48 protein-coding genes are annotated in these 56,757 nt (G+C 73.8%); 24 read left to right on the top strand and 24 right to left on the bottom strand.

Annotated features, from left to right (window positions below; genetic code table 11):
- The first annotated feature begins 219 nt into the window (after positions 1 to 219).
- Positions 220 to 1,074, top strand: coding sequence for a Bax inhibitor-1/YccA family protein (locus ACZ4K2_RS07695; RefSeq protein WP_467470584.1), 855 nt, complete (start codon positions 220 to 222; stop codon positions 1,072 to 1,074).
- Between the two features lie 75 nt (positions 1,075 to 1,149).
- On the opposite strand, the gene ACZ4K2_RS07690 is transcribed toward ACZ4K2_RS07695, so the two are convergent.
- Positions 1,150 to 1,380: a DUF4287 domain-containing protein gene (locus ACZ4K2_RS07690; RefSeq protein ID WP_467470582.1), complete on the bottom strand. Its 231-nt coding sequence runs from the start codon at positions 1,378 to 1,380 to the stop codon at positions 1,150 to 1,152.
- A 99-nt stretch (positions 1,381 to 1,479) separates the two neighbouring features.
- On the opposite strand from ACZ4K2_RS07690, the gene ACZ4K2_RS07685 reads away from it, so the two are divergent.
- Positions 1,480 to 1,791, top strand: a complete 312-nt coding sequence (locus tag ACZ4K2_RS07685) for a hypothetical protein (RefSeq protein WP_467470580.1) — start codon at positions 1,480 to 1,482, stop codon at positions 1,789 to 1,791.
- Between the two features lie 46 nt (positions 1,792 to 1,837).
- Here the strand turns inward: ACZ4K2_RS07685 and ACZ4K2_RS07680 are convergent, their stop codons facing one another.
- The 3 genes from ACZ4K2_RS07680 to ACZ4K2_RS07670 all read right to left on the bottom strand — a co-directional run bounded on the left by ACZ4K2_RS07680 (position 1,838) and on the right by ACZ4K2_RS07670 (position 5,281).
- A complete protein-coding gene (locus tag ACZ4K2_RS07680) occupies positions 1,838 to 2,620 on the bottom strand; it encodes a hypothetical protein (protein ID WP_467470578.1) in 783 nt (260 codons plus the stop codon).
- Between the two features lie 282 nt (positions 2,621 to 2,902).
- Positions 2,903 to 4,120 (bottom strand): acetyl-CoA C-acetyltransferase, encoded by a 1,218-nt coding sequence (locus tag ACZ4K2_RS07675; RefSeq protein ID WP_467470576.1) that lies wholly within the window; start codon positions 4,118 to 4,120, stop codon positions 2,903 to 2,905.
- Positions 4,121 to 4,261: 141 nt separating this feature from the next.
- Positions 4,262 to 5,281 carry an SGNH/GDSL hydrolase family protein gene (locus ACZ4K2_RS07670; protein WP_467470573.1) on the bottom strand — a complete coding sequence of 340 codons (1,020 nt, stop codon included), beginning with the start codon at positions 5,279 to 5,281 and terminating at the stop codon, positions 4,262 to 4,264.
- A 159-nt stretch (positions 5,282 to 5,440) separates the two neighbouring features.
- On the opposite strand from ACZ4K2_RS07670, the gene ACZ4K2_RS07665 reads away from it, so the two are divergent.
- Positions 5,441 to 6,832 carry a cystathionine beta-synthase gene (locus ACZ4K2_RS07665; protein WP_467470571.1) on the top strand — a complete coding sequence of 464 codons (1,392 nt, stop codon included), beginning with the start codon at positions 5,441 to 5,443 and terminating at the stop codon, positions 6,830 to 6,832.
- Between the two features lie 830 nt (positions 6,833 to 7,662).
- Here the strand turns inward: ACZ4K2_RS07665 and ACZ4K2_RS07660 are convergent.
- Positions 7,663 to 9,090 carry a purine-cytosine permease family protein gene (locus ACZ4K2_RS07660; RefSeq protein ID WP_467470569.1) on the bottom strand — a complete coding sequence of 476 codons (1,428 nt, stop codon included), beginning with the start codon at positions 9,088 to 9,090 and terminating at the stop codon, positions 7,663 to 7,665.
- A 129-nt stretch (positions 9,091 to 9,219) separates the two neighbouring features.
- On the opposite strand from ACZ4K2_RS07660, the gene ACZ4K2_RS07655 reads away from it, so the two are divergent.
- On the top strand, positions 9,220 to 10,062 hold the full coding sequence (locus ACZ4K2_RS07655; protein WP_467470567.1) for a MurR/RpiR family transcriptional regulator: 843 nt from the start codon (positions 9,220 to 9,222) through the stop codon (positions 10,060 to 10,062).
- Positions 10,063 to 10,165: 103 nt separating this feature from the next.
- Here the strand turns inward: ACZ4K2_RS07655 and ACZ4K2_RS07650 are convergent, their stop codons facing one another.
- From ACZ4K2_RS07650 to ACZ4K2_RS07630, 5 genes are all read right to left on the bottom strand, one after another.
- Positions 10,166 to 10,540, bottom strand: a complete 375-nt coding sequence (locus ACZ4K2_RS07650) for a roadblock/LC7 domain-containing protein (RefSeq protein WP_467470565.1) — start codon at positions 10,538 to 10,540, stop codon at positions 10,166 to 10,168.
- Between the two features lie 20 nt (positions 10,541 to 10,560).
- Complete coding sequence (locus ACZ4K2_RS07645; protein ID WP_467470563.1) at positions 10,561 to 11,073, bottom strand: roadblock/LC7 domain-containing protein; 513 nt, start codon at positions 11,071 to 11,073, stop codon at positions 10,561 to 10,563.
- A gap of 31 nt (positions 11,074 to 11,104) precedes the next feature.
- On the bottom strand, positions 11,105 to 11,926 hold the full coding sequence (locus ACZ4K2_RS07640) for a transcriptional regulator (RefSeq protein WP_467470562.1): 822 nt from the start codon (positions 11,924 to 11,926) through the stop codon (positions 11,105 to 11,107).
- Entirely contained in the window at positions 11,923 to 12,306 is a 384-nt protein-coding gene (locus tag ACZ4K2_RS07635; protein WP_467470560.1) for a roadblock/LC7 domain-containing protein, read from the bottom strand. The genes ACZ4K2_RS07640 and ACZ4K2_RS07635 overlap by 4 nt, the downstream gene beginning before the upstream one ends.
- A 179-nt stretch (positions 12,307 to 12,485) precedes the next feature.
- Complete coding sequence (locus ACZ4K2_RS07630; protein WP_467471233.1) at positions 12,486 to 13,859, bottom strand: type III PLP-dependent enzyme domain-containing protein; 1,374 nt, start codon at positions 13,857 to 13,859, stop codon at positions 12,486 to 12,488.
- A gap of 230 nt (positions 13,860 to 14,089) precedes the next feature.
- Here ACZ4K2_RS07630 and hutU point away from each other — a divergent pair, with 230 nt between their 5' ends.
- Genes hutU through hutI form a run of 4 tightly spaced genes read left to right on the top strand, consistent with a single transcriptional unit; the run spans position 14,090 to position 19,521 of the window.
- Entirely contained in the window at positions 14,090 to 15,754 is a 1,665-nt protein-coding gene (hutU, locus tag ACZ4K2_RS07625; RefSeq protein WP_467470558.1) for a urocanate hydratase, read from the top strand.
- The gene (locus ACZ4K2_RS07620) at positions 15,751 to 16,968 is read left to right on the top strand and encodes an allantoate amidohydrolase (RefSeq protein ID WP_467470556.1); all 1,218 of its coding nucleotides are present in this window, start codon (positions 15,751 to 15,753) and stop codon (positions 16,966 to 16,968) included. Before hutU ends, ACZ4K2_RS07620 begins: the two co-directional genes overlap by 4 nt.
- Complete coding sequence (locus tag ACZ4K2_RS07615) at positions 16,965 to 18,302, top strand: formimidoylglutamate deiminase (protein ID WP_467470554.1); 1,338 nt, start codon at positions 16,965 to 16,967, stop codon at positions 18,300 to 18,302. The genes ACZ4K2_RS07620 and ACZ4K2_RS07615 overlap by 4 nt, the downstream gene beginning before the upstream one ends.
- 43 nt (positions 18,303 to 18,345) lie before the next feature.
- On the top strand, positions 18,346 to 19,521 hold the full coding sequence (hutI, locus tag ACZ4K2_RS07610) for an imidazolonepropionase (protein WP_467470553.1): 1,176 nt from the start codon (positions 18,346 to 18,348) through the stop codon (positions 19,519 to 19,521).
- A 143-nt stretch (positions 19,522 to 19,664) separates the two neighbouring features.
- On the opposite strand, the gene ACZ4K2_RS07605 is transcribed toward hutI, so the two are convergent.
- Positions 19,665 to 20,561 (bottom strand): RNA polymerase sigma factor SigF, encoded by an 897-nt coding sequence (locus tag ACZ4K2_RS07605; protein WP_467470551.1) that lies wholly within the window; start codon positions 20,559 to 20,561, stop codon positions 19,665 to 19,667.
- A gap of 240 nt (positions 20,562 to 20,801) precedes the next feature.
- Here ACZ4K2_RS07605 and ACZ4K2_RS07600 point away from each other — a divergent pair, with 240 nt between their 5' ends.
- Both ACZ4K2_RS07600 and ACZ4K2_RS07595 read left to right on the top strand, forming a co-directional pair.
- Positions 20,802 to 21,179 carry an STAS domain-containing protein gene (locus tag ACZ4K2_RS07600; protein ID WP_201820874.1) on the top strand — a complete coding sequence of 126 codons (378 nt, stop codon included), beginning with the start codon at positions 20,802 to 20,804 and terminating at the stop codon, positions 21,177 to 21,179.
- Positions 21,180 to 21,567: 388 nt separating this feature from the next.
- Positions 21,568 to 22,137 carry an ATP-binding protein gene (locus tag ACZ4K2_RS07595; RefSeq protein ID WP_467470549.1) on the top strand — a complete coding sequence of 190 codons (570 nt, stop codon included), beginning with the start codon at positions 21,568 to 21,570 and terminating at the stop codon, positions 22,135 to 22,137.
- A 537-nt stretch (positions 22,138 to 22,674) separates the two neighbouring features.
- Here ACZ4K2_RS07595 and ACZ4K2_RS07590 read toward each other — a convergent pair.
- Positions 22,675 to 24,180, bottom strand: a complete 1,506-nt coding sequence (locus ACZ4K2_RS07590) for a peptide MFS transporter (RefSeq protein WP_467470547.1) — start codon at positions 24,178 to 24,180, stop codon at positions 22,675 to 22,677.
- 501 nt (positions 24,181 to 24,681) lie between these two features.
- Between ACZ4K2_RS07590 and ACZ4K2_RS07585 the strand changes: the two genes are divergently transcribed.
- Positions 24,682 to 25,359, top strand: coding sequence for a response regulator transcription factor (locus ACZ4K2_RS07585; protein WP_030341405.1), 678 nt, complete (start codon positions 24,682 to 24,684; stop codon positions 25,357 to 25,359).
- Between the two features lie 31 nt (positions 25,360 to 25,390).
- Positions 25,391 to 26,662, top strand: coding sequence for an ATP-binding protein (locus tag ACZ4K2_RS07580; RefSeq protein WP_467470543.1), 1,272 nt, complete (start codon positions 25,391 to 25,393; stop codon positions 26,660 to 26,662).
- 25 nt (positions 26,663 to 26,687) lie between these two features.
- On the opposite strand, the gene ACZ4K2_RS07575 is transcribed toward ACZ4K2_RS07580, so the two are convergent.
- Positions 26,688 to 27,191 (bottom strand): GtrA family protein, encoded by a 504-nt coding sequence (locus ACZ4K2_RS07575; protein ID WP_467470541.1) that lies wholly within the window; start codon positions 27,189 to 27,191, stop codon positions 26,688 to 26,690.
- 182 nt (positions 27,192 to 27,373) lie between these two features.
- Between ACZ4K2_RS07575 and ACZ4K2_RS07570 the strand changes: the two genes are divergently transcribed.
- The 3 genes from ACZ4K2_RS07570 to ACZ4K2_RS07560 are packed head-to-tail and all read left to right on the top strand — an operon-like array spanning position 27,374 to position 30,224.
- Positions 27,374 to 28,513 carry a 5-(carboxyamino)imidazole ribonucleotide synthase gene (locus ACZ4K2_RS07570; RefSeq protein ID WP_467470538.1) on the top strand — a complete coding sequence of 380 codons (1,140 nt, stop codon included), beginning with the start codon at positions 27,374 to 27,376 and terminating at the stop codon, positions 28,511 to 28,513.
- On the top strand, positions 28,510 to 29,031 hold the full coding sequence (gene purE / locus ACZ4K2_RS07565; protein ID WP_467470536.1) for a 5-(carboxyamino)imidazole ribonucleotide mutase: 522 nt from the start codon (positions 28,510 to 28,512) through the stop codon (positions 29,029 to 29,031). Before ACZ4K2_RS07570 ends, purE begins: the two co-directional genes overlap by 4 nt.
- A 5-nt stretch (positions 29,032 to 29,036) precedes the next feature.
- Entirely contained in the window at positions 29,037 to 30,224 is a 1,188-nt protein-coding gene (locus tag ACZ4K2_RS07560; RefSeq protein ID WP_467471232.1) for a dipeptidase, read from the top strand.
- A gap of 71 nt (positions 30,225 to 30,295) precedes the next feature.
- On the opposite strand, the gene ACZ4K2_RS07555 is transcribed toward ACZ4K2_RS07560, so the two are convergent.
- On the bottom strand, positions 30,296 to 30,664 hold the full coding sequence (locus ACZ4K2_RS07555; RefSeq protein WP_467470535.1) for a VOC family protein: 369 nt from the start codon (positions 30,662 to 30,664) through the stop codon (positions 30,296 to 30,298).
- A 99-nt stretch (positions 30,665 to 30,763) separates the two neighbouring features.
- Here ACZ4K2_RS07555 and ACZ4K2_RS07550 point away from each other — a divergent pair, with 99 nt between their 5' ends.
- Entirely contained in the window at positions 30,764 to 31,270 is a 507-nt protein-coding gene (locus ACZ4K2_RS07550) for a CGNR zinc finger domain-containing protein (RefSeq protein WP_467470533.1), read from the top strand.
- A 124-nt stretch (positions 31,271 to 31,394) separates the two neighbouring features.
- Here ACZ4K2_RS07550 and ACZ4K2_RS07545 read toward each other — a convergent pair whose 3' ends face one another.
- Positions 31,395 to 32,738, bottom strand: coding sequence for a UDP-glucose dehydrogenase family protein (locus ACZ4K2_RS07545; RefSeq protein ID WP_467471230.1), 1,344 nt, complete (start codon positions 32,736 to 32,738; stop codon positions 31,395 to 31,397).
- A 182-nt stretch (positions 32,739 to 32,920) separates the two neighbouring features.
- Between ACZ4K2_RS07545 and ACZ4K2_RS07540 the strand changes: the two genes are divergently transcribed.
- Complete coding sequence (locus ACZ4K2_RS07540) at positions 32,921 to 34,078, top strand: acyl-CoA dehydrogenase (RefSeq protein WP_467470532.1); 1,158 nt, start codon at positions 32,921 to 32,923, stop codon at positions 34,076 to 34,078.
- Positions 34,079 to 34,250: 172 nt separating this feature from the next.
- On the top strand, positions 34,251 to 34,613 hold the full coding sequence (locus tag ACZ4K2_RS07535) for a four-helix bundle copper-binding protein (RefSeq protein WP_467470530.1): 363 nt from the start codon (positions 34,251 to 34,253) through the stop codon (positions 34,611 to 34,613).
- Between the two features lie 74 nt (positions 34,614 to 34,687).
- Here the strand turns inward: ACZ4K2_RS07535 and ACZ4K2_RS07530 are convergent, their stop codons facing one another.
- A complete protein-coding gene (locus ACZ4K2_RS07530; RefSeq protein ID WP_467470528.1) occupies positions 34,688 to 35,941 on the bottom strand; it encodes an LCP family protein in 1,254 nt (417 codons plus the stop codon).
- A gap of 118 nt (positions 35,942 to 36,059) precedes the next feature.
- Here ACZ4K2_RS07530 and ACZ4K2_RS07525 point away from each other — a divergent pair, with 118 nt between their 5' ends.
- A complete protein-coding gene (locus ACZ4K2_RS07525; RefSeq protein WP_467470526.1) occupies positions 36,060 to 36,608 on the top strand; it encodes an acyl-CoA thioesterase in 549 nt (182 codons plus the stop codon).
- A 60-nt stretch (positions 36,609 to 36,668) separates the two neighbouring features.
- On the opposite strand, the gene ACZ4K2_RS07520 is transcribed toward ACZ4K2_RS07525, so the two are convergent.
- The gene (locus tag ACZ4K2_RS07520) at positions 36,669 to 38,168 is read right to left on the bottom strand and encodes an LCP family protein (RefSeq protein WP_467470524.1); all 1,500 of its coding nucleotides are present in this window, start codon (positions 38,166 to 38,168) and stop codon (positions 36,669 to 36,671) included.
- Positions 38,169 to 38,296: 128 nt separating this feature from the next.
- On the opposite strand from ACZ4K2_RS07520, the gene ACZ4K2_RS07515 reads away from it, so the two are divergent.
- A complete protein-coding gene (locus tag ACZ4K2_RS07515) occupies positions 38,297 to 39,325 on the top strand; it encodes a glycosyltransferase family 2 protein (protein WP_467470521.1) in 1,029 nt (342 codons plus the stop codon).
- Positions 39,326 to 39,383: 58 nt separating this feature from the next.
- On the opposite strand, the gene ACZ4K2_RS07510 is transcribed toward ACZ4K2_RS07515, so the two are convergent.
- The 3 genes from ACZ4K2_RS07510 to ACZ4K2_RS07500 all read right to left on the bottom strand — a co-directional run bounded on the left by ACZ4K2_RS07510 (position 39,384) and on the right by ACZ4K2_RS07500 (position 44,094).
- A complete protein-coding gene (locus tag ACZ4K2_RS07510) occupies positions 39,384 to 41,027 on the bottom strand; it encodes an LCP family protein (protein WP_467470518.1) in 1,644 nt (547 codons plus the stop codon).
- Between the two features lie 81 nt (positions 41,028 to 41,108).
- Positions 41,109 to 42,893, bottom strand: coding sequence for an LCP family protein (locus ACZ4K2_RS07505; RefSeq protein WP_467470516.1), 1,785 nt, complete (start codon positions 42,891 to 42,893; stop codon positions 41,109 to 41,111).
- A gap of 445 nt (positions 42,894 to 43,338) precedes the next feature.
- Positions 43,339 to 44,094 carry a TIGR03089 family protein gene (locus ACZ4K2_RS07500; RefSeq protein WP_467470515.1) on the bottom strand — a complete coding sequence of 252 codons (756 nt, stop codon included), beginning with the start codon at positions 44,092 to 44,094 and terminating at the stop codon, positions 43,339 to 43,341.
- A 419-nt stretch (positions 44,095 to 44,513) separates the two neighbouring features.
- Here ACZ4K2_RS07500 and manB point away from each other — a divergent pair, with 419 nt between their 5' ends.
- On the top strand, positions 44,514 to 45,596 hold the full coding sequence (gene manB / locus ACZ4K2_RS07495) for a mannose-1-phosphate guanylyltransferase (protein WP_467470513.1): 1,083 nt from the start codon (positions 44,514 to 44,516) through the stop codon (positions 45,594 to 45,596).
- 502 nt (positions 45,597 to 46,098) lie between these two features.
- Here the strand turns inward: manB and ACZ4K2_RS07490 are convergent.
- From ACZ4K2_RS07490 to ACZ4K2_RS07475, 4 genes are all read right to left on the bottom strand, one after another.
- Positions 46,099 to 47,100, bottom strand: coding sequence for a DNA-3-methyladenine glycosylase family protein (locus ACZ4K2_RS07490; protein WP_467470511.1), 1,002 nt, complete (start codon positions 47,098 to 47,100; stop codon positions 46,099 to 46,101).
- 110 nt (positions 47,101 to 47,210) lie between these two features.
- Positions 47,211 to 48,560, bottom strand: a complete 1,350-nt coding sequence (locus tag ACZ4K2_RS07485; RefSeq protein WP_467470509.1) for a coenzyme F420-0:L-glutamate ligase — start codon at positions 48,558 to 48,560, stop codon at positions 47,211 to 47,213.
- The gene (gene cofD, locus ACZ4K2_RS07480; protein ID WP_467470507.1) at positions 48,557 to 49,516 is read right to left on the bottom strand and encodes a 2-phospho-L-lactate transferase; all 960 of its coding nucleotides are present in this window, start codon (positions 49,514 to 49,516) and stop codon (positions 48,557 to 48,559) included. Before cofD ends, ACZ4K2_RS07485 begins: the two co-directional genes overlap by 4 nt.
- Positions 49,517 to 49,554: 38 nt before the next feature.
- Positions 49,555 to 50,049 (bottom strand): cysteine dioxygenase, encoded by a 495-nt coding sequence (locus ACZ4K2_RS07475; RefSeq protein ID WP_467470505.1) that lies wholly within the window; start codon positions 50,047 to 50,049, stop codon positions 49,555 to 49,557.
- 675 nt (positions 50,050 to 50,724) lie between these two features.
- Here ACZ4K2_RS07475 and ACZ4K2_RS07470 point away from each other — a divergent pair.
- The 3 genes from ACZ4K2_RS07470 to ACZ4K2_RS07460 all read left to right on the top strand — a co-directional run bounded on the left by ACZ4K2_RS07470 (position 50,725) and on the right by ACZ4K2_RS07460 (position 56,536).
- Entirely contained in the window at positions 50,725 to 50,988 is a 264-nt protein-coding gene (locus tag ACZ4K2_RS07470; RefSeq protein ID WP_010986447.1) for a WhiB family transcriptional regulator, read from the top strand.
- A gap of 236 nt (positions 50,989 to 51,224) precedes the next feature.
- A complete protein-coding gene (locus ACZ4K2_RS07465) occupies positions 51,225 to 55,016 on the top strand; it encodes a glycosyltransferase (protein WP_467470503.1) in 3,792 nt (1,263 codons plus the stop codon).
- Positions 55,013 to 56,536, top strand: a complete 1,524-nt coding sequence (locus tag ACZ4K2_RS07460; protein ID WP_467470501.1) for a DUF5719 family protein — start codon at positions 55,013 to 55,015, stop codon at positions 56,534 to 56,536. The genes ACZ4K2_RS07465 and ACZ4K2_RS07460 overlap by 4 nt, the downstream gene beginning before the upstream one ends.
- Positions 56,537 to 56,757 lie beyond the last annotated feature (221 nt).

Genomic DNA, 56,757 nt, shown 5'->3' with positions numbered 1-56,757 from the left:
GCGCGGTCCGCCCGCACCGCCGCCGCCCCGCGCCCCGGGCGCCACCGCCCGACACGGCCGCACCCGGTCGGCCGCGTGTCCATGGCCGGGAATCGGACGCGCGCGTAGCGTGTTGCCCAGCACGGCAGGGGGAAGATCCTCCTCAGGTATCATGGTCGATCCTTTGCCAATCCATTACTCTTGAGCCAAGACTGCGCTCGGCAGTCATGGAGGAGTGAAATGAGGAGCAGTAACCCGGTCTTCTCGCGACGGGGGTTCAGCCGCGACAACGGCTACGCCGGCTTCAACACCGCACCGCAGGCCGGGTCCGCACAGGGCAACCCGTACGCGCAGAACCCCTACGCGCAGAACCCCTACGCACCGGCTGACGTCGGCGCCCCGCCGCAGGCCCCGGCCACCGCGGACCGCATGACGATGGACGACGTCGTCGTCCGTTCGGCCCTCACGCTGGGCACGGTCGCCGTCGGCGCCGTCCTCGCCTGGGCGCTGCTGCCGGTCTCGGGAACCAGCTACGGCCTGGCCGTCGGCGCGGCCCTGGTCGCGTTCGTCCTGGCGATGGTCCAGAGCTTCAAGCGCACCCCGTCGCCCGCGCTCATCCTCGGGTACGCGGCCTTCGAGGGCGTTTTCCTGGGCGTCTTCAGCGAGATGTTCAACAGCCGGTGGAGCGGCGCGCCGTTCCAGGCGGTGCTCGGCACCATGGCGGTCTCGGGCGCGACGCTGCTGGTCTACAAGGCCGGCTGGATCCGCGTCACCGCCCGCTACGCCCGCATCGGTCTCGCCATCGCGGTGGCCTTCATGGTCGTCATGGCGGTCAACCTGCTGCTGGTCGCCTTCGGCGTCGCCGAGGACGGCGGACTGCGCAGCTTCGGACCGCTCGGCGCGATCGTCGGCATCATCGCGATCCTGCTCGGCGCGTTCTTCCTGACCCTCGACTTCAAGCAGATCGAGGACGGCATCGCCTACGGCGCCCCGCGCAACGAGTCCTGGCTCGCCGCGTTCGGTCTCACCATGACCCTGGTGTGGATCTACGTGGAGATGCTGCGGCTGGTGGCGATCTTCAGCAGCAGCGACTAGCGACCAGCGACCGCGCCGGCCGCTGAGCCGGCCGGCTGCCGGGCCCCGGGCGTCACGTCCGGGGCCCTTCGGCGTTCAGGGCAGCCTGCGGGCCGCCCTCCTCAGGTCGTACTCGTGCACGATCGCCTTGGCGTGGCCGTACGCCAGGTCGTACTCGTGCCGGAGCCAGCTGACCTTCTCCTCGAAGCGGAAGAGCGCCGGGCCTTCCTCGACGGTGCGCAGCCAGTCGGAGACCTCACGACCGGTGCAGTGCGGGATGCGTGCCAGCAGATTGCGGTGGGTCTCCTCGGAGAAGACGTGGGACATCGGCGCCTCCGAACGCAAAGGGGATGTGAGCCGGTCCTTCACGTCACCGTGCCTGAGCGTTCGCGTATTGGCAACAGTGCGGCGCGTTACGCTCGGCGGGTGGTTGATACGACGCCTTTGACCCAAGCAGTGGAGCACTTCGCGGACCGGCTGCGCGCGGCTCCGCAGAGCCGGCTCCAGCGGAGCGCCGCCGCGGCGGCCCTGGCTCTGGCCAGGGAACTGGCCCGGTGGACCCAGGCCGTCGAGGAGCCGGGGACCGAGCCCCGGGAGATGCCGGACGCGGGGATGTTCGCGGTGGCCGACCAGATCCTGGTGGCCGCGCACGACCTGGCGCTCGTGCTGCGCGAGGACGCGGAGGTCGCCGAGGCGGTGCGCCTGGTGGAGGAGGCCCGGTCGCGGGCGGGGGTGTGAGGCCCGGCCGGCCGGGGGACGCCCGGCGGCCCGTTCCGGGGCGTGCTCAGAGGGACGCGATGACCCGGTCGGCCAGGATGTAGACCATCTCCTCGCCGCACGCGAACGTCAGCGTGTACGCGCCGGAGATGCCCGAGCCGCCCAGCAGGTACGGGGACTCGCCCGACTCCACCGCCGCCGCGAGGCGTTCCGCCGTCTCGCGGTGGCCCGGGGTCATGCACAGGGTCGTGCCGTCGGCGAAGACGTAGACGTCGAGCGTGCCCAGCGGGCCGGGGCGGACGTCGGAGAGTTCGACGCACCCGGTGGCCAGCTGCTCCAGGGCGGTCACCGTGCGCTCGTGGTCGTTCACGGCCGGGGACTGCACGGGCACGAAGTCCGGGTGGGAGGGGTGGCGCCGGCGGGCCGCGGCCAGCTCGGCGGAGTCCCCGGGGAACTCGTCGGTGTCGGCGGCCGGCTCGGACACCGGCTCCAGGCCCGCGAAGTCCGCCTGCCGGGGCAGGAACAGATCGGCCTCGGGCAGCCCGAACAGCGAGGGCGTGTCCGATGCGTCCCGCGCCTCCTGCGCCGCCCAGAAGGCGCGCGCCTCGGCCAGCTCGCGCTCCCGCTCCTCGGCGAGCGCCTCCGCCACGGCCGTGCGTATCCGGTCCGCGTCGGCCGCGCCGCGCGCGTGCGGCAGCAGGGCGTGCGCGGTGGCGGACCGCTCCTCGTCGAGCCGGAGCTGGAGCTCCGTGAGCTGGCGGCGCAGCCTGAGAACGGTGCGCAGGACGGCGACCCCCACGGCGCCGGTGGCTGCCGTGGTGAGCAGCAGGGCGATCGGCATGGCGCTCACTGACGTACTCCCGGTTCAAGTCGACCCCCGACTTACTACATCAGCTTGAAGGGCGGACTAACCAACTGTCAGTGCGTAACGTCACGAAACGGACAGAAGTTTCTGTTCCGGGTGGCGCCGTGCTCCGGGTTGTTCCGCGTTGACCTGCGTCGATGTGCCCGGCGAGCGAGATAGGTCACATCATGGGGGAGATTGGATCACGGAAAGGCCCGGCGCCCCGGTGTTCCCCGAGGTCCGGGCCCTTCCGCGACGTCACGTGCGTGACCCGCCACGGACGGTGTGTCAGCTCAGGCGCTCGATGACCATCGCCATGCCCTGGCCGCCGCCGACGCACATCGTCTCCAGGCCGAACTGCTTGTCGTGCCACTGGAGCGAGTTGATGAGCGTGCCGGTGATCCGGGCGCCCGTCATGCCGAAGGGGTGGCCGACGGCGATGGCGCCGCCGTTGACGTTCAGCTTGTCGAGGTCGATGCCGAGGTCCCGGTAGGAGGGGATCACCTGGGCGGCGAACGCCTCGTTGATCTCGACCAGGTCGATGTCGTCGATGGTCAGCCCGGCGCGCCGCAGCGCCTGCCGGCTGGCCTCGACCGGGCCGAGGCCCATGATCTCGGGCGAGAGGCCGGAGACGCCGGTGGACACGATCCGGGCCAGCGGGGTCAGCCCCAGCTCGCGGGCCTTGGTGTCGGACATGATGACGAGCGCGGCGGCGCCGTCGTTGAGCGGGCAGCAGTTGCCGGCGGTGACCAGGCCGTCCGGGCGGAAGACCGGCTTCAGCCCGGCCACGCCCTCCAGGGTGACCCCGGCCCGGGGGCCGTCGTCCTTGCTCACCACCGTGCCGTCGGGGAGGGTCACCGGGGTGATCTCGCGCTCCCAGAAGCCGTTCTTGACGGCCTCCTCGGCGAGGTTCTGGGAGCGGACGCCGAATTCGTCCATGTCCTGGCGGGTGACGCCCTTGGCGCGGGCGAGGTTCTCGGCGGTCTGGCCCATCGCGATGTAGGGGTCGGGCAGCAGGCCGTCCTCGCGCGGGTCGTGCCAGTCCGAGCCCTCCGACGCGGCCACGGCCTTGGTGCGGGCCTCGGCCTCGGCGAACAGCGGGTTGCGGGCGCTCGGCATGTCGGAGCTGCCGCCCGCGTAGCGGGAGACCATCTCGACGCCGGCCGAGACGAAGACGTCGCCTTCGCCGGCCTTGATGGCGTGCAGCGCCATGCGGGAGGTCTGGAGGGAGGAGGAGCAGTAGCGGGTGATCGTGCAGCCCGGCAGGTGGTCCATGCCCATCTGCACGGCGACGATCCGGCCGAGGTTGTGGCCCTGCTCGCCGCCGGGGAGGCCGCAGCCGAGCATCAGGTCGTCGATGTCCCGCGGGTCCAGCTCGGGGACCTTGGCGAGCGCCGCCTGGACGATCGTGGCGGTCAGGTCGTCGGGGCGCAGGTCCTTCAGGGAGCCCTTGTTCGCGCGGCCGATGGGGGAGCGGGCGGTCGAGACGATGACGGCTTCGGGCATCACGGCTCCAGAGGCAGGAAGAGGGCAGGTCCGGTTGGGAAGTTACCCGGCCGTACGGGAGAGTTCATCGGTGTCGGCGTGTGACACTGACCGCACTGTACTAAGCGCTTGCTTGCTGAGCCTCGGGCGGTCCGCGGGCGGTCAGAGGGACGGGGCCGCCGGCTCGGCCTCCGGCACCCGGCGCCGGCGCCGGCGCTTGAGCAGGGCCCAGGGCCCGCGCGGGCCCGTCGGCATCGCCGCCGTGACCTCCGTGCCGGCCTCCGACGCGGCCTCGGCCGCGGCGCGGGCGACCGGCAGGAAGCCCTCGCGGCGGGACACGTCCGGCCCCTCCTCCTCCGCCGGCCACAGGCCCAGCGCCGCGCACACCGTGGGGAGCACGGCCATCGCCGCCGTCGCGTAGCCCTCGGCCGAGGGGTGGTAGTTGTCCGGCCCGAACAGCTCGCGCGGGTTCGCCGCGAACTCGGGGCCCAGCAGGTCGCCCAGCGACACCGTGCGCCCGCCCTGCTCCACCGCGCCGATCGTCTGGGCCGCCGCGAGCTGCCGGGACGCCCGCCGGGCCAGCCAGCGCAGCGGCTGCTGCACCGGCTCGATCGTGCCGAGGTCGGGGCAGGTGCCGACGACCACCTCGGCGCCTGCCGTGCGCAGCCGCCGTACCGCCGCCGACAGGTACCGCACCGAGCGGGTCGGCGGCATCCGGTGGGTCACGTCGTTCGCGCCGATCATGATCACGCAGATGTCGGGGACGGGGCGGGCGGCGGACAGCACCAGCGCCACCTGGCGGTCCAGGTCGTCGGACTGCGCCCCCGGCAGCGCCACGTTCCGCAGCTCCACCGGGTGCTCCGCCACCGCCGCCAGCCCCGAGGCCAGCAGCGCCCCCGGCGTCTGCCCCGACCGGTGCACGCCCTGCCCCGCCGCCGTGGAGTCGCCGAGCATGGTCAGGCGCAGGGGCGGATCGCCGGGCGTGTCGTACGTGTGCCCGTACACCCCGTCGGCCACCGGCACCCGGCCGCCGGTGCCGTTGCCCACGTGCCGCCGGGCCAGCCGCACCTCCGCCAGCACCAGACCGACGGCCGCCGCGCCGACCAGTCCCACCCCGCCACCGCCGTACGCCGCCCCGGCCGCGATCCGCCGGGCCACCCTCGCCCTCGACATGCTCGTCATGCGCCGCCGCCACCTCCTCGTAGCCGTACCCACTCCTTGCCCCGTACGGGGCGTGCGTCAATCTCGACGGGGAGTGAACGGCCGCCCGGGCCGCGCGGCGGGGCCGTAGGCTGGCGACACCACTACGAACACATCTTTTTGCAGCGACCGGAGACAACGGTGCGATTCCACGACTCGATGATCAGCCTCGTCGGCGACACCCCGCTGGTGCGGCTCAACAACGTGACCAAGGGCATCCGGGCGACCGTCCTCGCCAAGGTGGAGTACTTCAACCCCGGCGGCTCCGTGAAGGACCGCATCGCCCTGCGCATGATCGAGGCCGCCGAGGAGAGCGGGGAACTGCGGCCGGGCGGCACCATCGTGGAGCCGACGAGTGGGAACACCGGTGTCGGTCTCGCCATCGTGGCCCAGCAGAAGGGCTACAAGTGCGTCTTCGTGTGCCCCGACAAGGTGAGCACCGACAAGATCAACGTGCTGCGCGCGTACGGCGCCGAGGTCGTGGTGTGCCCGACCGCCGTGGACCCCGAGCACCCGGACTCGTACTACAACGTCTCCGACCGCCTGGTCCGTGAGACCCCGGGCGCCTGGAAGCCGGACCAGTACTCCAACCCCAACAACCCCCTCTCGCACTATCACTCCACCGGCCCCGAGCTGTGGGAGCAGACCGAGGGGCGGATCACCCACTTCGTGGCGGGCGTCGGCACCGGCGGCACCATCTCCGGCACCGGCAACTACCTCAAGGAGGCCAGCCAGGGGAAGGTCAAGGTCATCGGCGCCGACCCCGAGGGCTCGGTGTACTCCGGCGGGTCCGGGCGGCCGTACCTGATCGAGGGCGTGGGTGAGGACTTCTGGCCGACCGCCTACGACCGCACCGTGGCGGACGAGATCGTGGCCGTGTCCGACAAGGACGCCTTCCAGATGACGCGCCGGCTGGCCAAGGAGGAGGGCCTGCTGGTGGGCGGCTCCTGCGGCATGGCCGTCGTGGCCGCGCTGGAGGTCGCCGAGCGGCTCGGCGAGGACGACGTCGTGGTGGTGCTGCTGCCGGACAGCGGCCGCGGCTACCTCTCGAAGATCTTCAACGACGAGTGGATGGCCGACTACGGCTTCCTGGAGGACGAGGGCCCGAGCGCCCGCGTCGGCGACGTCCTGAGCGACAAGGCGGGCGGCGCCATCCCGTCCCTGGTGCACATGCACCCCGAGGAGACGGTCGGCGAGGCCATCGAGGTGCTGCGCGAGTACGGCGTCTCGCAGATGCCGGTCGTGAAGCCGGGCGCCGGTCACCCGGACGTGATGGCCGCCGAGGTCGTCGGCTCCGTGGTCGAACGGGAGCTGCTGGACGCCCTGTTCAGCAAGCGCGCCTCGCTGGAGGACCCGCTGGAGAAGCACATGTGCGCCCCGCTGCCGCAGGTCGGCTCCGGCGAGCCGGTCGCCGACCTGATGCAGGTGCTGGGCACGGCGGACGCCGCGATCGTCCTCGTCGAGGGCAAGCCGACCGGTGTGGTCAGCCGCCAGGACCTGCTGGCCTTCCTCGCCAAGGGCGGCGCCAGGTAGCGCTCCGCCCGGCGGGCGCGCGGGGGCGGGGTTCGCGGAAGTGGTACGCGCGTGTCACGTGCGCGCAGCACCCGCTTAACACGGGACCGGCACAGTGGTGGTGTCGGCAGGGGCGGCGGGGACGCCTCCCGGGGCACCACGCCCCGGGGCTGCTCACCACCCGGGCCGGCGCCGATCGGCGTCACGGACCTCCGGAGCGGCTCCCGGACCTCCAGGGACGCCACGGACGCGCAGCCCGGCCCTGAGCCGGCCCGCGTCCCCCGCGGGGGCCGCCGTCGTCCCGGCCCCCGGCGACGGGGGTGCGGCGGTCCCCGCGCACGTCTCCTCCCGCTCCGCCCGGCCCCCGGCCGGCCTCGGCCCACGGGGCAGCCGCTGCTCCGGGCACCCGGCGGCTCCCTGTACGGCGCCCGGCCTGTGCCACAGGGGGCCGCTGTCCGCTGCGGCGGGGTCGCGCCTCCCGCGGCCGCTGCCCGGCAGGGCGCCCGCTCCACCACCCGGTGCGCCCGGTCCCGCTGTGCGCGCCACGGTCGTCCGGCCCGGGAACGCCGGGACCGCGGGTGTCTCGTACGGCCGGCTCGCGGCCGGATGTCGCGCCCGCCGCGCGCCGAACGCGTGTGCCGCGGTCTCGTGCCCGGCCGGAGCCGGGCGGAGGATCCCGCTCCCGGGCGGCGGTCCGGCGTTCCGCGCGCCCGGCCCGGAGTCGTCGGGCCACCGGCCCCGGCCGGCCGCCGGGCCGCGCGCCGTGCCGTCGAGCGGAACCGCGGGCCGGGGTGCGACCACGCGCGGCGGAGGGCCGGGGTCCCGCGCCCCCGTGTGCGGGGCCGGCGGGGTCAGTGGGCGGCGGGGTGGCCGGAGGGGGCGGTGACCGGCTCCGGGGCGGCGGGCCCGGTTCCCTGGTCCGGGGCACGGGTGCCGCGGCGCGCGACCAGCAGGTACAGCAGCGCGGGCACGGCCAGGCCGACGATCCAGGAGATGTCCGCGCCGCCCAGCGGGGCCACCAGCGGGCCGGTGTAGAAGCTCGTGGCGAGGAACGGAAGCTGGGCGAGGAGCCCGGCCGCGTAGACGGCGAGGGCGTCCCAGCGCCAGGCGCCGTAGCGGCCGTGCGGGTCGTTGAGGGCGGCCAGGTCGTACCGCTCCTTGGAGATCAGGTAGTAGTCCACCAGGTTGATCGCCGACCAGGGCGTGAAGAACGTCAGCAGGAACAGCAGGAAGTCCTTGAACGAGGCGAGGAAGCTGTCCTTGCCCAGCAGGGCGACCGCGGTGCCGGCCACCATGACCAGCGCGATGTACGCGGCGCGGCCCGCCCGGGAGAGCTCCCGCTGCCCGCGGAAACCGCTCACGCCGGTCACCATCGACATGAAGCCGCCGTAGGTGTTGAGGACGTTGACGGTGAGCTTGCCGAGCGCGATGACGAAGTACAGGAAGGACGCGACGAGTCCGGTGCCGCCGAGGGCGACGACGTAGCCGACCTGGCTGTCCAGGAACTTCTCGCCGGCCGTGGCCGCGACCAGCACCCCGAACGTCATCGACCACTGCGAGCCGAGCGCCGAGCCGGCCAGGGTCCACCCGAAGGTGGCCTTCGCGGACGTCGTGCGGGGCAGGTAGCGGGAGTAGTCCGCCACGTACGGTCCGAAGGCGAGCTGCCAGGACGCCGACAGGGACACCGCCAGCAGGAACACCGGCAGCGAGAAGTGCGCGTCGTGCAGCAGCGCCGAGGTGTCGGCGCGGTCCAGGAGCCGGACGGCGAGGTACACGAAGGCGAGCGCGCAGATCACGCTCGCGACGCGGCCGAGCGCGTGGACGACCCGGTAGCCGACGGTCGCCATGACCGCGGTGACGGCGGCGAAGACGACGATGCCGGTCGTGTCGTCCGTGTGCGTCAGCTCGCCCACCGCCTGCCCCGCGAGGACGCTGCCGGACGCGAAGAAGCCGACGTACATCACGACCACCAGCAGCAGCGGTACGGCCGCCCCGCGCACCCCGAACTGGGCCCGCGACTGGATCATCTGCGGCAGGCCCAGGCGCGGACCCTGGGCGGAGTGCAGGGCCATCACCGCGCCGCCGAGCAGGTTGCCGAGCAGCAGACCGGTGACCGACCAGACCACGTCGCCGCCGAAGACGACCGCCAGGGCTCCCGTGACGACGGCCGTGATCTGGAGGTTCGCCCCCAGCCAGAGGGTGAACTGACTGAAGGCGGTGCCGTGCCGCTCCTCGTCCGGGACGACGTCGATGGAGCGCCGTTCCACGAGCTGTGCCATGCGTACTCCCCACACTGCGCTGTATAACGGTATGCAGGGAGACACTGTCTGAATAGAAGACCGGTGTTTGTCAATGCCCCGGCGCTGTACTCTCCCGGGGCGGCGGGAGATCCGGAGGGGGAGAACGCCATGAGCGAGAACGACAGCCCTGCGAACCGGTTGCAGGCGCTCTTCGAGGGCCACCGGCTCACGCCGACCCAGCGCCGCATCGCGCACAGCATGGTGCGCCGGGCCGCCGACGTGCCCTTCCTGTCCAGCGTGGAGCTGGCCGAACTGGCGGGCGTCAGCCAGCCGTCGGTGACCCGGTTCGCGGTCGCCCTCGGCTTCGACGGCTACCCCGCCCTGCGCAAGCACCTGCGCGAGGTCGTCCCCGCCGAACCGGCCGCCGGGGCCGGTGCCTACAACGAGTACCAGCAGGCCGTCGAGGCCGAGATCGAGAACCTCCGGCACCTGGCCGAGCTGCTCGCGGACCCGCGTCCGGTGCAGCGGGCCGGGCGGATCCTCGCCGCCTCCCGCCCGCTGCCGGTCCTCGGGCTGCGCGCCGCCGCCTCCCAGGCGTACGGCTTCGCCTACTTCGCCGCCAAGGTGCACCCGGACGTCCGGCTGCTGCACGAGGGCGGCACGATGATCCAGGACCGGATCGACGCCGCGGTCCGCGCGGGCGCCACCGCCCTGCTCTGCTTCGCGCTGCCCCGGCACCCCCGGGAGGTCGTGGACACCCTCGCCTACGCCAGGGACGCCGGGCTGAGCGTCGTCACGGTCGCCGACTCGGCGTTCGCCCCGGTCGCCAAGCACTCCGACCTGCTGCTGCCGGCCGCCGTCGGCACCGGGCTGGCCTTCGACACCGCCTGCGCGCCGATGCTGCTCGGCCGGGTGCTGCTGGAGGCGCTCTGCGACGACCTGCCGGACGCGCAGGCCCGCCTGGAGGAGTTCGACGCGGGCGCCGCGGCCCGCGGCCTGTTCGTCGAGTGACCCGGCCGCGGCCCTCCCGCGCCACCCGTCCCGCGTGCCGCCGCCGGCGGCGCGGCCCCGCGCGGAGTCCGTCGCCGTACCGCGGCGGGCGGGCGGGCCGCCGTCAGACCTCCAGCTCGGCCTCGATCCGCTTGAGCTGGTGCCGGGCCATCGCCAGGTTGGCCCGGTCGGAGTCCAGGACCAGGTAGAGGAACAGGCCGTTGCCGCCGCGGCTGCTCAGCAGGCGGATCAGGTGGTACTGGTCCGACAGGGTGATGAGGATGTCCTCGATGCCGCCCTTGAGGCCCAGCATCTCCATCGTGCGCATCTTGGCGCGGATGACGTCGGTGTTGCCGGCGGCGGCCACGTTCAGGTCGAAGGTCTTGCTGCCGCCCATCGTGCCCAGCGCCATGCCGCTGGTGTAGTCGACGAGTGCGACGCCGGTGGCGCCCTCGATGGTGGTGAGGGCTTCCTTCAGCGCGGTCTCGGTGTTGGCCATGGCGGGTCCTCCCGGAAGGTTCAGCTGTCGGTTGCGGTGCGCGCGTCGGCGCTCGTGGTGCGGGTCGTACGGGTCGTACGGGTACGGACCGGCGGGCTGGCGCCGGCGGCGCCCGGGGCCCGGCCCGGCGGGCGGGCGGCCCGGGCGTCGGCCTCGGCGGCGTCCAGCAGCTCCCCGATGCGGGCGCCGGCCCGGCGGCCCTCCAGGTGCAGCCGGCCGACGTTGACCGGGTCCTGGGCGAGCAGTGTCAGGACGGCGGTGCGGCCGGCCGCGTAGCCGGCGACGTAGCCGCGCTCGCCGCGCACCAGCAGTTCCCTGAAGGCCCCGTGCCCGGTGGTGTCGCTCACCCGCACGGCGACGCCGAGCGCGGCGGCGGTGAGCGCGGCCAGGCCCTCCGGGTCGGCGCCGGGGGTGTCGTGGGCGACGACGAGACCGTCGACGCCGGCCGCGAGGGCGCCGGTCAGCTGCGGCACCCGGGTGCGCAGCCGGTGCAGCTCGTCCAGCACGGCGCGCAGGTCGTCGTCGGCCACCATCGGGTCTCTCCTCTCGGCGGGGCGGTGCCGTTCAAAGCGCCTCCAGCGCATCCCTGAGCCTCTTCAGCAGCGCGATGTCGGGGCCGGTGGTGACCACCGGGTGGTGCGGGAGCGGGGCGGGCGGCGGCGTGGGTGCCGGGGCCGCCGTCATGATGTGTCCGGCGGCGGTGAGCCGGCGGACGTCGACCAGCGTGTGGAAGGCCTGCCGGCCCAGGTCCCGGGCGATGTCGGCGGCCGTGCGGCGGCCGTCGACGCGGTCCAGCACGGCCCGCTGCCGGGGGGTGACGGGCGCGCCCGGGGTGCGGCCGGCGGCCGGAGCGGCGCGGAGCAGCGGGGCGCCGTCGGCGGCCGGGTCGGGCCACAGCCGGTGCAGCAGCAGCCGGCGGCGCAGCGTCTCGCGTTCCAGCGCGACGACCGGCACCGAGGGCAGCGGGCCGAGCCGGGGCGCGGGGTCGTACCGGAAGCGGCCCGGGGTGCCGCTCGGCGCCAGCGCGAAGTACCCGGCGTCGTACAGCGCGTCCAGGTGGCACAGCTCCAGCGCGCCGGTGGGCAGCACCCCGGAGCGCAGCAGCAGCTCGGCCGCGTGCGGCGGGCCGGGGCTCTGCGCCGCGGCCCGCTGCCAGGCGGCCCCCGCCAGCGTGCCGTGGGCCGTCAGGAGCACGTCGAGGCCGGGGGCGTGGGGGCTCTCGGCGTGCACCACCCGGCCCTCGGCGAGGTGCAGGACGCCGTGTTCGCGGACCAGGACGCCGGTGGCCCGCTCCTCGGCCAGCCGGGTCAGCATCGGGGAGACCGCGTGCGCCGTCCGCCTGTCCCGGACCGGGAGGGCGGGCGGAGGGGTCCGCAGGGCGGTCATCCCAGCACCAGCCGGGAGGCCGTCTCGCCGAGCCGGATGCGGGCGAGGGCCAGGTTGCCCTCCTCGCGGCCGAGCCAGAGGTGCAGGAAGACGCTGCTGTCGAAGGACGTGTCCACGAAGCGCAGCAGGTGGTAGCTGTCGCCGTTGCTGATGATCACGTCCTCGACCGGGGCCGGCCGGTCACCGTGCGCGGCGAAGGTGCCGTGCTCGGCGGCCATCCGGGCCAGTTCGGCGGCCTCGGCCGCGGACGTCTCGTGGTCACCGCCGGGGGCCTCCCCGACCGTGCCGAGGGCCAGTCCGCTCGTCCAGTCCACCAACGCCGCTCCCCGGGCACCCGGCAGCCGCATCGCTTCCAACAGGCACTCGTCGATTCCGGGCACCGTGGCTCCCCTCCCGCCTGGGACTCCGGCTGAGTGACGCCGACACTACGCATCGTGTGCGCGGGGAGTGAGGCCTTCGGCATTTTCCTCCGGTACATGCCCCGGGCATACTAGGGTTGCTCAACTGACGTGTGTGGAACGGCCGTTGATCCGTCCGGCCGGGTCCCGGCGGGGGTGTCTCAACGGTCCTCGGGCAGGTCCAGGGCGGTGAGCGCGCCGGCGTGTGCCCCGCCGGACTCCGCCACCACCTCGGCGACGGTCTGCGCCGTCCGCACGGTCGCGAAGGCGACGCCCCCGCGGCCGTCCGGCGCGTAGCCGTGGACGCCCGGCCGGGCGAGGGAGTTGTAGGCGTAGTGGTGGGCGAAACAGTACGCGCCGGTGTCCAGCGCCGCCGCGTAGTCGCCCGGTTCCAGCACGGGCAGCGTCCGCCCCTCGGCGAGCAGGTCGCCGGAGAAGCAGGCCGGCCCGGCGACGTCCTGCTCCGCCTGCGGCCCGGTCTTCGGCCGCCCCCCGGCGTCGTACGCGGCGATCCGCAGCGGCCAGGCGCCCGGCGCGTACACCGTCCGCGTCGCCACCTGCACGCCCGCGTGCGTCACCGCGATCCGCCGGCCGCCCGCGCTCTTGGTGTACTCCACCCGGGCCACCACCGTCCCCTGCTCGGCCAGCAGCGACCGCCCGAACTCGGTGACCAGCCCGTACCGCCCGTCGAACAGCCCCGGCACCTCGGCGGCCAGCAGCCGCGCGTACCGGGCGTACGACGGCGCCGTCCCCTCCGAGGCGAAGTTCACCGGCAGCCCGCCGCCGATGTCGACCGTGTCGACCTGCCGCCGCCCGGCGGCGGCGTTGATCTCCTCGGCGAGCGCGTACACCTCCGCCACCCCCCGGGCCAGCAGCGGCAGCGGGACGCCCTGGGAGCCGGTGTGCGCGTGCAGCCGGGTCAGCCACGGCCGTCGCGCGTACGCCCGGACGACCCAGGCGCGCGCCCCCTCGTCGCGCAGCGCCACCCCGAACTTCGAGGTCCGCGTCGCCGTCGAGGTCGCGCCGATCGCGCCGCCGCCGATCTGCGGGTTGACCCGGACGCCGATCGGGGACCGGGTCGGCGCGGACCCGGCCAGGGTGTCCAGGCGGGCCAGTTCCTGGGGGTTGTCCGCGTTCACGGCGATGCCGAGGGCGAGTGCCTCGCGCAGCTCCGCCGGGGTCTTGGCCGGCGAGTCCAGCACCGTCCGGGCGGGCGGCACCCCGGCGGCCCGGGCCAGCGCCAGCTCGCCGGGGCTCGCCACCTCGGCGCCGATGCCCGCCTCGTGCAGCAGCCGCAGGACCGGCACCAGCGGGGTCGCCTTCACGGCGAAGGCGTGCAGCACCGGGGTGCCGGGCGCGGTGACCGCGGCGAAGGCCGCCCGCAGGTCCGCCGCCGCCCGCCGGATGCCGACGACGTCCAGCAGCCCCACCACGGCCGTGTCCGGCCCCAGCAGCCCCTGCTCGACCGCGGCCCGCACCGCCCGGTCGCGGCGGGCGGCGCGCTCCCGCGCCTCGTCCGCCGTGTCGCCCGCCATGGCATCCGCCGTGTCGTCCGCCGTGTCCCGCCGCACCTCTGTCACCTCGCGCACCTCCCGCACTGCCGGCGCCTCGGGAACCTCCCGGACCACGGCTTCCCCGTCCCGGGCCGGCCACCGGTGCTTCCAGCCAAACACCCGCGGCCCCGGGACGCGGCCCGCCCGCCGTATTGACTAGCCCTATTCAGCGGGACAGGATGTGAATAGACGTAGGCACGAGGAGGCAGACGATGTCGGGACCCCGCCCCGTACGAGCACCGCGCGGCACGGAACTCAGCGCCCTGGGCTGGCAGCAGGAGGCCGCCCTGCGCATGCTCCAGAACAACCTCGACCCCGAGGTGGCCGAGCACCCCGACAAGCTCGTCGTCTACGGCGGCACCGGCAAGGCCGCCCGCGACTGGCGCTCCTTCGACGCGATGGTCCGCACCCTGCGGACCCTCAAGCAGGACGAGACCATGCTGGTCCAGTCGGGCCGCCCGGTCGGCGTGATGCAGACCCACGAGTGGGCCCCGCGCGTCCTCATCGCCAACTCCAACCTGGTCGGCGACTGGGCCAACTGGGAGGAGTTCCGCCGCCTGGAGGCCCTCGGCCTGACCATGTACGGCCAGATGACCGCCGGTTCCTGGATCTACATCGGCACCCAGGGCATCCTCCAGGGCACCTACGAGACCTTCGCCGCCGTCGCCGCGAAGAAGTTCGGCGGCACCCTCGCCGGCACGATCACCCTCACCGCGGGCCTCGGCGGCATGGGCGGCGCCCAGCCCCTCGCCGTCACCATGAACGACGGCGTCGCGATCTGCGTCGACTGCGACCCGCGCGCCATCGACCGCCGCATCGGGCACCGCTACCTCGACGTCCGGGCCGACTCCCTGGACCACGCGCTCCGCCTGGCCACCGAGGCCCGCGACGCCCGCCGCCCGCTGTCCATCGGCGTCCTCGGCAACGCGGCCGAGCTGGTCCCGCAGCTCCTCGCCATGAACGCCCCGATCGACATCGTCACCGACCAGACCTCCGCCCACGACCCGCTGTCGTACCTGCCCACCGGCATCGCCTTCGAGGACATGGCCGACGAGGCGGCGAAGGACCCGGCCGGCTTCACCACCCGCGCCCGCGAGTCCATGGCCCGGCACGTCGAGGCCATGGTCGGCTTCCAGGACGCCGGCGCCGAGGTCTTCGACTACGGCAACTCCATCCGCGGCGAGGCCCGGCTCGCCGGGTACGACCGCGCCTTCGCCTTCCCCGGCTTCGTCCCCGCCTACATCCGCCCCCTCTTCTGCGAGGGCAAGGGACCCTTCCGCTGGGCGGCCCTGTCCGGCGACCCGGCCGACATCGCCAAGACCGACAAGGCGCTCCTGGAGCTGTTCCCGGAGAACGAGTCCCTGCACCGCTGGATCAGGATGGCCGGCGAGCGCGTCCACTTCCAGGGCCTGCCCGCCCGCATCTGCTGGCTCGGCTACGGCGAGCGCGACAAGGCCGGCGAGCGCTTCAACGACATGGTGGCCTCCGGCGAGCTGGCGGCCCCGCTGGCCATCGGCCGCGACCACCTCGACTGCGGCTCCGTCGCCTCGCCGTACCGCGAGACCGAGGCCATGCTCGACGGCTCCGACGCGATCGCCGACTGGCCGCTGCTGAACGCCATGGTCAACGTGGCCTCCGGCGCGTCCTGGGTCTCCCTCCACCACGGCGGCGGCGTCGGCATGGGCCGCTCCATCCACGCCGGCCAGGTCACGGTGGCCGACGGCACCGAGCTGGCCGGGGAGAAGATCCGCCGGGTGCTGACCAACGACCCCGGCATGGGCGTCATCCGGCACGTGGACGCCGGGTACGACATCGCGGAGTCCGTCGCCGCCGAGCGCGGGGTCCGGGTGCCGATGCGCGAGGGTGACCAGGCGTGACCTTCCACAGCATGTGGGCGGAGCTGCTGCCGGTCGGCCGCAGCTCCGCCTCCGGCGGGTACCGGCGGTTCGCCTGGACCGGCGCCGACGCCGACTGCCGGGCCTGGTTCAGGGAGCAGGCCGAGAAGCGCGGACTCGCCTACGAGGTCGACCGGAACGGCAACCAGTGGGCCTGGCTCGGCGACCCCGCCGCCGGGGACGCCGTCGTCACCGGCTCGCACCTGGACTCCGTCCCGGACGGCGGGGCCTTCGACGGCCCCCTCGGTGTCGTCTCCTCCTTCGCGGCCCTCGACGAACTGCGCGCCCGCGGCACCGAGTTCGGCAAGCCGCTCGCCATCGTGAACTTCGGCGACGAGGAGGGCGCCCGGTTCGGGCTCGCCTGCGTCGGCTCCCGGCTCACCGCCGGTCGGCTCACCGTCGAACAGGCCCACCGGCTCACCGACGGGGACGGGATCACCCTGCCGCGCGCCATGGAGGCCGCCGGGTACGACCCCGAGGCCGTCGGACCCGACCCCGAACGGCTCGCCCGGATCGGCGCCTTTGTGGAACTGCACGTCGAACAGGGCCGCGCGCTGGACCTGTCCGGCGACCGGGTCGGCATCGCCAGCGCCATCTGGCCGCACGGGCGGTGGCGGTTCGACTTCCGCGGCGAGGCCAACCACGCGGGCACCACCCGGCTCGTCGACCGGCGCGACCCCATGCCGTCGTACGCCGAGACCGTGCTCGCCGCCCGCCGGGAGGCCGAACTCGCCGGTGCCGTCGCCACCTTCGGCAAGATCGCCGTCGAACCGAACGGCGTCAACGCCATCCCCTCGCTGGTGCGCGGCTGGCTCGACTCCCGCGCCGCCGACCAGGACACCCTGGACACCGTCGTCGGCGGCATCGAGAAGGCGGCCCGGGAGTACGCGGACGCCCACGGCGTCGGCCTCGACGTCGTCCGCGAGTCCTTCACCCCGGTCGTCGAGTTCGACCACGCCCTGCGGGACGAACTCGGCCGCATCCTGGGCCGGGACGCCGGCCTGACGGTGCCGGTCCTCGGCACCGGAGCCGGACACGACGCCGGGATCCTCTCCGGGAGCATCCCGACCGCCATGCTGTTCGTGCGCAACCCCACCGGCGTCTCGCACTCCCCGGCCGAGTTCGCGGCCGAGGACGACTGCGTGGCCGGGGTGCACGCGCTCGCCGACGTACTGGAAGGACTGGCCCGCAGGTGACCACGGGAACCTACTGGTTGGAGCACGCCTGGCTCGACCCCCGGGTCGAGCCGGGCGTGCTGGTCGAGACCGCGGACGGCCGGATCACCGCCGTCCGCACCGGCACACCGGCCCCGCCGCCGGGCGCGGAGGTGCTGCGCGGCCTCACGCTGCCGGGCCTGAGCAACACCCACAGCCACGCCTTCCACCGCGCGCTGCGCGGCACCGTCCAGGTCGGCTCCGGCACCTTCTGGACCTGGCGCGAGGTGATGTACTCCGTCGCCGACCGGCTGACCCCGGACACCTACCACGACCTCGCCCGCGCGGTGTACGCCGAGATGGCGCTGGCCGGCGTCACCGCCGTCGGCGAGTTCCACTACGTGCACCACGCCCCCGGCGGCACCCGCTACGCCGACCCCAACGCCATGGGCGAGGCGCTGATCGAGGCCGCCGCCGCGGCCGGCATCCGGATCACCCTCCTCGACACCTGCTACCTCTCCTCGGGCTTCGGGGAGCCGCCCGACGCCCACCAGCTCCGCTTCTCCGACGGCACCGCCGAGGAGTGGGCCGAGCGCTGCGCCGGGCTCCGGGCACGGGAGCACGCGCGCGTCGGGGCGGCGATCCACTCGGTGCGGGCCGTGCCCGCCGGCCGGCTCGCGACCGTGGCCCGGTGGGCCGAGGAGCGCCGGGCCCCGCTGCACGTCCACCTGTCGGAGCAGACCGCCGAGAACGACGCCTGCCTCGCCGCCCACGGCCGCACGCCCACCCGGCTCCTCGCCGACCACGGCGTCCTCGGCCCCCGCACCACCGGCGTGCACAACACCCACCTCACCGACGAGGACATCGCCCTGCTCGGCGGATCGGGCACCGGCACCTGCATGTGCCCGACCACCGAACGCGACCTGGCCGACGGCATCGGCCCCGCCGTCGCCCTCCAGCGGGCCGGCTCCCCGCTGTCCCTCGGCTCCGACAGCCACGCCGTCGTCGACCTGCTCGAAGAGGCGCGCGCGATGGAGCTGAACGAGCGGCTGCGCACCCGCACCCGGGGCCACTGGACGGCGGCGGCCCTGCTGCGCGCGGCCTCCGCGGACGGCCACGCGGCCCTCGGCTGGCACGAGGCGGGCGCCCTGCGGACGGGGGCGCCCGCCGACTTCACCACCATCGCCCTGGACTCCGTCAGGACGGCCGGACCGGCCCCCCGGCTGGGCGCCGAGACCGCCGTCTTCGCGGCGAGCGCGGCGGACGTGCGGCACACCGTCGTGGGCGGCCGGCACGTCGTACGCGACGGGACGCACACCCTCGTCCCGGACGTGCCGCGGGCCCTGGCGGCCGCGATCGAAGCCCTGCACGCCTGACCACCCACGCCCGCCCCGAGGACGACCCCGCGAGGACGACACCATGAGCAGCAGCACCGTCATCACCGGCATCGCCGCACTGGTCACCAACGACCCCGCCCAGGGCGACGGATCCCCGCTCGGCCTGGTCCGGGACGCGGCCGTCGTCATCGACGGCGACCGCGTCGCGTGGACCGGGGAAGCCGGCCGCGCCCCGGCCGCCGACCACCGGGTCGACGCGGCCGGCCGGGCGGTGCTGCCCGGCTTCGTCGACTCGCACTCCCACCTGGTGTTCGCGGGCGACCGGACGCAGGAGTTCAACGCCCGCATGTCCGGCCGCACCTACAGCGCGGGCGGCATCCGCACCACGGTCGCGGCCACCCGCGCCGCGAGCGACGCCGAACTGGAGGCGAACCTCACCCGGTACCTCGGCGAGGCCCTCCGCCAGGGCACGACCACCCTGGAGACGAAATCGGGCTACGGCCTCACCGTCGAGGACGAGTCCCGCGCCCTGCGCCTGGCGGCGAGGCACACCGACGAGGTGACGTACCTGGGCGCGCACATCGTCTCCCCGGACCACGCCGACGACCCGGCCGCGTACGTCGCCCTGGTGACCGGTGAGATGCTGGACGCCTGCGCGCCGCACGCCCGCTGGATCGACGTGTTCTGCGAGAAGGGCGCCTTCGACGGCGACCAGGCCCGCGCGATCCTCACGGCCGGCAAGGCCAGGGGCCTGCACCCGCGCATCCACGCCAACCAGCTCTCCTACGGTCCCGGCGTCCGGCTCGCCGTCGAACTGGACGCGGCGAGCGCCGACCACTGCACCCACCTCACGGACGCCGACGTCGACGCCCTCGCCCACAGCCGTACCGTCGCGACCCTGCTGCCCGGCGCCGAGTTCTCCACCCGCGCCGAGTGGCCGGACGCCCGCCGCCTGCTGGACGCGGGCGTGACGGTCGCCCTCTCCACCGACTGCAACCCGGGCTCGTCCTTCACCTCGTCCGTGCCCTTCTGCATCGCCCTGGCCGTCCGCGACATGGGGATGACCCCGGACGAGGCGGTGTGGTCGGCCACGGCGGGCGGCGCCGCCGCCCTGCGCCGCACGGACGTCGGGCGCCTCGCCCCGGGCGCGCTGGCCGACCTGACCCTGCTCGACGCCCCGAGCCACGTCCACCTCGCCTACCGGCCGGGCGTCCCGCTGGTCAGCGGCGTGTGGCGCAGGGGCGTGCGCGTCGTCTGACCCGGCACCGGCGCCCCGCCCGCATGAGGGTGGGGGCGCCGGGTACCCGGCTGCCGGTGGATCGGGTCCCGGGCACGGCGAAGCGGCCCGGCGCCGTCCGCCGGGCCGCTTCCGCAGGCCGTGCACACCGTCCGGCCGGACGGTCACTCCTCCAGCGTCAGTCCCTTGCGCAGCCGCACCAGCGTCCGCGACAGCAGCCGGGACACGTGCATCTGCGAGATGCCCAGTTCCTCTCCGATCTCCGACTGGGTCATGTTCGCCACGAAGCGCAGGGAGAGGATCTTCCGGTCCCGGGGCGCCAGATCGGCGATCAGGGGCTTGAGCGACTCGATGTACTCGATGCCCTCGAGCCCGTGGTCCTCGTAGCCGATGCGGTCCGCGAGCGCGCTCTCGGTGTCGTCCTCCTCGGGCTGGGCGTCCAGCGACGAGGCGGTGTACGCGTTCGACGCGGCCATGCCCTCGACGACCTCGTCCTTGGTGATGCCGAGCCGCTCGGCGAGCTCCGAGACCGTGGGGGCGCGGTCCAGCTGCTGCGCCAGCTCGTCGCCGGCCTTCGCGAGGTCGAGCCGCAGCTCCTGCAGCCGGCGCGGGACGCGCACGGACCAGGAGGTGTCACGGAAGAACCGCTTGATCTCGCCGATGATGGTCGGCATGGCGAAGGTGGGGAACTCGACGCCGCGGGAGAGCTCGAAACGGTCGATCGCCTTGATCAGGCCGATGGTGCCGACCTGGATGATGTCCTCCATCGGCTCGCTGCGGGAGCGGAAGCGGGAGGCGGCGAACTTGACGAGCGCGAGGTTCAGCTCGACGAGGGTGTTGCGGACGTACGCGTGCTCGTACGTCCCTTCCTCCAGCGACTCCAGGCGCTCGAAGAGGGTCTTGGACAGGGCCCGCGCGTCCACCGGGCCGATCTCGTCGTACGGGGGGATCTCCGGGAGTCCCTCGAAGAGGTCGAGGGCGTCGATGGGATGATCCAGCTGTTCCGGTGGGGGTGTCGACGTCGCGATCGGGGTAGGCGATGCGTCGAGCCGGGGTGACATGGGTGTCCTCCATCGTTCTCGGCATATGGCTGCCGAAGCCAGTACGTGCACTGCGGTGTGCGGCGCCTCCAAGCCGGCGTGTAGGTGTGTCCCTATAGCCCTACCCGCTTCACCGAGCGGGTCGCAAGTGCGTTCTGTTGCGCTATGTCCGATTGTGTGCGGAAGTTCGGGTGTCGCCGTGCGCGAGGAAGGCGTAATGTTCGAGGGCATCAGCAGCCACGACCTCGGGAGAGAGACGGCATGGACCACGGGACGGTCGGCAGCGCACAGTCGGGCCGGCTTCTGGTGGAGGTGCGGGAAGAGGGATCCAGCGCCGTCGTGACACCAGCGGGTGAGCTCGACCACCACACCGCCGATCTTTTGCGTGAGCCCCTCGACGACCTCCTCGCCAAGGGCTTCTCACGCCTGGTGGTGGACTGCTCACGCCTGGAGTTCTGCGACTCCACGGGGCTGAACGTCCTGCTCGGCGCCCGGCTGAAGGCCGATGCCGCCGGCGGCGGGGTCCACCTGGCCGGCATGCTGCCGGTCGTCGCCCGCGTGTTCGAGATCACAGGGGCCGAGGCGGTCTTCACCGTCCACGACTCCGTGGAGGCGGCCCTGGCCGACGGTGCCGACTGACCCGCCGCCCTCCGCCGTCCCGCCCGGTGCGCGCACCGGCATCCGCGGGCGTTGCGCGTGTCATGCCGAAAACGGGGGTGTTCCGCCGGATCGGTCGGGCAGGAGAGGGCAGAAGAAGAGCAGGAGGCGTCCAGCCGGCCGCCGGCCACCGGAACCCCGCGGGGACAGGTGGACGGACCGGACGGGACGCCTGGACGAACGACCTGGACGAAACGCGTGTCCGGCGGACGGACGGGGACGGGACCCCGGACGGGCGGCGCCGGGCCGGCGGCCGGACGCGTGACGGCCGGCCGGAGCCGACGGTGCCGGACCTGTGGCCGGACCACCGCCGGACCGTTGACCGCACTTTCTCAATCGTGAACTGGTGAATCGGTGAGGTGAAGCGCTGATGAGCACCACCCGGCCTTTCTCGCCGGGCGACCGCGGCCCGGAGCCCAGCGGCGCTTCCGGGGCGTCCGAAGGGACCGCGCCGTCCGCCGGCGCGGCCTCGGGGGCAGCCGCGTCGTCCGTGCCGTCCGGGCCGAGCGACGGCGCACCGCAGGCCCGTGTCCGGCAACTGCGCAGACTGCGTCTGGAAGGCGAGAGCGGGGTGGTCCCGCTCGCCCGTGACTTCACCCGGCAGGCGCTGTACGCGTGGGGCTGGCTGCCGGCGGCCGGCGCCGACCAGCGGGCCGCCGCCGAGGACGTCCTGCTCGTCGTCTCCGAACTGGTCACCAACGCCTGCCTGCACGCCGAGGGCCCCGACGAACTGCTGCTCGCCTGCGACAACAAGGTGATCCGGATCGAGGTCTCCGACCGGGGCGACGGCCAGCCGGCTCCCCGCACGCCGCACCGCGCCGGACGCCCCGGCGGGCACGGCATGTTCATCGTGCAACGGCTGTGCCTGGACTGGGGCGTGGTCCGCGTTCCCGGCACGCCGGGCAAGACGGTGTGGGCGGAGCTGGGCGCGCCCGCCTGAGCCGCCCGGCGGGCGCCCGCCACCACCCCCACCCGCCGCACACGCCGGACCGCCACGGATCCGGCGTGTGCCGCGCCTTCCTCCCGCACGGCCCCGGCCCGTACCTCGGAGCCGTCCCCGGGCGTGCCGACGGCCGGGGCGCCCGGTACGGCCACCACGTGCACCCGGGTGTGGACGGCGGTCTCGCTCACCTGGACACCACCGGGCAGCCCCGCGGGGCGGCCGACGGCCCTCCACCTCCCCATCAGGCGGCATCAGACGGCACCTCCGCGTCCGGCACGGCGTCCGGCGCCCGCGGCGTCCGGCGGTTGCGCGGGCTCGGCCGGTGAGGGCGCGGCGGACCCGTCCGGACCGGCGCGGGCGTCCACGGCGACCTCAAGGCCTCCGGCCCGGTGGTGGGCACGGCCGCCGTCCCGCTCGGCGCGCGGTGTCCACGCCGCCGCCGCGGCGCGGGACGCGGTGACGGCCGGCCCCGGCGCCGAAGGGCCGCCGCATCCGGCCGGGATGCGACGGCCCTCGGGAGAGCGGCGGCGGCTACTAGTTGATGCTGCCCATCATCTTCTTGACCTTGCCGCGGTACATCCACACCGCGAAACCGGCGACCACGGCGAGGACGGCCTCCAGGGCGACGAAGCCCATCTTGTCGAGGTTGACGCCACCGACGGCCGGGTTCGACAGCAGGGCGGTGACGGAGTCGCCCGCGGTCACCGCGAGGAACCAGACGCCCATCATCTGGGAGGCGTACTTCTTCGGCGCCATCTTCGTCGTCACGGACAGGCCCACCGGCGACAGCGTCAGCTCACCGACGGTCTGCACGAAGTAGATCGCGACCAGCCACATCGCCGCGGCCTTGTGACCGCCCTCGGCGATCGACAGCGGGGCGAGGAAGACGAAGAAGGACGCGCCGACCAGCACCAGACCGGAGGAGAACTTCACGATCGTGCTCGGCTCCTTGCCGCGCCGGTTCAGCCACAGCCACAGCCAGGCGAAGACGGGCGCCAGGGCCATGATCATGACCGGGTTGACCGACTGGTACCAGGAGACCGGGAACTCCCAGCCGAGGACCGAGTTCTCGGCGCTCTTCGCGGCGAACAGCGACAGGGTCGAGCCGCCCTGGTCGTAGATCATCCAGAAGACGGCCGCGGCGACGAAGAACCAGATGTACGCCGACACCTTCGACCGCTCGGCGGGCTCCAGGTCCTTGTCCCGCAGGATGCGGCCGATGACCATGATCGGCACGATCAGGCCGATGAGGGTGAGCGGGATCAGCGCCCAGTTCAGGGTGAAGTGGCCGGTGCCGCCCACGATGCCGTAGAAGACGGCGGCGACGGCCAGCCAGATCAGGCCCTTGCGCAGCGTGGCGGCCTTCTCCGCGGCCGACAGCGGGGTCGGGACCTCGCTGCTCCTGGCGTCCAGGTGGCGGCCGCCCAGCAGGTACTGGACCAGGCCGATCGCCATGCCGACCGCGGCCAGCGCGAAGCCCAGGTGCCAGTTGACGTCCTCACCGATGGTGCCGATCACCAGCGGGGCGACGAAGGCGCCCAGGTTGATGCCGATGTAGAAGAGCGTGAAGCCACCGTCCCGGCGCGGGTCCTCCGGGCCGTTGTAGAGGTGGCCGACCATCGTGGAGATGTTGGCCTTCAGCAGACCCGAACCGATGGCGACGAGGACCAGGCCGACGTAGAAGCTCGCCGCGGCGGGAAGGGCCAGGCACAGGTGGCCGAGCATGATGACCGCGCCGGAGACGGCGACCGTCTTGCGGGGACCGAGCACACGGTCGGCGAACCAGCCGCCGGGCAGCGCGAGCAGGTACACGAGCGACAGGTACACCGCGTAGATCGCGCTGGCCGTGCCCGCGCTCAGGTGCAGCCCGCCCGGGGCCACCAGGTACAGCGGGAGCAGAGCCCTCATTCCGTAGTAGGAGAAACGCTCCCACATCTCGGTCATGAAGAGAGTGGCCAGTCCGCGGGGGTGGCCGAAGAAGGTCTTCTCGGAACCGGGGGTGCCCGGGCGGACCGAGTCCTTCGTCAGGCTGGACGCCATGGTCGTTCCTTGCTGGTCGGGACGCGCGGCTTGAGCGTTGCGCGCCCGTGGGGGTGCGGCCGGCACCGGCGAGGTCGCTCGTCCGCCCCCACGCCCGGAGGGGGGTCCGTTCCGGATCGCGGATCGGCGGACGGCGACCACCGGGATCCACGCCCCGCGACGCGTCGTCGCGCGCGGAGCCCGGCCAGAGGTCGTTCCTTTCGAGGCCGATCGCGCATCCGATCAGCCCGTACGCGAAAGAGACCCTCAGCGTCCACTGTCCGCCGAAGGTCCCCGGTGCGCACTACAGGCGTTCAGGTCACCATACGGCAGGACAGTGCCGGATATGGAAGGACTTGAGACACGGATCACAGGTGTCAGGGGAACCACAGGCCCGGGATCGAAGGTCTCTTCTACGATCCCATCCCCAGGTCGATGGTCCGTACCGGCGGCACGCGAAGGTAAGAGTCCCGGGATCCGATCACACCCCGGCACCGTGCGTGAGCGGTCTACCATCACCTCATGACCCGTGTACTGCTCGCCGAGGACGACGCGTCCATCTCGGAGCCGCTGGCCCGCGCCCTGCGCCGCGAAGGTTACGAGGTCGAGGTGCGCGAGGACGGACCCGCCGCGCTCGACGCCGGAATGCAGGGCGGTGTCGATCTCGTCGTGCTGGACCTGGGCCTGCCCGGGATGGACGGCCTGGAGGTCGCCCGCCGGCTGCGGGCCGACGGCCACGCCGTGCCCATCCTCATCCTGACCGCACGGGCCGACGAGGTGGACACCGTCGTCGGCCTCGACGCGGGCGCCGACGACTACGTCACCAAGCCCTTCCGGCTGGCGGAGCTGCTCGCCCGGGTGCGGGCCCTGCTGCGGCGCGGCGCCGCCGAACCGCAGCAGCCGCCCGCGACCCACGGGGTGCGCATCGACGTCGAGTCCCACCGCGCCTGGATGGGCGACGAGGAACTCCAGCTCACCGCCAAGGAGTTCGACCTGCTGCGGGTGCTGGTGCGGGACGCCGGCCGGGTGGTCACCCGGGACCAGCTCATGCGCGAGGTCTGGGACACCACCTGGTGGTCGTCGACCAAGACCCTCGACATGCACATCTCCTGGCTGCGCAAGAAGCTCGGCGACGACGCGGCGAACCCCCGCTACATCGCCACGGTGCGCGGGGTCGGTTTCCGGTTCGAGAAGAGCTGAGGCCCCGCGGGGCCGGCTCGGGTGACAGTACATGCGTCGACGTCTCATCCAGTCCACTCTCGCCGTCGTCCTCGTGGTGATCGCCGTCTTCGGCATCTCCCTGGTGATCGTCGAGACACGGACGATCAGCAACAGCGCCCAGGAACGGGTGGAGTCGGAAGCGGTCCGGCTGGCCAGCATCGTGGACAGCCGCGTCCTCGCCGCGGAGAACGTCAACGCGGACGTCCTGCGCAACCCGGTCAGCAAGGACCAGTACGCGGTCATCACCATGCCCGGCCGCAGGCCCATCGAGATCGGCAGCAAGCCCGAGGGCGACACCATCCACTCCACCGCGCACGGCGAGGAGGGCGAGACGGTCACCGTGCAGGAGCCCCGCTCCGCCGTGACCCGTGAGGTCGGCCGGACCCTGCTGATCATCGGGCTGGTCGCCCTGCTCGCGGTGGTGGCTGCGGTGCTGCTCGCCGTGCGGCAGGCCAACCGGCTCGCCTCGCCGCTCACCGACCTCGCCGAGACCGCCGAGCGCCTCGGCTCCGGCGACCCCCGGCCGAGGCACAAGCGGTACGGCGTCCCCGAGCTGGACCGGGTCGCCGACGTGCTGGACTCCTCCGCCGAGCGGATCGGGCGCATGCTGACCGCCGAGCGGCGCCTCGCGGCCGACGCCTCCCACCAGCTCCGCACCCCGCTGACCGCGCTGTCCATGCGCCTGGAGGAGATCACCCTCACCGACGACCCGGACACGGTGAAGGAGGAGGCCACCATCGCGCTGACGCAGGTGGAGCGGCTGACCGACGTCGTGCAGCGGCTGCTGACCAACTCCCGCGACCCGCGCACCGGCTCCGCGGTCTCCTTCGAGCTGGACGAGGTCATCCAGCAGCAGCTCGCCGAGTGGCGGCCCGCCTACCGCAGCGCCGGCCGGGCCGTCGTCAGCTCCGGCAAGCGGCACCTCACGGCGGTGGGCACGCCCGGCGCGGTGGCCCAGGTGCTGGCCGCGCTGATCGAGAACTCGCTGATGCACGGCGGCGGCACCGTCGCCCTGCGCACCCGGGTCACCGGCAACCAGGCCGTGATCGAGGTCACCGACGAGGGACCGGGCGTACCGGCCGACCTCGGCGCGCGGATCTTCGAGCGCACGATCAGCGGGCGGAACTCCACGGGCATCGGCCTGGCCGTCGCCCGGGACCTCGCGGAGGCCGACGGCGGCCGGCTGGAACTGCTCCAGGCGCAGCCCCCGGTCTTCGGGCTGTTCCTCTCGCGCACGCCCCCGGCCCGCAAGTCGGACGAGGACCGGCCCACGGTCCGCTGAGCCCCGCCCCGGGGGAGCGGGCCGCCTACGGTACGCGCTGCCGCGGCGCGGACCGCCGGGCCCCGGGCTCCGGGACCGGCTCCGCGGCCACGACGGCCGACTCGGCCGGCAGCGCCCGGAACACCCAGCTCCGGTACGACCAGAACCGGAACAGCGTCGCGACGCCGATGCCGACGAACTTGAAGACGTTGCTCTGCAGCGGGCTGTCCCAGTGGAACCCGTAGGTCGCCGCGTACAGCACGCCGTTCTCGATCACCAGGCCGATCGCGGAGAACAGCAGGAACAGCGTGAGTTCCTTGGTGCGCCCGCCCCTGTCGCGGTCCCGGTACGTCCAGTAGCGGAAGCCGACGTAGTTGAAGAGGATGGCCACCACGGTCGCGATGATGCTGGCGCGCACCACCGGCAGGTCGGAGACGTGCCGGACCAGGTTGAACACGCCCAGGTTGACCAGCACGCCGGCACCGCCGACGGCGCCGAACTTGACCACCTCTCGTACGAGCCGTTGCAGCCCCGAGGAACGAGGTTCCATGGCTGTGCAGCTCCCGTCGGTAGGTTTCGTAACCCCGCCATGCTAGCCGTGCCGACCCGGCGGTGCCCGCGGACCTGGCGACTTGCGGGAAACAGGTCGGGAAGAGAGGGGGAAGCGGCGGGTAAGAGGGCGTGAGAGGGGCGGGGCCGGAGACGCCCCCGCGTGGCCGATACGCTAGGGGCGTGACGTTCCCGGTAGTCGGCATGGTCGGCGGGGGGCAGCTCGCGCGTATGACGCACGAAGCGGGCATCCCGTTGGGCATCAGGTTCAAGCTCCTCAGTGACACCCCTCAGGATTCCGCGGCGCAGGTCGTGAGCGATGTCGTCATCGGCGACTATCGCGATCTCGACACGCTCCGCGAGTTCGCACGGGGTTGCGACGTGATCACCTTCGATCACGAACATGTACCCACCGAGCACCTCAAGGCCCTGGAGGCGGACGGCATCCCCGTGCGCCCCGGGCCCGACGCGCTGGTGCACGCCCAGGACAAGGGCGTGATGCGCGCGAGGCTCGACGCGATCGGCATCCCGTGCCCACGGCACCGGATCGTCGCCGACCCGCAGGACGTGGCCGCGTTCGCGGCCGAGGGCGACGGGTTCCCCGTGGTCCTCAAGACCGTCCGCGGCGGCTACGACGGCAAGGGCGTGTGGGTCGTCGACTCCGCCGAGGAGGCCGCCGCCCCGTTCCGGGCCGGCGTCCCCGTCCTCGCCGAGGAGAAGGTCGACTACGTCCGCGAGCTGGCCGCCAACGTCGTGCGCTCCCCGCACGGCCAGGCCGTCGCCTACCCGGTGGTCGAGTCGCAGCAGGTGGGCGGCGTCTGCGACACCGTGATAGCCCCGGCCCCGGACCTCGACGAGGACCTGGCGCTGAAGGCCGAGGAGATGGCGCTGACCATCGCCAAGGAACTGGGCGTCGTCGGCCACCTCGCCGTCGAGCTGTTCCAGACCCGCGACGGCCGCATCCTCGTCAACGAGCTGGCGATGCGCCCGCACAACTCCGGCCACTGGACCATGGACGGCGCGATCACCTCGCAGTTCGCCAACCACGTCCGCGCGGTCCTGGACCTCCCGCTGGGCGACCCGCGCCCGCGCACCCGGTGGACGGTCATGGTCAACGTCCTGGGCGGCGACTACCCCGACATGTACTCCGCGTACCTGCACTGCATGGCCCGCGACCCCAAGCTCAAGATCCACATGTACGGCAAGGACGTGAAGCCCGGCCGCAAGGTCGGGCACGTCAACACCTACGGCGACGACCTGGACGAGGTGCTGGAGCGCGCCCGCCACGCGGCCGGATACCTGAGAGGCACGATCACCGAATGAGTCCCGTTGTTGGCATCGTCATGGGGTCGGACTCCGACTGGCCCGTCATGGAGTCCGCCGCCAAGGCCCTGGACGAGTTCGAGATCACCTACGAGGTCGACGTCGTCTCCGCGCACCGCATGCCCCGCGAGATGATCGCCTACGGCGAGGAGGCGGCCGGCCGCGGCCTGAAGGTGCTCATCGCGGGCGCGGGCGGCGCCGCCCACCTGCCCGGCATGCTCGCCTCGGTCACGCCGCTGCCGGTCATCGGCGTGCCCGTGCCGCTGAAGTACCTCGACGGCATGGACTCGCTGCTGTCGATCGTGCAGATGCCGGCCGGGGTCCCGGTCGCCACGGTCTCCGTCGCCGGTGCCCGCAACGCCGGCCTGCTCGCGGCCCGCATCCTCGCCTCGCACGACGAGGAACTGCTGCACCGGATGCGCGACTTCCAGCAGGACCTCAACGACCAGGCCACCGAGAAGGGCAGGCGGCTGCGCTCGAAGGTCGAGGGCCAGGACCGCTTCGGCTTCGGGAAGTGACGCCCGTGACCCGGCTGGAGGAGGCCCGCGCGCTGCTGCGCGAGTTCCCGGTCGTCGACGGCCACAACGACCTGCCCTGGGCACTGCGCAAGCAGTCCGGCTACGACCTGGACGCCCTCGACATCGCCACCGACCAGCGCGAGCACCTGCACACCGACCTGCCGCGGCTGCGCGAGGGCGGGGTCGGCGCCCAGTACTGGTCGGTGTACGTGCCCGCCGAGGAGCCGGAGCCGGTGGCGGCCACGCTGGAGCAGATCGACTGCGTCCGGCGGCTGCTGGCCCGCTACCCGCAGCGACTGGCGCGCGCGCTGACCGCCGCGGACCTTCAGGCGGCGCGCCGGGACGGCCGGATCGCCTCCCTGATGGGGGCCGAGGGCGGCCACTCCATCGCCAACTCGCTGGGCACCCTGCGCGGCCTGTACGCCCTCGGCGTGCGGTACCTGACGCTCACCCACAACTCCAACGTGGACTGGGCCGACTCCGCGACCGACGAGCCGAGGACGGGCGGCCTGTCCGCCTTCGGCCGCGAGGTCGTCGCCGAGATGAACCGGCTCGGCATGCTCGTCGACCTCTCCCACGTGGCGGCGACGACGATGCGGGACGCGCTGGACACCACCCGCGCGCCGGTGGTCTTCTCCCACTCCTCCGCGCGGGCGGTGTGCGACCACCCGCGCAACATCCCCGACGACGTGCTGGAGCGGCTGCCCGCCAACGGCGGTGTGGCGATGGTGACGTTCGTGCCCAAGTTCGTGCTCCAGGCGGCGGTGGACTGGACGGCCGCGGCCGACGAGAACCTGCGCGCCCACGGCCTGCACCACCTGGACACCAGCCCCGAGGCCCTGGCGATCCACCGGGCGTTCGAGGAGCGCGTCCCCCGCCCGGTCGCCACGGTGTCGACGGTGGCCGACCACCTGGACCACATGCGCGAGGTGGCCGGCATCGACCACCTCGGCATCGGCGGCGACTACGACGGCACCGCGTTCACCCCGGACGGGCTGGACGACGTCTCCGGCTACCCGAACCTGCTGGCCGAACTCCTCGACCGCGGCTGGTCCAAGGCCGACCTGGCCAAGCTGACCTGGCAGAACTCGGTGCGCGTGCTGGGCGCGGCCGAGGACGTGGCCCGGGACCTCCAGGCCACGCGCGGCCCGTCCCTCGCCACCATCGAGGCACTGGACGGCACGGGCGCCTGACGAACCCCCGTGACGGGGCGGCCGGGTACCACGACCCGGCCGCCCCGTTCACCTCTCCCCGCCGCGGCCGCTCAGCAGGCGCAGAGGCAGAACGGGTGCCCGGCGGGGTCGGCGTAGACCCGGAAGCCGCGGGACCGGTCCTCCGCGTCCAGCGGCCGCGCGCCCAGCTCCAGCACCCCCTTCTCGGCCGCGTCCAGGTCCTGAACGGCCAGGTCCAGGTGGAACTGCTGCGAGCCGTCCGCCGCGGGCCACCGGGGCGGGACGAAGCCGGGCGCCCGCTGGAAGGCAAGCGCCGGCCCGCCGGGCACCTTCAGGTCCACCCACGCGCCGTCCTCGGAGTCCTCCCCGGCCGTGCCGCCCAGCACGGCGGCGTAGAACCCGGCCAGGGCACGCGGGTCGGGACAGTCGAGCACCACGACGTCGAGCTTGGCGAGAGCCATGACTACCTCCTGGTGACACCCCACGGAGTTGTTACCCCCAGGGCCTCTCATGCGGTAACGGTTACCGCATCCTCCCGCACCGGGGGTAACGTCGCAACCATGAGCGAGAGATCGGCCGCTCCCGGTGGTCTGGCCCTGGTCGAGGCCCTGGTGAACACCCTGGACATCGAGACGGGCGCCGACGCGCTGGACACACCGGAGGGCCGCGCGCGCCTCGGGATCACGGAGGCGGGGCTCGCCGGGGCCCGGGAACTGCGCGAGTCGCTGCGGGCCGTCCTGCTCGCCCACGCCGGCCACCCGCCGCACCGCGCGGTGACCCCGCTGGGCACCCTGCTCGCCCGGGCCCCGCTGTACGTCACGGTCGACGGCGCGGACGGCTCGGCCGGCCTCGCGCCCGCCGACACCGGCCCGCTGCCGAACCGGATCGCCGCGGCCGTCGCCGGGGCGCTGGTCGCGGGCACCTGGACCCGCCTGAAGGCGTGCGAGGCCGCCACCTGCCACTGGGCGTACTACGACCGCAGCCCCGCCGGCCGCGGGCGCTGGTGCTCGATGCGGGTGTGCGGGGCCCGCGCGAAGATGCGCCGCTACCGGGCCCGGGGGACGTGAAGCGGCGCGCGGGGTCCGGCGGCCGGGCCGGTGCCCCGTGGTGCAGAATGCGGGAAGGCGCCGGTTCGGCCGACTGAGCCTCGGCCGAACCGGCGTCCCCTCTGGGTTCCCGCTCCCCGCACGGCTACGCGGTCGGGCGGCCCATCGCCCGGTACGTCCAGCCGGCCCGGCGCCACAGCTCCGGGTCCAGCGTGTTGCGCCCGTCCAGCAGCAGCCGGGCCGCCGCCACCTCGCCCAGCTCCGCCGGATCCAGCTCGCGGAACTCCCGCCACTCGGTCAGGTGCAGCACCACGTCGGCGCCGCGGACGGCCGCCCGGGCGGAGTCGGCGTAGCCCAGGGTCGGGAAGACCTTGCGGGCGTTGCCCATGCCCTTGGGGTCGTAGACCGTCACCTGGCCGCCCTGGAGGTGGATCTGCCCGGCCACGTTCAGCGCGGGGGAGTCCCGCACGTCGTCCGAGTCCGGCTTGAAGGTGGCGCCGAGCACCGCGACGCGCTTGCCGAGGAACGAGTCCCCGCCCAGCGCCTCCCGGGTCATCTCCACCATCTGGCCGCGCCGGCGCATGTTGATCGAGTCGATCTCGCGCAGGAAGGTCAGCGCCTGGTCGGCGCCCAGCTCGCCCGCGCGGGCCATGAACGCCCGGATGTCCTTGGGCAGGCAGCCGCCGCCGAAGCCGATCCCGGCCCGCAGGAACTTGCGGCCGATCCGGTCGTCGTGCCCGATGGCCTCCGCGAGCTTCGCCACGTCACCGCCGGCGGCCTCGCACACCTCCGCCATCGCGTTGATGAAGGAGATCTTGGTCGCCAGGAACGAGTTCGCCGCCGTCTTCACCAGCTCCGCCGTCGGGAAGTCGGTGACGACGAAGGGGGCGCCCTCCCGCACCGGCGTCGCGTACACCTCGCGCAGCAGCTTCTCCGCGCGCTCGCCGCGCACGCCGACCACGATCCGGTCCGGGTGCAGGGTGTCCTGCACGGCGAAGCCCTCGCGCAGGAACTCCGGGTTCCAGGCCAGTTCGGCGTCGCCGCCCGCCGGGGCGTGCTCGGCGAGGTAGGCGGCCAGCCGCTCGGCGGAGCCCACCGGCACGGTCGACTTGCCCACGACCAGGGCCGGGCCGTGCAGGTGCGGGGCCAGGGAGGCGATCGCCGCGTCGACGAACGACATGTCGCAGGCGTACTCGCCGTGCTTCTGCGGGGTGTTCACGCAGACGAAGTGCACATCGCCGAAGGCACCGGCCTCGGCCCAGTCCGTGGTGAACCGCAGCCGCCCGGTGGACCCCTCGATCCCGGCGACGTGCCGGCGCAGCAACTCCTCCAGACCGGGCTCGTACATGGGCGTCTCGCCCCGCTCCAGCAGGGCGATCTTCTCCGGTACGACGTCCAGGCCCAGCACCTCGAAGCCCAGCTCCGCCATGGCCGCGGCGTGCGTCGCGCCGAGGTAGCCGGTGCCGATCACGGTGATCTTCAGGCTCATGAGGGTGCGCTCCAGCTCGGGTCCGTCGGTGATGCGGAAGCGAGCATAGTCGGGCCGTCCCGCGGGCATTTTCCCCGCTGTCGCGTAGCTCACGTATGCGTGCTGCGGGCTGCCCTCTAAAATTTGAGTTACTTAACGGTAATTAGCGTCAGTATCACTGCGTCTTTGGAGCGTGAGAGACCGTGGCCGGATCGGCTGACTTCGACCTGTACCGCCCGTCCGAGGAGCACGACATGCTCCGCGACGCCGTCCGCGCCCTGGTCGAGGCGAAGATCGCCCCGTACGCCGCGGCGGTGGACGAGGAGGCCCGCTTCCCGCAGGAGGCGCTGGACGCCCTCGTGGCGAACGACCTGCACGCCGTGCACGTCCCCGAGGAGTACGGCGGCGCCGGCGCCGACGCGCTGGCCACGGTCATCGTGATCGAGGAGGTGGCCCGCGCCTGCGTCTCCTCCTCCCTCATCCCCGCCGTGAACAAGCTCGGCTCGCTCCCGGTGATCCTCTCCGGGTCCGAGGAGCTGAAGAAGAAGTACCTGGGCCCGCTGGCCAAGGGCGACGCGATGTTCTCGTACTGCCTCTCCGAGCCGGACGCGGGCTCGGACGCGGCCGGCATGAAGACCAAGGCGGTCCGCGACGGCGACCACTGGATCCTCAACGGCGTGAAGCGCTGGATCACCAACGCGGGCGTCTCCGACTACTACACGGTGATGGCCGTCACCGACCCCGAGAAGCGCTCCAAGGGCATCTCCGCCTTCGTCGTGGAGAAGTCGGACGAGGGCGTCTCCTTCGGCGCCCCGGAGAAGAAGCTCGGCATCAAGGGCTCCCCGACCCGCGAGGTCTACTTCGACAACGTGCGCATCCCCGCCGACCGCATGATCGGCGCGGAGGGCACCGGCTTCGCCACGGCGATGAAGACCCTCGACCACACCCGCATCACCATCGCCGCCCAGGCGCTCGGTGTCGCGCAGGGCGCCCTCGACTACGCCAAGGGCTACGTCCAGGAGCGCAAGCAGTTCGGCAAGCCGATCGCCGACTTCCAGGGCGTCCAGTTCATGCTGGCCGACATGGCCATGAAGATCGCGGCCGCCCGGGCGCTGACCTACCAGGCCGCCGCGGCCTCCGAGCGCGGCGACGCCGACCTCACCTTCCAGGGCGCCGCCGCCAAGTGCTTCGCCTCGGACATCGCGATGGAGGTCACCACGGACGCCGTCCAGCTCCTCGGCGGCTACGGCTACACCCGCGACTACCCGGTGGAGCGCATGATGCGCGACGCGAAGATCACCCAGATCTATGAAGGCACGAACCAGGTGCAGCGGATCGTGATGGCCCGCAACCTGCCGTAGCGGCCGCGCGGTCCGCCGGCAGCTCAGGGAAAGGCGCCTCCCTCGCGGGGGCGCCTTTCCGCTCCGCGGGCGCACCTGCCGACCGGTCGGTCACATGCGGGGGCGGGCGTGCGGACGTAGGACGGAAGCAGACGGGGCCCGCCCCGGGGCCCTCGCCGTCCGAGGAGGAACCATGACCCAGTCGCAGATGATGCCCGCCCTGACCCAGCAGATGCAGGAGTGCATCGAGGCCTGCATGAGCTGCCACAGCATGTGCGAGGAGACCATGAGCTCCTGCATGCAGAAGGGCGGCCAGCAGCAGATGCAGATCATGCGCGCGCTGATGGACTGCTCCGAGGCGACCCGCATGTGCTCCGACATGATGATGCGCCGCTCGCCCATGTCCGCCGAGATGTGCGCGCTCTGCGCCAAGGTGTGCGACATGTGCGCCGAGGCGTGTACGGCCATGCCGGACGACCAGCAGCTGATGCGCTGCGCGGAGGCGTGTCGCCGCTGTGCGCAGACCTGCCGGGCGATGGCCGGCGCCGGCATGTGACCGGACCGGCCCGGGAATGCACGGGGGCACCCGCGCCGCGCGCGAGTGCCCCCGGATGCCCGTACGGCGGCCGGCTAGTCGCCGGTGACCGTGACCTTCTCGTCCTTGTTCAACTGGTCCACCAGGGTCTTCACCTTCGTCTTGTCCCAGACGAGGTTGCCGCCGACGGAGCCGGAGATCGGCATGTTCATCGAGGTGCCGTCACCGCCGCTGACGCCCTTCATCGCCCAGAACATGGAGGCGAGGTCCCACAGCGACATGTCCTCGTCGACGATCAGGGAGTCCAGGCCCGCGCCCATGGTCGGGTAGAACTTGAACGGGTTGAGGATCGTCGACGGGGTGGCCACCTGGTGGGCCAGCGCGGCCAGGAACTTCTGCTGGTTCTTGGTGCGCTGGAGGTCGGACGCGGCGAACGCGTGCCGGGTGCGGACGAAGGCGAGGGCCTGCTGGCCGTCCAGCGTCTGCTTGCCCGCCTCGAAGTCGGCGCCGGACCACTTGTCCTTGAAGCCCTTGTCGATGTCGATCTCGACACCGCCGACCGCGTCCACGATGCCGGCGAAGCCCTGGAAGCCGATCTCCACGTAGTGGTCGATGCGCAGTCCGGTGTTGGCCTCTATCGCCCGGACCAGCAGCGTCGGCCCGTCCTCGGCGTAGGTCGCGTTCAGCTTCGCGTGCCGGCCCTGCGCCGGGTAGACCTTGCCGGACGTCGAACCCTCGTACGACGGCACCACCACGTCCGAGTCGCGCGGCAGCGAGATCAGCGTGTCGCCGTTGCCGCCGACGTGCAGGATCATCATCGAGTCGGTGCGCTTGCCCGGGGCACCGCCGGTGTGCAGCTTCTTCTCGTCGTCCTTGGACATGCCCTCGCGGCTGTCCGAACCGACGATCAGGTAGTTCGTGCCGTCACCCGACTCCGGTCTGTCGATCACCTTCGACAGGTCCACCTCGCGGCGCAGCTTGGAGTCGGCCCAGAAGTAGGTCGCGACCGAGGTGACGACCAGCACGGTGGCCAGGGTGATCGCGGTCCACTTGATCCGGCGCCGCCAGTTCGGCGCGGGGCGCGGGGCGCGGTCCCGTCCGTCCGCCGGAGCGCCCGGTCCGCGGCCGCCGGGGGCGCCGTAGACCTGGCCGGTGTTGTAACCGCCGTCGTCGCCGCGGCCGTCGACGTACGACGGCTGCCGCGGCACACCGGCCCCCTGCGGGGGCGCCCCCGGGCCGCGCCGCACCTGACGCATCACGCGGGCCCCCTCCGGCTGCGCGCCGGCACTGCCGCGTCCGTAGCGCGGGCCGCGGTTCTCGTCGGACCATCCCTCGGGCCAGTCATTCATGCGCCCCAGTGTGCCGGGCGGCCAGGTGTGCTCCACAAGCCCTGTCGGAAAATCAGGGCGCCGCTGTTGCGAAGACGACACAAATTCCGCGAATGAGCCTCGGCATAAGGTGGAGGGCATGACAGACCAGGCCACGCAAGTGGAAACGGACATCCCGGGCAAGCCGACGTCCGCCTCGCGCACCACCCTCAGCCACATCATGACGCACAGCGACACCAACCTGCTGGGGACGGTGCACGGCGGGGTGATCATGAAGCTGGTCGACGACGCGGCGGGCGCGGTGGCCGGCCGGCACTCCGGCGGCCCCGCCGTCACCGCGTCGATGGACGAGATGGCCTTCCTGGAGCCGGTCCGCGTGGGCGACCTGGTCCATGTGAAGGCGCAGGTGAACTGGACCGGCCGGACCTCCATGGAGGTCGGCGTGCGCGTCCTCGCCGAGCGCTGGAACGAGTCGGCGCCGGCCACCCAGGTCGGCTCGGCCTACCTGGTCTTCACGGCCGTGGACGCCGACGGCACGCCGCGCCGGGTGCCGCCGGTGATACCGGAGACCGAACGCGACCGCCGCCGCTGCCAGGAGGCGCAGATCCGCCGCACCCACCGCCTGGCCCGCCGCCGGGCGATCCGCGAGCTGCGCGAGCAGCGGGCGGCGGAGGGCATCGAGGATTGAGACCGGGGCCGCCCCGCCGGCCCCGGACCGCGCGCTGCGGCGGCCGTCCGGCGCCGCCGCTCAGCACACCACGTCGCTGCCCCGCACCGCGCTCTGCTGCGGCCGGGCCGGGTCGTCGAAGCGCACCGCGCGGACGGCCCTGAAGTCGGCGCCGGCCGTCACCTCCAGCAGCGGCCCCTGGCCCGGCGCCGCGCGCAGCTCGCTGCCCGGCAGGGCCGCCGCCAGGGACTGCGCGGAGCGGTCCCAGCGGGGGTCGTAGGAGATCACGGTGTGCGGCACGTGCGCGGGGGCGGTCACCGGCCGGCGGGTGGTGGCGAAGCCGGTCGCGGCGAGAGCCGCGTCGATCCGCTTGGCCAGCCCGGCCGTGCCGGTGCCGTTCGCCACCTGGACCCGTACGGTGTCCGGCGCCACCTCCACCGGCACCGGAGCGGGCGCTTTGCCGCCGTGCGGGCGGTCCGCGGTGAGCGGCCTGTCCTCGCGCAGCGCCCCGAACAGCCCGTCCGCCCTCGCCTGGTCCCACCTCAGGGTCGACCCGACGCCCTTGACCTGGAAGTCCAGCTTCCCGATGGGCACGGTGGCGAACTCCGAGGAGGACGGCGAGAAGCTCCGCATCGCCCGGCCGAGGTCGAGCAGCTCGTCGGTGCCGAACCCGGCGTCGGCGCGGACCGAGCCGAGCACCGCCCGGGTCACGTCCCGGAACCGCATCGGGTTCAGCAGCACGCCCGAGGAGGTCGCCCGCTCCAGCAGCGCGGCCAGGAACCGCTGCTGCCGCTTCATCCGGCCCAGGTCGCTGCCCCCGTCGACGTGCCGGGCGCGCACGTACTGGAGCGACTGCCCGCCCCGGAGGGTGTGCGTGCCGGCGGCGAGGTCGAGGCCGGTGAACCGGTCCTTCAGCGGCGTCGGCGTGCAGATCCTGACCCCGCCGAGCACGTCCACGGTCCGCATGAAGCTGGTGAAGTCGACCTCCAGGTAGTGGTCGATCTTCATATGGGTCATGTTCTCGACCGTGCGGATCGTCAGCGGGGGCCCGCCCTCGGCGTACGCCGCGTTGAGCCTGACCGGGTGGGGACCGTGCCGGTGCCCCGAGTTCCGGTCGACGTGCGCGGGCACCTCGGCGTAGGAGTCGCGCGGCAGGCTCACCACGGTGGCCCGCTCCCGGTCCTCCGAGATGTGCACGATCATCATCGTGTCCGTGCAGTGGCAGGGCTGCCCGCCCAGCCGGTAGGCGCGCCGTTCCCGCTCGCCGATCCGGTCCCGGCCGTCGGTGCCGACCAGCAGGACGTTCATGCCGTGGCCGGCCCGGGGCCGGTTCTTCATGTCCTTGAAGGCGTCGATCCGGGCGATGCCCGCGTCCAGGCTGCTGACCACCGCGTGCCCGATCCCGGCGGAGGCGAGCACCACCACCGACAGGGTGGTGATCGCCCGCATGGCCCAGCGCGGCCGCCGAGGCGGCCGGACCGGCCGGACAGCCCGTGCGCGCCGCTCCGGCTGGTGCGGCACACGGCGGGGCGGCTGCGGAGGGCGCCGCGCGGGCGCCGGGGGCCGATGCGGGCTGGGCAAGGGACACACCTCCGGACGGGGCCGTACGCGGGAACCGGAAGCACAGTAGGCCGATACGATCTCCAGCCCGCGCCCAAGGCCCGGCGGCGCGCACCGGTGTCCCCCGTTCGCGGTAACGTGAGGCCCCTATGAACGCCAAGCCCGACGTGCGGCTCCCCGCAGTGTCCGTGATCATGCCCGTCCTCAACGAGGAGCGGCATCTGCGCGGGGCCGTCCAAGCGATCCTCGCGCAGGAGTACGCCGGCGAGATGGAGGTCGTCATCGCCCTCGGTCCGTCCTCGGACCGCACGGACGAGATCGCCGCCGAGCTGGTCCGCGAAGACCCGCGCGTGCACACCGTGCCCAACCCGACCGGCCGTACGCCCGCGGCGCTGAACGCGGCGATCAAGGCCTCCCGGCATCCGGTCGTGGTCCGCGTCGACGGACACGGCATGCTCTCGCCGGACTACATCGCCACCGCGGTCCGCCTGCTGGCGGAGACCGGTGCGCAGAACGTCGGCGGCATCATGCACGCCGAGGGCGAGAACGACTGGGAGCACGCGGTCGCCGCCGCGATGACGTCGCGCATCGGCGTCGGCAACGCGGCCTTCCACACCGGCGGCCGGGCCGGCGCCGCCGAGACCGTGTACCTCGGCGTCTTCCGCCGCGAGGCGCTGGAGCAGCAGGGCGGCTACAACGAGGAGTTCATCCGCGCCCAGGACTGGGAGCTGAACTTCCGCATCCGCGAGGCGGGCGGCCTGATCTGGTTCTCGCCCGAGCTGAAGGTGTCGTACCGGCCGCGGCCGTCCGTGCGCGCGCTGGCCAAGCAGTACAAGGACTACGGCCGTTGGCGGCACGTCGTCGCCCGCTACCACGCCGGCTCCATCAACCTGCGCTACCTCGCCCCGCCGGCGGCGGTGTGCGCGGTGGCGGCGGGCCTGGTCGTCGGCGCGGTGCTGACCCCGTGGGGCCTCGTGGTCCCGGGCGGCTACCTGGCGGCGATCGTCGCCGGTTCCGTCCCGGCCGGCCGGGGGCTGCCGCCGGCGGCCCGGCTGCGGATCCCGGTCGCCCTCGCCACCATGCACATGTCCTGGGGCTGGGGCTTCCTGACCAGCCCGAAGTCGCTGGCGCGCCGGGTCGTCGCCTCCCGGCGGCCCGCGGTCGTCGACGCCGCCTGACACACGGACGAAGGGCCCCTCCCCGCCGGGAGGGGCCCTTCGCGTCCGCGGCGTCCGCCTACCAGCGGTAGACGCTGTACACGTCCATGCACGTGGAGGTGTCCGAGCCGTTGACGGCGTCGGAGTTGGCGGGCAGGTCGCCGGCCTTCGGCGCGGACCGCTTCGGGTACCGCGTGCCCTCGCGCCAGTCCGCGCCGACGACGACCGTGACCCCGGACACGTCGGTGGACTTCTGCACCGAACTCACCGGGATCCCGAGCGCCTTGGCCACGGCCTCGGCGTCGCCCTCCAGGTCCGCGCTCGGGTAGCGCACGAGGGTCTTCTCCTCGGCCAGGCTCCCGGAGGTGTCGGCCTGGGCCCGCGCGTAGCCCTTCTCCACGAGTTCCCGGCCGATCACCGACGCCCGCTGCGGCACCGCGGCCTCGGTGGCGGACCGGGTGGCGTTCTGCACCAGCACCCCGAGCCGGTCCGGGGCGAGCGAGGGCTGCGCGACCGGCGCGGCCTTCACCGGGGCCTTCCCGGCCTCGGCGGGGCCGCCGTTCTTGTCGAACGCCACGTCGTCCCGGAGCATCTCCCACATCTTGTCGGCGTTGGGCTTGTCCGGCACGACGTGGTTGCCGTCCTGCGGGTCCCGGTTGTTGGGCATGGTGACCGAGGTGATGCGGTCGGACGGCACCGACTTGAGCTGCGTGCCCAGGTCGTAGAGCTTCTTGACGGTGCCGATCTCCTCGGACACCTTCAGCGACTTGGTGGCCGCCTCGGCCAGGTCCATCAGCCGCCCGGTGTCGGTGAACACGTTCTGCTTCTTCAGCGTGCGGATCATCGAGTTCAGGTACATGTGCTGGGCGCGGGCCCGCATCAGGTCGTCGCCCCAGGCGTGCCGGGTGCGCAGCCACTGGAGGGCCTGCTTGCCCTGGACCTTGTGGGTGCCGGCGGTCATCTTCAGCCCGGACCCGCCGGAGACGGTGGCCGTCGGGCGGTCCCAGACGTTCTGCCGCACGCAGACGTCGACGCCGCCGACCGCGTCCGCCATCCGCACCACGCCCGCGAAGTCGATCGTCATCCAGTGGTCGATGTAGACCCCGGTGAGGTTCTCCCAGGTGAGCAGCGTGCAACCGGCGCCGCCGCGGGCCAGGCTGACGTTGATGATGTCGTTGGTCGGCGGATACACCTTGCCGGACTCCGGGTCCTTGCACTCGGGGATGTCCACCCGGGTGTCGCGCGGGATGCTCACCATGGAGGCGCTCTTGCGGTCCGCCGAGAGGTGGATGAGCATCTGCACGTCGCCGAGCGGCGGGTCCCCGGCGTGGTTCCTGCTGCCGCCGAGCTTCAGGTTCTCCGCGCTGTTGCGGCTGTCGGAGCCGATGAGCAGGATGTTCAGCGGGGTCTGGCCGGCCGCGTTCGGCGCGGTCCTGCGGGCCTTGGAGTCGTCGCCGTTGGCCCGGGCGCCCTTCTGGATGTTGCCGTTGAGATGGCGGTAGTACAGGTACCCGGCGCCCGCGGTGCCGAGTATCACCACCGCCAGCACCGTCGCCGACCAGCGCAGCACGCGCCGTCTGCGCCGCCGCGGGTCTGTCGCCGTCTGCTTCCCGGCCCGCCGCCCCCCGCGGCGCCGGCCGGCCGGCGGGTCCGGTCTCCCCGCCGTGAGCGCCACCGTGTCCTCGACCGCCGGAGCGTCCCCACGCACCTCGCTCTGCGCCAACTCCCCGCCCTCCCCACCCTCGCGCCAAGCAACGGGCCCGCCCCGCGCCCCGTTAGACGCACGACGGGCCCCATGGGTTACCTATTGCGCGCACTGAACCTTGTCGGCCGTGGACTTGGTGACGTTCGGTGCCTTCGTGGGCGGGGTGAGGGAGATCCCGGCACCCTTGAAGTCCATGCCCAGCGTCAGCGTCATGGCCGGCAGTCCCTGGGCGTTGTCGACGCTCTCGCCCGGCTTCATCGCCGCCCCGGACAGGCCCATGATGGCGGCCAGCCGACGGGCCTGCGCCGCCTGGTCGGGCGCGTACTCCAGCGTGGTCTTCGCCAGTGCGGCCGGGGCGTTGCCGCCGTTCTCCGACTTGGCCACGCCCTGGCTGTTCTGGAGCCAGTTGAGCACCGCCTGGGCGCTGCCCGTCTCGGCCCCGCCGTTGAGGACGCGCACCCGCACGTCGGAGGCGGGCGCCTTGGTGCCCTTGAGCCGGGCCGCCAGGGCGTCCTTCTGCGCCTTGCGCTTCTTCTTCACGTCGGTGAAGGAGACGTCGTTCTGGATGGCGTCGAAGACCGGCGGGGCCAGGGCCTGGTCGAGGATCACCGTCTTGCGCACGGCGCCGTCCGCCGGGTTGTCCTTGACCGGCACCGTCGTGAAGGCCAGGTTCTTCGGGTCGAGCTTGCCCAGCTCCAGGCCCAGGTCCTTCAGCTTGCCGATGCTGTCCAACTGGTCGTCGACGGTCAGCGCCTTGGTGCCGGCCTCCGCCAGGTTCATCATCTTCGTCGGGCTGGTGAGCGTGGCGTTGCCCTTCAGCTTGCGCATCAGCGCGCCCAGGAACTGCTGTTGGAGGCCGATGCGGCTGAGGTCGCCGCCGAAGCCGACGGAGTGCCGGGTGCGCACGAACGCCAGCGCCTGCTCACCGGAGATCCTGTGGGTGCCCTTGGACAGCTTCAGGTGCGAGTCCGGGTCGTCGATGTCCTTGCCCAGGCAGACGTCGACGCCGTCGACCGCCTCGGTCAGCGTCTTGACCGCGTTGAAGTCGGCGACCATGAAGTCGTCCGGCTTGATCCCGGTCAGCGCGGTCACCGTGCGCATGGTGCAGCTCGGCGTCCGGTCGTCCTGCCCGAGGCTCTCGTTGAAGCGGACGTTCCGGGTGCCCGGGATGACCTTCTCGCTGCCGTCGTCCTGCTGGGTCGGGCAGTCCGGGACGTCCACGACCATGTCGCGCGGGATGCTCAGCGCGGTCGCGTTGGACCGGTCCTTGGAGACGTGCAGCAGGATCGTGGTGTCGGCATGGCCGACGCTGCCCGCGTCGCCGTAGCCCTCGTTGCCCTTGCCGGTGCGCTTGTCGGTGCCGATCAGCAGGATGTTGATCGCCTCGTCCTTGCGGAAACCGCCGGTGCTGGCCCCGTCGTCGGACACGGACGTGATGTTGTCGTTCAGGTGCTTGATGTAGAGGTAGCCGGCGGTCGACACGGCGACCAGCACGAAGGCCATGGACCCGCCGGTCCACAGCAGCACCTTCTTCGTCCTCGACTTCTTCTTCGCCGGCCGCCGCGAGGCGCGCCGGCCCGGGGGTGCCTCCGGCTCGCCGCCCCGCCGCCGCGCCGAGCGCGGCGCCGGCACCTCGGTGCCGCGCGCCCGGGGCGTCTTCTTCGGGGTCTCCCCGTCCCCGGGCCGCTCCTCGGCGGCCTTCCGGCGCGCACGGCCGGCCGCCGCGCCGTCCCCGTCCCGGGGCGACGGTCCGCGCTGGCCGGGCACCGGCGACTGCGCTGCGGAAGGACCCAGTCGCAGCTCGTATTCGCCGGTGTCCGGGTTGAGTACCCACTGGTCGGCGGGGTCGATGTTGTCCGCCCGCCCACGGCCTTGCGCGTCCACGGTTGTCCGAATCCTCCGTCGGGGCCACGCGGCGCCTTCCCCTTAAGGCGCTCGGGTCTCGGTGAAACAGTGCACGACCCCAGGAAGGACCTCGCGGCCAGGGCACCGGATCGCTCACACTATCCGCCCAGTTCGGCGTCGAGCGACGCCGGTGACGAATTCCATCTCCCTACAACCGGGCAATCCACCCTATTTTCGGAGCGGAAGTTCCCCGACTTGGTGAACGCCTTACCCGCAGGCGGGTTCGACGGCGGCCGTGCGGGGAACGCCGGGGCGGGCGAAGGGTCTTCCCGGCCGCCCCGCCCCTGTGTCCCCGCCGGGAAATTCCTGTGAATTCTCCGGGACGACGACCGCCGCCGGCCGGTCGAACGGCCTCCCGGGGACGGGGGAGGGGCGGTGCGGGCCCCGGACCGCGCGTCTCGCACCGCTCCGGACGGCGGCCGGGTCACCGGCGTACCGAGGTCACCCGCTCGCTCTCGATCCGCTTGGCCAGCGTCTCGTCGTCCGCCCGCTCCGGATGCCGGCACAGCACCACGGACCCGCCGGTGGCCAGCGGTGCGAACAGGCCGGCGCTGAGCCCCTCCCAGGTGTCGTACGGCAGCCCGGACAGCAGCCTCGAACCGGGGCCCGTGATCCCCAGGCCGCCCGCGTCGGACGAGGCGCGCTCGACGACCTCCGCCGCGCTGAACTCCCGCCCGGCGACGATGAGCGCCGCATCCTCCGGGTCCACCGGGGCGAACGGCGCGAACCGGTCGCCCTGGCCCGGCACTTCCACGGCGTAGTCGGCGAACCCGGGCGGCGCCTGCGGGAAGCGGCCGCCGAGCGGCCGCAGTGCCAGTGCCACGCGCTCGCCGGTGCAGGCGCGCGCGGCGTCGAGCGTGTCCGGCCCGCTCACGACGACGTCGGCCGCCGCCGGGTCGCCGCCGACGTCCGCGACCGCGCCCACCGAGGAACAGGCCAGCAGCCACACCGCCGTCTGCCAGTGCGCGGGCAGCAGCAGCGCGACGCGGTCGCCGGGTCCGGCGGACAGGTCGCCCTGGAGGAGATTGGCGGTCTTGGCAACCCAGTTGGCGAAGGTGGCCACGGAGAGTTCGACGCGTTCGCCCGTGGCGTCGTCGTAGAAGGTCACCAGCGGGCGGCCGGGGTCCGCGGCGAGCGCGGATGCCAGCAGGTCGGCAGGGGTGCGATCGGTGGCGTTCACCCGGCACAGGGTACGCGCGGGCACCGCGGCGCCGGTCCGGGGCGCAAGGGCATGCCCCGGGCCGGACGGTGGAAGCAGCTCCTGGTGGATATCTCTCCCCGAGGGTGGGAACGTACGGCTGGACATGATTGCGGGCGATCGGGGCGGTTTCGCCACCGGATGCCCCGGCAGGCGGCGCCACGCCCGGCTCGGCGCGGTCCGCTCCGGCGCGGCCCGGTACCGGCGGCGCCGGGGCCGCGGTCCGCGTCCGCCGCACGGGGCACGGCCGCGGCGGGGCCGGCCGGGCGAAACCGCACGCCGATCTCGCGGGACACCGCGCGGCCGTCGAAGGCGTCGTCGCCCGGTCTGCATACACTGACCGGCCGAAACGAGAGTCGACGAGTAGTACGGCCGGTCCCGGCAGGAAGCAGAGACGACAGGTGACAGAAGCGATCCTCCTGGTCGGCGGCAAAGGCACCCGGCTGCGGCCGCTCACGGTGCACACCCCCAAGCCGATGGTCCCGGCCGCCGGAGTGCCGTTCCTCACCCACCAGCTGGCGCGGGTGCGGGCGGCGGGCGTCGAGCACGTCGTCCTGGCCACCAGCTACCTGGCCGAGGTCTTCGAGCCCCACTTCGGCGACGGCTCCGCGCTCGGCCTGCACCTGGAGTACGTGACGGAGGAGGAGCCCCTCGGCACGGGCGGCGCCCTGCGCAACGTCGCCTCCCGCCTGCACTCCGGCCCCGACGACCCGGTACTGGTCTTCAACGGCGACATCCTGACGGGCCTGGACATCAGGGCCCTGGTGGACACCCACGCGTCGACGGGCGCGGACGTCTCCCTGCACCTGACCAAGGTGAGCGACCCGCGCGCCTACGGGCTCGTCCCCACCGACCCGGCCGGCCGCGTCCTCGCCTTCCTGGAGAAGCCGCAGACACCCGAGGAGATCGTCACCGACCAGATCAACGCGGGGGCGTACGTCTTCCGCCGCTCGGTCATCGACACGATCCCGGCGGGCCGCCCGGTCTCCGTCGAACGCGAGACCTTCCCCGGCCTGCTCGCGGCCGGCGCCCACCTCCAGGGCATGGTCGACTCCACCTACTGGCTGGACCTCGGCACCCCGGCCGCCTTCGTGCGCGGCTCGGCCGACCTGGTCCTCGGCCGCGCCCCCTCGCCGGCCGTCCCCGGCCGCCGCGGCGACCGCCTCGTCCTGCCCACGGCCAGGGTGGCGCCGGACGCCAAGCTGACCGGCGGCACGGTGGTGGGCGAGGGCGCGTGCGTGGCCCGGGGCGCGCGGGTCTCCGGTTCGACCATCCTGCCCGGCGCCGTCATCGAACCCGGCGCGGTCGTCACCGACTCCCTCATCGGCAGCCGCGCCCGCGTCGGCGAACGCTCCGTCCTCACCGGCACGGTCGTCGGCGACGGCGCGGTGGTGGGCGCCGACAACGAACTGCGCGACGGCGTACGGGTCTGGTGCGACGCCCGCATCCCGGCCGGTGCGGTGCGGTTCTCCTCCGACCGGTAGGCGCCCGGGCGGGCGTCCGCCCCGGCCGCTTGCTCGTGGCGGTGCCGGTCGTGGACGCCCGCTCGTGCGTCCGAGCGTCATGGCCATGGCCGTCGCCGTCCCGCTGCCGTTGACTGATCACAGGACCACACGGAGCGACGACATGACGGTCCGGACTGGAGCACGCGCCGGGAGACCGCCCTTCCGCCGGGAGGACCCCGGCACCCGGGAGCCCGCGCTCGACGGGGCCGCGGCCGTCCACGTCACCCACCACCCCGACCCGGCCTTCCCCGGGGCCGCCGAAGCGGCCGGCGCGTTCTGCGACCTGGCCGTCCGCGAGGGCGCGCGCCGCCCGATCCCGCTCCCCGGCCGCGGTGAGGAGGGCGCCGAGCGCGGCGAGGACCGGCTCAAGGCGTCGGGCGCGGACCGGACCGTCGTACGGGCCGGTCGGTCCGCCCGGAACCTCAGCAAGAGCTTCTCGTGGGCGCGCCCGCCGCCCCGGTGCCGCGGCGCGGCCCGCCCCTCACAGGCGGCCGATGTCCCGGACCGACATCCGCGGCGCCCGGCGGGGCGGCACCCGTCCGCTGAGCAGGATCAGCCGGGCCGCCCGGTGCCGCTGTCCCGCGTACGGCTCCAGCAGCCGCAGCATCGCGGCGTCGTCCGCGGTGCGGTCCCCGGCCAGCGCCCACCCCACGATCCCCGGCAGGTGGAGGTCTCCCACGGTGACCTCGTCCGGCGCGCCGTGGCTGCGCTGCACCACCTCCGCCGACGTCCACGGCCCGATCCCCGGTACGACCTCCAGCCGCGCCCGGGCGGCGGCCGGCGTCATCCCGGCCGCCTCCTCCATCCGCGCGGCGACCCGCACGGCCCGCAGGACCGTCGACGCCCGCTTGTCGTCGACCCCGGCCCGGTGCCACTCCCAGGAGGGGATCAGCGCCCAGGTCCGGGGCTCCGGCACGACGTGCATCCGCGCGGGCGCGGGCCCCGGCGCCGGCTCCCCGAAGGTCCGCAGGAGCGTCCGCCACGCCGCGTACGCCTCGACGGTCGTGACCTTCTGCTCCAGCACCGACGGGATCAGCGACTCCAGGACCAGACCGGTCCGGGTCAGCCGCAGCCCCGGCCGCCGGTGCCGGGCCAGCGCCAGCAACCGGTGCCGGGGCACGAAGGCGTCCGGGTCGTCGGCCGCGCCGAGCAGCCCGGGCAGCCCGTCCAGCAGCCAGTCGGCGCCCGGGCCCCACGCCTCGCCGAGCACCTCGCCGCCGTACGCGCGCACCCGCAGCGTGCCGGGCCCGGCGGGCGTGCGGCAGACCCGCCACACGGACCCGTCCGGGGTGGCCCGGAACGCCGGGTCGGCGGGCCCGCGGCGCAGCGGCCCGAGGGTCAGCCCGAGGTCGAGCGGCCCGGCCGGGGACCACCGCCGCACCCGTGCGGGCGCCGCCTGCCGCGGTATCCCGGCGGCGGGCACGGCCGCCTGCCCGGCGCGCGCGGTGGCGCGGCCGGAGTGCGGGGCGAAACGTCCTGCCACGGGTGAGGTCCAAGGGGCTGCGGGGGCTGTCCTAAGAGACTAGGGCCTGCCGTCCGCACGGGCGGCCCGAACCGGACGGAAGGCCCTGGCCACGCGGCCCCCGGGGTGTCTCACCTCACCTCGACGAACGCCCCCGCGTCCCGGGCCGGCCGCGGACCCGGCTCCTGCGCCGGCCGGCCGACCGCCACCGCGCCCATCGGGTCCCAGTCCGCCGGCAGCTCCAGCACCTCGCGCACCACGTCCCGGCAGAACATCGTGGACGACACCCAGGCCGACCCCAACCGCTCCCCGGCCAGCGCGACCAGCAGGTTCTGCACGCCGGCGCCGGCCGCGACCACGAACATCTCCCGCTCGGCACCGTCCCGGCGGGTGTCGCCGTAGGTGTGCGAGCCGTCCATGACGAGGCAGGGCACGATCAGGTACGGCGCGTTGCGCAGCACGTCACCGCGGCGGATCCGCCTGGCGATCGACTCCTCGCTCTTGCCGTCCCGGCGCAGGTCGGCGATCCAGGCGTCCCGCATCGCGTCGAGCAGCCGCACCCGCGACTCCGGCGACTCCAGGAGCACGAACCGCCAGGGCGTGGTGTGGTGCGGAGCGGGCGCGGTGACCGCGGCGGCCACCGCGCGGCGGACCGCGCCGGGGTCGACGGGGTCGTCGGTGAAGGCACGGACGGTGCGGCGCCCGGTCACGGCCTCCCGGACCGCCTCGGAGGTGCCGAGGCGGAACATGTCGTCGGCGGCGGCGCGCACCAGCGCCCGCGCGCCCTCCGCGGCGCCGTCGGCCGCGCCGTCGGCCGCCGGCCGCACCATGTGGGCCAGGCCGCGGACGACGGCCACCGGCCGCCCGGCCGCCTTGCCCTTGACCAGGTCACCGGCGGCGGCGAGTTCGTCCGCGGTGGCGACGACGGTCGCGTTCAGCGGGTTGCCGTGGGTGTCGGTGCCACCGCGCAGGTCGTCCAGCACGCGCACTCCGGCGGCACCGATCGCCACGTCCGTGAGCCCCGCGCGCCAGGGGCGCCCGAAGGTGTCGGTGACGAGGACGCCGACGTCGACGCCGAGGGCGTCGCGCAGGCCGGCCCGGATCGCGCGCGCGGAGGCGTCCGGGTCCTCGGGCAGCAGCAGCACCGTCCCGGCCGGGGTGTTGGAGGCGTCGACCCCAGCGGCGGCCATGACCAGGCCCTGCCGGTTCTCCACGATGCGCAGGGTGCCGCGCCGGGCCACGACCCGGACCGTCTCGGCGTCGATCGCGGCCTCCCGGTCGGCGGCCCGCACGACCCGGCCCTCGGCCTTGGAGACGATCTTCGACGTGACGATCACCACGTCCCCGTCGGCCAGCTCCGGCCCGGCCGCGGTGATCAGCTTGGCGACGTCGTCGCCCGGCCGCACCTCGGGCAGGCCGGACAGGGCCCAGACCCGGTACTCCGGCCGCTCCTCCGTCCCGGCGGACACCGCTCGGCTCACGCCTCCCGCACCTCCTCGGCCAGCGCCAGCGCCTCCCGCGCCATCTGCGCGGTCGCGTCCACGTCGGTCATCATCAGCGGTACGGCCCGGCAGCGGATGCCGTCCGCCTCGACCCGCCCGACCGCGCCCGCGTCCACGGTGTCGACCAGCCAGCCGTCCAGCAGGCCGGAGCCGTAGTGCTCGGCGACCGCCGCGGCCGTGGACTCCACGCCGACCGCGGCGAGCACCTTGTCGGCCATCCCGCGCACGGGCGCGTCCCCGACGATGGGGGAGAGGCCGACCACGGGCACACCCGCGTCGGCGATGGCCTCGCGGATGCCGGGCACGGCGAGGATCGTGCCGACGGACACGACCGGGTTGGACGGCGGGAAGAGGATCACGTCCGCCTCGGCGATGGCCTCCAGCACGCCCGGGGCCGGCTTCGCCTGCTCGGCCCCGACCGGGACGATCGCCTCGGCCGGGACGGAGGCGCGCAGCCGCACCCAGTACTCCTGGAAGTGCACGGCCCTGCGCTCGCCGTCCACCTCGACGGCCACGTGCGTCTCGACCCGGTCGTCGGTCATCGGGATCAGCCGCACGCCCGGCTTCCAGCGCTCGCACAGCGCCTCGGTGACCGCGCTCAGCGGGAAGCCGGCGCCGAGCATCTGCGTCCGCACGATGTGCGTGGCGAAGTCCCGGTCGCCGAGCCCGAACCACTCCGGCCCGACCCCGTAGGCCGCCAGCTCCTCCTTGAGGTGGAAGGTCTCCCCGTCCCGTCCCCAGCCCTGCTCCTCGTTGATGCCGCCGCCCAGCGTGTACATCACCGTGTCCAGGTCCGGGCACACCTTCAGCCCGAAGAGGTGGATGTCGTCGCCGGTGTTGCCGATGACCGTGACGTCCGCGTCCGGCGCGGCCCGCTTCAGGCCGCGAAGGAAACGGGCACCGCCGATACCGCCTGCCAGAACCACAATGCGCATGGCGACAGTGTGTCAGCCGCAGGGCGGGCCCGTGGGCGTCAGGTGGCCACCGGACGCGCCTCGCAGTGCGGGGAGGCGTGCATGGGCATCTCGGTCAGCCCGGGGTGGTACACGTGCAGGCTGACCGCCGGCACCAGCGCGTCGTTGACGACCTCGTGGACGTACCCCGGCGCGAACACCCGCTGGACGCCCGCCCCCAGCGTGCGCGTGCCGCGCCCGGTGCGCTCGGTGAGGGTGCCCTCCAGGACGGTGAGGACGCCGGAGGAGCGCCCGTGGTCGTGCCGCCCGCTGCCCTGCCCGGGCACCCAGGACAGCAGCCACACCTCGTACCCGGGGCCGGTGCGCAGCCGGTGGTACCAGCGGGTGGTGGCGTCGTACCGGACCAGGTGGGCCCACCGGTCGCGGTCGGCGGCGATCGAGCGGGCGAGGCCCACGAACTCGGCGACGGTGGCCGGGTGCTCGCGCGGCGGCTGGAGCAGGTGCGGGACCTCGAGGATGTCGCCGGCGATCTGGAGGTCGTTGTCGCTGTTCATCGGGTGCGGTGGTCCTCGGCGGAAGAGTGGGGGCCGGAGCGGGGGTGACGCGTGCGGTCCGCCCGGGTCACGGGCGGGCGGGGGCGCCCCGGAACGGGTTCGGGGAGCGGGAGACGCGACCGAGCCGTGGGGGACTCGGGGACAGCCGGAGCGGACGTGGCTCAACAGCTGGGACAGCAGCAACAGCTACAGCGCGCGCGGGCGGCACCGAGGGACCCGGCGGTGCGGGTCGAGGCGGGCGCCAAGTTCGCGAGCATGCCCAACAGCACATCGGTTCACACCCGCACTGTCAACTCCGTGCCCGCCATGTGGGACATGTTTCACCTCATCCGGGTCATGCGAGAGGGGAAAGGTTTGCTCAGGGGGGTGTCGGGACACATGGGGCACATCCGGGTGCCATGGGCTCGCGGAACGCGAACGAACACGGAGACGTCTTCCCCCGTGCGGAGACCTGTGCGGGGTTCGATCGCCCCCGTGCGCCCGGCTGAGGGTCGAGGTTTATGCCGATTTGAACACTTTCCGCACGGCCTTGGTTCCGCAGAGTGAATAACGGGCTCAATAGCAGATCTCGGCTTGACTCGCCCGGAGCAGCACACTTGTAATTTCACTCGTGTCGTTCAGCCGGATTCGGTGGCGGCTACGCACGGGGACGCGAAAGACAGACGAGGGGCGCACATGACCGAGCTGGTGCAGCAACTGCTGGTCGACGACGCGGACGAGGAACTCGGCTGGCAGGAGCGCGCGCTGTGCGCCCAGACCGACCCCGAGTCCTTCTTCCCCGAGAAGGGCGGCTCCACCAGAGAGGCGAAGAAGGTCTGCCTCGCCTGCGAGGTCCGCTCCGAATGCCTCGAGTACGCCCTCGCCAACGACGAGCGCTTCGGCATCTGGGGCGGCCTGTCCGAGCGCGAGCGCCGCCGCCTCAAGAAGGCCGCCATCTGAGACGGCGGCACCCGCGCGTGCGGCACCCGGACGTCCACGCGCACCCGTGAGACACGTACGCCCAGCCGCGAGGACATCGCGAACGGCCCGTCACCGGTGGGTTGTCCACAGGCGGCGGGCCCTCGTCATGGGCAGCCGATAGTGTGGGCGCTCGTCCGAGACGCCCCGCCGTCCCCTCGACGCACGAGGAGGCGCGGTCGTCCACCGCAGTCCACCGAACCGGGGCCCGTACCTCGATGTCCGTGCACAGCCATGCGGCAGCCCGACACGACGCTGCCACCGCCGTGTTTGACCCGTCCCGCCCGCCCGAGTCCCCGCGCCACGTGGTGACCGCGGTCCTCGTCTCCCACGACGGCGCCCGCTGGCTGCCCGACGCGCTCGCCGGGCTGCTCGGCCAGGAGCGCCCCGTCCAGTACGCGGTGGCCGCCGACACCGGCAGCGCGGACCACTCCGCCCAACTGCTCGGCGACGCCCTCGGCGACGCGGGCGTCCTGCACCTCGCCCGCCGTACCGGCTTCGGCCAGGCCGTGGAGGAGGCGAGCCGCACCGCGCCCGTCCTCACCCCGGAGGACCTCCCGTACCTCAAGCGCCCCAGCGGCTGGGACCCCGCCACGCGGACGTGGCGCGACGACGCCTACGACCTGCCCGAACTGCCGCACGGCGAACCGGTCCAGTGGCTGTGGCTGCTGCACGACGACTGCGCCCCCGAGCCCGGCGCCCTCGCCCAGCTCCTGCGGGTCGTCGACAACGAACTCGAACTCGGCCGCGACGACGTCGCGATCGTCGGCCCCAAACTCCGCGGCTGGTACGACCGGCGCCAACTGCTGGAGGTCGGCGTCTCCATCGCCCACTCCGGCCGCCGCTGGACCGGTCTGGACCGCCGCGAGCAGGACCAGGGCCAGCACGACCACGTCCGCGGCGTGCTGTCCGTCTCCACCGCCGGCATGCTCGTCCGGCGCGACGTCTTCGAACAGCTCGGCGGCTTCGACCGCCGGCTGCCCCTCATGCGGGACGACGTCGACCTGTGCTGGCGCGCCCACGCGGCCGGCTACCGCGTGCTGATCGCCCCCGACGCGGTCGTCCGGCACGCCGAGGCCGCCTCCCGCGAACGCCGCACGGTCGACTGCGCCGGCCGCACCACCGCCTCCCCGCACAAGGTCGACAAGGCCGGCGCCGTCTACACCCTGCTCGCCAACACCCGTACCGCGGCGCTGCCGTGGGTGCTGCTGCGGCTCGTCCTCGGCACCGTCCTGCGCACCCTCGCCTACCTCGTCGGCAAGGTCCCCGGCCAGGCCGTCGACGAGATCCGCGGCCTGCTGGGCGTCCTGCTGCGGCCCGAGCGGATCCTCGCCGCCCGGCGCCGGCGCGGTACCGCGCGGATCGACAAGGACGAACTGCGCGGGCTGTTCCCGCCGCCCGGCGCCACCGTCCGGGCCACCGTCGAGCAGATCGCCGGCAGCCTCAGCCGCGACACCGAGGCCGAGACCTCCTCGGCCGGCCGGCACGGCGGCGCCGTGGAGTCCGGACCCGGCGGCGACGACGCCGAGTTCCTGGAGGTCGAGCAGTTCGCCCGGCTCAAGCGGATCGCCCGCAGACCCGGACCGGTGCTCTTCCTCGCGCTGCTCCTCATCTCCCTCGTCGCCTGCCGCGCCCTGCTCGGCGGCGGCGCGCTCGCCGGCGGAGCCCTGCTGCCCGCCCCGGGCGACGCGGGCGACCTGTGGTCGCGCTACCTGGACGGCTGGCACCCGGCGGGCACCGGCGGCACCGCGTCCGCACCGCCCTACCTGGCCCTCGTCGCGACCCTCGCCTCGCTCCTGTTCGGCTCCACCGGCCTTGCCGTCACCCTCCTGCTGGTCTGCTCGGTGCCGCTCGCCGGATGCACCGCCTACTTCGCCTCCCGGCCCCTGGTCACCTCCCGGCTGCTGCGCGCCTGGGCCGCCACCGCCTACGCCTTCCTGCCCGCCACCACCGGCGCCCTGGCCGGCGGCCGCATCGGCACCGCAGTCCTCGCCGTGCTCCTGCCGCTCATCGCGCGCGCGGGCATCGCCGCGAGCGGCCTCGCGGGCCGCGCCGGCACCCGCGGCAGCTGGCGCGCCACCTGGGCGTACGCGCTGCTGCTGACCGTCGCCACCGCCTTCACACCGGTCGTCTGGCCCCTCGCGCTGCTGCTCGGGCTCGGCGTGCTCGTGCTGCGCCGCCGCGACCTCGTCGCCCACGGCCTGCGCTTCCTCGCCCAGCTCGGCACGCCCCTGCTGGTCCTCGCCCCGTGGTCGCTGACCCTGCTCCCGACCGGCTTCTTCCAGGAGGCCGGCCTGGAGTACGGCCCCTCGGCCGCCTCCGCGCTCGACCTGCTCGGCGCCTCCCCCGGCGGCCCCGGCACCGTGCACGGCCTGATGCTCGCCGGCATCGTGCTCGCCGCGCTCGCCGCCCTGCTGCGCTCCGAACGGCAGCTCGGCATCCGCACCGCGTGGGCCGTCGCCCTGACCGGCCTCGTCCTCGCGGTGCTGTCCAACAAGTCCGCCTGGGCCGGGCCGGCCACCCTCGTCTACGGCATCGCCCTGCTGGCCGCCGCGGCCCTCGGCGCCGACGGAGCACGCGCACGCGTGGCCGAGCAGAGCTTCGGCTGGCGCCAGCCCGTCGCCGCCCTGATCGCCTTCGCCTCGGCGGCCGGCCCGCTGCTCGTCGCCGCCGGCTGGATGCTCGGCGGCGCGGACGGCCCCCTGGAGCGCCGGACCCCGGCCCAGGTGCCCGCGTTCGTCGCCGAGGACACCACCGGCGGCGGCCAGGCCCGCACCCTGGTCCTGGACAGCGACTCCACCGCGCGCGTGCGCTACAGCCTGGTCCGCGGCGCCGGCGCCCGCATGGGCGACGCCGAACTCACCGCCGCCCGCGGCACCGACACCCACCTGGACAAGATCGTCGCCAACCTGGTCGCCGGCTCCGGTGCCGACCAGGCCGACGAACTCGGCGGCTTCGCCGTGCGGTACGTCCTCGTCCACAAGGGCGCCCCCCGCGAGATCGCCCGGATCCTCGACGCCACCCCCGGCCTGTCCCGGCTCAGCCAGCAGGACGGCAGCGCCCTGTGGCGCGTCGACCAGCAGGTCGCCCGCGCCGCCGTCGTCCCCGCCGACGGCTCCGGCGAGCCGCAGCCGGTCACCGCGGGACCGGTCGAGATCCACACCACGATCCCGGCCGGCGACGGCAGCCGCGTGCTGCGCCTCGCCGACAGCGCCGCCGACGGCTGGACGGCCACCCTCGACGGCAAGCCGCTCACTCCCACCACGGTCGACGGCTGGGCCCAGGGCTTCCGGCTGCCCTCCGCCGGAGGCCGGCTCGACCTCACCTACGACGCCCCGGTCACCCGCACCGCCTGGCTCTGGGCGCAGGGCGCGCTCGCCGTCGTCCTGGTCGTCCTCGCCCTGCCCGGCCGCCGCCGCGACGTCGACGACGACCTGCCCGAGGAGCAGCCCGTACCCGCCCCGGCCGCCGCGGGCGAGGGCCGCCGCGCCCGCCGCCTGCGCGCCCAGGCCGAGGAGACCCCCGCCGACGACCGGCCCGGCACCCCCGCCTACCCGGACGAGCCCGGCGCGCCCGCTTACCCGGACCAGTCCGGCACGCCCGCGTACCCCGGCCAACCCGACGCGCCCGCCTACCCCGGCCAGCCCCCGGCCGCCGCCGTCCCCCGGCAGCAGGCGTACGGCACGGAGGTCCCCCCGGCCGCACCGGAGCGGGACTGGGAGGAGGACCCGGCCGCGTACGCACCGGCCGGGTACGAGGGCCACGGCGACCCCTACCGGGCCGCGACCGGCTACGACCAGCAGGCGTACGAGCAGCCCGACGCCTACCAGGGCGCCCCCTACGACCCGTACGCCTACCGGCAGGGCACCGCCGAACCGCTGCCGTACGACCCGGCGGACTACCGGCAGCAGGGCTACGACCCGGCGTACGACCCCGCCCAGCAGGGCTACGACCAGGCCCAGCACCCCCACGGCACCGGCAGCCAGCACCCCGACGGGAGCCAGCAGTGAACCGCACCACCCTGTCCCTGCTCGCCGGTACGACCGCGCTGGCCGCCGTCACCGCGTTCGCCGCGCTCGATCCGCCGGCCGCCTCCGGAGCCGCGCCCGAGGCGGCCGCCCGCCTGCCCGTGGAGCGCACCGGCCTGCTCTGCCCGGCGCCGAGCATGTCGGACATCGCCGACACGACGTACACCTCGTTCAGCCCCGCCACCCAGGGCGCCGCGAGCGGCGGCGCGGCCCGGCTCCGGGCGGCCGACGGACAGGCGGCGGAGGACGGGCCGGGCGGCGGCAAGGGCGGCAAGGCCGGCAAGGCCGGCAAGGGCGCCGGGAAGAAGGCCGAGGAGCCCCTGCTCACGCCCGAGGCACCGGGCAAGCCGGTCACCGGTGAGACCTCCGGCGCCGAGGCGCCCGCGCTGATCGGCACCGCGGACGGCGCCTTCGCGCCCGGCTGGACCGTCCAGGAGACCACCGAGGTCGCCGCCGGCACCGGCCGCGGCCTCCAGGGCGTCAACTGCACCGGCGCCGACACCGAGTTCTGGTTCCCGGGCGTCGCCACGTCCGCGGGCCGCACCGACTACGTCCACCTGACCAACCCCGACGACTCCGCCGCCGTGGTCGACATCGAGCTGTACGGCAAGGACGGTGAGATCAAGTCCCCGCTGGGCGAGAACCTCACCGTGAAGCCGCACGCGAGCGAGGCGATCCTGCTGTCCACGCTCACCGACGAGCGGCAGACCGACCTGACCGTCCACGTCGTCGTGCGCGGCGGACGGCTCGGCGCGGCCGTGCAGGCGCTCGACGACAAGGCGGGCGGCGACTGGCTGGCCGCCGCGGAGCCCTCCGGCAGCCTCGTCCTGCCCGGCATCCCGAAGGACGCCACCGACGTGCGCCTGATCGCCTTCACGCACGGCGACGACGACGCCGACCTCAAGATCCGCCTCGCCTCGCCGGGCGGACTGATCACCCCCGCCGGGAACGAGACCCTGCACGTGAAGGCCGGCATGACGGCGGCGGTCGACCTCGGCGACGTCACCCGCGGCGAGGCCGGCTCCGTGGTCCTCACCCCCACCGACCGCACGGTCCCGGTCGTCGCGGCCCTCCAGGTGGTCCGGGGCAAGGGCGACCGGAAGGAGACGGCGTTCATCCCGGCCACCGCCGCCGTCGGCACGCGCGCGACCGCGGCCGACAACAGCGCCAAGGGCACGACCCTCGCCCTGGCGGCGCCCGACGGCACCGCCACGGTGAAGGTCACCGCCTCCGCGGGCAGCGAGGGCGGCACCCCGGCGACCAGGACCTACACCCTGAAGGCCGGCACCACCCAGAACGTCGACGCACCCGTCCCGGCGGGCCTGAAGGGCACGTACGCCCTCACGGTGGAGCCCGTCTCCGGCGGCCCGGTCTACGCCTCCCGCACCCTCGCCGCCACCGAGGGCGACGTCGCGGCCTTCACCGTCCAGACCCTCGCCGACGACCGTGGCACGGTCTCGGTCCCGCGCACCGAGGAGGACCTGTCGATACTCCAGAAGTGAGCCGGCCGGACCCGGGCTGATCCGAACGAAACCCCTTAGTACTCCAGCAGCGTTTCGCTATCTTGCCTGGTCACAGGCATCGCCGGGAGTGTAGTGGGCTGCTGGAACGTCAGGGGCGGTCTTGCGGGACCGCCCCTCCAACGAATGACATCGTCGTCGGTAGTGACAGTGCCGGGCCACGGCCTGACGCCTTCGCCGCCATCGTGACCATCTCAGCGCAT

The sequence above is a fragment of the Streptomyces sp. NPDC025833 genome (assembly GCF_055558055.1).
The sequence above is the reverse complement of the archived record's forward strand: the minus strand, read 5'-3'. Positions and strand labels throughout refer to the sequence as shown.

Bases quoted from the DNA above. Each gene is read 5' to 3' on its own strand.
- ACZ4K2_RS07655 (WP_467470567.1), top strand. From the start codon at position 9,220: ATGAGCGAGAACGACAGCCCTGCGAACCGGTTGCAGGCGCTCTTCGAG.
- ACZ4K2_RS07660 (WP_467470569.1), bottom strand. From the start codon at position 9,090: ATGGCACAGCTCGTGGAACGGCGCTCCATCGACGTCGTCCCGGACGAG.
- ACZ4K2_RS07670 (WP_467470573.1), bottom strand. From the start codon at position 5,281: ATGACGAGCATGTCGAGGGCGAGGGTGGCCCGGCGGATCGCGGCCGGG.
- hutU (WP_467470558.1), top strand. From the start codon at position 14,090: ATGTCGGGACCCCGCCCCGTACGAGCACCGCGCGGCACGGAACTCAGC.
- ACZ4K2_RS07640 (WP_467470562.1), bottom strand. From the start codon at position 11,926: ATGACCGCCCTGCGGACCCCTCCGCCCGCCCTCCCGGTCCGGGACAGG.
- ACZ4K2_RS07650 (WP_467470565.1), bottom strand. From the start codon at position 10,540: ATGGCCAACACCGAGACCGCGCTGAAGGAAGCCCTCACCACCATCGAG.
- ACZ4K2_RS07585 (WP_030341405.1), top strand. From the start codon at position 24,682: ATGACCCGTGTACTGCTCGCCGAGGACGACGCGTCCATCTCGGAGCCG.
- purE (WP_467470536.1), top strand. From the start codon at position 28,510: ATGAGTCCCGTTGTTGGCATCGTCATGGGGTCGGACTCCGACTGGCCC.
- ACZ4K2_RS07550 (WP_467470533.1), top strand. From the start codon at position 30,764: ATGAGCGAGAGATCGGCCGCTCCCGGTGGTCTGGCCCTGGTCGAGGCC.
- ACZ4K2_RS07465 (WP_467470503.1), top strand. From the start codon at position 51,225: ATGTCCGTGCACAGCCATGCGGCAGCCCGACACGACGCTGCCACCGCC.
- ACZ4K2_RS07645 (WP_467470563.1), bottom strand. From the start codon at position 11,073: ATGGTGGCCGACGACGACCTGCGCGCCGTGCTGGACGAGCTGCACCGG.
- ACZ4K2_RS07575 (WP_467470541.1), bottom strand. From the start codon at position 27,191: ATGGAACCTCGTTCCTCGGGGCTGCAACGGCTCGTACGAGAGGTGGTC.
- ACZ4K2_RS07545 (WP_467471230.1), bottom strand. From the start codon at position 32,738: ATGAGCCTGAAGATCACCGTGATCGGCACCGGCTACCTCGGCGCGACG.
- ACZ4K2_RS07470 (WP_010986447.1), top strand. From the start codon at position 50,725: ATGACCGAGCTGGTGCAGCAACTGCTGGTCGACGACGCGGACGAGGAA.
- ACZ4K2_RS07580 (WP_467470543.1), top strand. From the start codon at position 25,391: ATGCGTCGACGTCTCATCCAGTCCACTCTCGCCGTCGTCCTCGTGGTG.
- ACZ4K2_RS07590 (WP_467470547.1), bottom strand. From the start codon at position 24,180: ATGGCGTCCAGCCTGACGAAGGACTCGGTCCGCCCGGGCACCCCCGGT.
- ACZ4K2_RS07555 (WP_467470535.1), bottom strand. From the start codon at position 30,664: ATGGCTCTCGCCAAGCTCGACGTCGTGGTGCTCGACTGTCCCGACCCG.
- ACZ4K2_RS07525 (WP_467470526.1), top strand. From the start codon at position 36,060: ATGACAGACCAGGCCACGCAAGTGGAAACGGACATCCCGGGCAAGCCG.
- ACZ4K2_RS07515 (WP_467470521.1), top strand. From the start codon at position 38,297: ATGAACGCCAAGCCCGACGTGCGGCTCCCCGCAGTGTCCGTGATCATG.
- ACZ4K2_RS07690 (WP_467470582.1), bottom strand. From the start codon at position 1,380: ATGTCCCACGTCTTCTCCGAGGAGACCCACCGCAATCTGCTGGCACGC.
- cofD (WP_467470507.1), bottom strand. From the start codon at position 49,516: ATGCGCATTGTGGTTCTGGCAGGCGGTATCGGCGGTGCCCGTTTCCTT.
- ACZ4K2_RS07630 (WP_467471233.1), bottom strand. From the start codon at position 13,859: ATGGCGGGCGACACGGCGGACGAGGCGCGGGAGCGCGCCGCCCGCCGC.
- ACZ4K2_RS07675 (WP_467470576.1), bottom strand. From the start codon at position 4,120: ATGCCCGAAGCCGTCATCGTCTCGACCGCCCGCTCCCCCATCGGCCGC.
- ACZ4K2_RS07695 (WP_467470584.1), top strand. From the start codon at position 220: ATGAGGAGCAGTAACCCGGTCTTCTCGCGACGGGGGTTCAGCCGCGAC.
- ACZ4K2_RS07535 (WP_467470530.1), top strand. From the start codon at position 34,251: ATGACCCAGTCGCAGATGATGCCCGCCCTGACCCAGCAGATGCAGGAG.
- ACZ4K2_RS07605 (WP_467470551.1), bottom strand. From the start codon at position 20,561: ATGTCACCCCGGCTCGACGCATCGCCTACCCCGATCGCGACGTCGACA.
- ACZ4K2_RS07600 (WP_201820874.1), top strand. From the start codon at position 20,802: ATGGACCACGGGACGGTCGGCAGCGCACAGTCGGGCCGGCTTCTGGTG.
- hutI (WP_467470553.1), top strand. From the start codon at position 18,346: ATGAGCAGCAGCACCGTCATCACCGGCATCGCCGCACTGGTCACCAAC.
- ACZ4K2_RS07530 (WP_467470528.1), bottom strand. From the start codon at position 35,941: ATGAATGACTGGCCCGAGGGATGGTCCGACGAGAACCGCGGCCCGCGC.
- ACZ4K2_RS07595 (WP_467470549.1), top strand. From the start codon at position 21,568: ATGAGCACCACCCGGCCTTTCTCGCCGGGCGACCGCGGCCCGGAGCCC.
- ACZ4K2_RS07475 (WP_467470505.1), bottom strand. From the start codon at position 50,049: ATGAACAGCGACAACGACCTCCAGATCGCCGGCGACATCCTCGAGGTC.